Annotated in this window: 45 protein-coding genes and 1 pseudogene (1 of these 46 running past the window's edge); 28 read left to right on the forward strand and 18 right to left on the reverse strand. The window is 56.5% G+C overall.

Annotation, left to right across the window (positions count from 1 at the left end; all coding sequences use genetic code 11):
* Window positions 1-174: 174 nt before the first annotated feature.
* From PGY33_RS01945 to PGY33_RS01955, 3 genes are read left to right on the forward strand one after another with little or no spacing between them, the layout of a single operon-like run.
* Window positions 175-942: a dihydroorotate dehydrogenase electron transfer subunit gene (locus PGY33_RS01945; protein ID WP_118753434.1), complete on the forward strand. Its 768-nt coding sequence runs from the start codon at window positions 175-177 to the stop codon at window positions 940-942.
* Complete coding sequence (locus PGY33_RS01950) at window positions 942-1,853, forward strand: dihydroorotate dehydrogenase (protein ID WP_110435524.1); 912 nt, start codon at window positions 942-944, stop codon at window positions 1,851-1,853. The genes PGY33_RS01945 and PGY33_RS01950 overlap by 1 nt, the downstream gene beginning before the upstream one ends.
* Window positions 1,853-3,016, forward strand: a complete 1,164-nt coding sequence (locus PGY33_RS01955; protein ID WP_118753435.1) for a bifunctional histidine phosphatase family protein/GNAT family N-acetyltransferase — start codon at window positions 1,853-1,855, stop codon at window positions 3,014-3,016. Before PGY33_RS01950 ends, PGY33_RS01955 begins: the two co-directional genes overlap by 1 nt.
* A gap of 40 nt (window positions 3,017-3,056) precedes the next feature.
* On the opposite strand, the gene glgB is transcribed toward PGY33_RS01955, so the two are convergent.
* Window positions 3,057-4,811, reverse strand: a complete 1,755-nt coding sequence (gene glgB, locus PGY33_RS01960; protein ID WP_270384221.1) for a 1,4-alpha-glucan branching protein GlgB — start codon at window positions 4,809-4,811, stop codon at window positions 3,057-3,059.
* 722 nt (window positions 4,812-5,533) lie between these two features.
* Here glgB and PGY33_RS01965 point away from each other — a divergent pair.
* Window positions 5,534-6,088, forward strand: a complete 555-nt coding sequence (locus tag PGY33_RS01965) for an RNA polymerase sigma factor (protein ID WP_110435521.1) — start codon at window positions 5,534-5,536, stop codon at window positions 6,086-6,088.
* Window positions 6,081-6,848 carry a hypothetical protein gene (locus PGY33_RS01970; protein WP_270477083.1) on the forward strand — a complete coding sequence of 256 codons (768 nt, stop codon included), beginning with the start codon at window positions 6,081-6,083 and terminating at the stop codon, window positions 6,846-6,848. The genes PGY33_RS01965 and PGY33_RS01970 overlap by 8 nt, the downstream gene beginning before the upstream one ends.
* Window positions 6,849-6,925: 77 nt before the next feature.
* Here PGY33_RS01970 and PGY33_RS01975 read toward each other — a convergent pair whose 3' ends face one another.
* A complete protein-coding gene (locus PGY33_RS01975) occupies window positions 6,926-8,575 on the reverse strand; it encodes a DAK2 domain-containing protein (RefSeq protein WP_270477084.1) in 1,650 nt (549 codons plus the stop codon).
* Window positions 8,576-8,882: 307 nt separating this feature from the next.
* A complete protein-coding gene (locus tag PGY33_RS01980; protein WP_118360094.1) occupies window positions 8,883-9,233 on the reverse strand; it encodes an Asp23/Gls24 family envelope stress response protein in 351 nt (116 codons plus the stop codon).
* A 299-nt stretch (window positions 9,234-9,532) separates the two neighbouring features.
* Between PGY33_RS01980 and lexA the strand changes: the two genes are divergently transcribed.
* Both lexA and recG read left to right on the forward strand, forming a co-directional pair.
* Window positions 9,533-10,123, forward strand: coding sequence for a transcriptional repressor LexA (gene lexA / locus PGY33_RS01985; RefSeq protein ID WP_118753439.1), 591 nt, complete (start codon window positions 9,533-9,535; stop codon window positions 10,121-10,123).
* Window positions 10,124-11,013: 890 nt separating this feature from the next.
* Window positions 11,014-13,068, forward strand: a pseudogene (gene recG, locus PGY33_RS01990) (ATP-dependent DNA helicase RecG); the annotation flags it as partial.
* A 68-nt stretch (window positions 13,069-13,136) separates the two neighbouring features.
* Here recG and secA read toward each other — a convergent pair.
* The 3 genes from secA to prfB form a co-directional block, all read right to left on the reverse strand.
* Window positions 13,137-15,953, reverse strand: coding sequence for a preprotein translocase subunit SecA (gene secA / locus PGY33_RS01995; protein ID WP_118753441.1), 2,817 nt, complete (start codon window positions 15,951-15,953; stop codon window positions 13,137-13,139).
* A 120-nt stretch (window positions 15,954-16,073) separates the two neighbouring features.
* Entirely contained in the window at window positions 16,074-16,409 is a 336-nt protein-coding gene (locus PGY33_RS02000) for a hypothetical protein (protein ID WP_116704759.1), read from the reverse strand.
* A gap of 1,043 nt (window positions 16,410-17,452) precedes the next feature.
* Entirely contained in the window at window positions 17,453-18,592 is a 1,140-nt protein-coding gene (prfB, locus tag PGY33_RS02005) for a peptide chain release factor 2 (protein ID WP_110435513.1), read from the reverse strand.
* Window positions 18,593-19,175: 583 nt separating this feature from the next.
* Here prfB and PGY33_RS02010 point away from each other — a divergent pair.
* A complete protein-coding gene (locus PGY33_RS02010) occupies window positions 19,176-20,126 on the forward strand; it encodes a calcium/sodium antiporter (RefSeq protein ID WP_118760733.1) in 951 nt (316 codons plus the stop codon).
* 299 nt (window positions 20,127-20,425) lie between these two features.
* On the opposite strand, the gene PGY33_RS02015 is transcribed toward PGY33_RS02010, so the two are convergent.
* Entirely contained in the window at window positions 20,426-20,641 is a 216-nt protein-coding gene (locus PGY33_RS02015) for a hypothetical protein (protein WP_147358057.1), read from the reverse strand.
* A gap of 186 nt (window positions 20,642-20,827) precedes the next feature.
* Between PGY33_RS02015 and PGY33_RS02020 the strand changes: the two genes are divergently transcribed.
* The 3 genes from PGY33_RS02020 to PGY33_RS02030 are packed head-to-tail and all read left to right on the forward strand — an operon-like array spanning window position 20,828 to window position 26,170.
* Complete coding sequence (locus PGY33_RS02020; RefSeq protein ID WP_270477091.1) at window positions 20,828-22,225, forward strand: Wadjet anti-phage system protein JetA family protein; 1,398 nt, start codon at window positions 20,828-20,830, stop codon at window positions 22,223-22,225.
* Window positions 22,222-22,854 carry a DUF4194 domain-containing protein gene (locus tag PGY33_RS02025; protein WP_270477092.1) on the forward strand — a complete coding sequence of 211 codons (633 nt, stop codon included), beginning with the start codon at window positions 22,222-22,224 and terminating at the stop codon, window positions 22,852-22,854. The genes PGY33_RS02020 and PGY33_RS02025 overlap by 4 nt, the downstream gene beginning before the upstream one ends.
* Window positions 22,823-26,170, forward strand: a complete 3,348-nt coding sequence (locus PGY33_RS02030) for an ATP-binding protein (RefSeq protein WP_270477095.1) — start codon at window positions 22,823-22,825, stop codon at window positions 26,168-26,170. Before PGY33_RS02025 ends, PGY33_RS02030 begins: the two co-directional genes overlap by 32 nt.
* A gap of 94 nt (window positions 26,171-26,264) precedes the next feature.
* Here PGY33_RS02030 and PGY33_RS02035 read toward each other — a convergent pair whose 3' ends face one another.
* Complete coding sequence (locus PGY33_RS02035) at window positions 26,265-27,173, reverse strand: asparaginase (protein WP_270477097.1); 909 nt, start codon at window positions 27,171-27,173, stop codon at window positions 26,265-26,267.
* Window positions 27,174-27,215: 42 nt separating this feature from the next.
* Window positions 27,216-27,557: a winged helix-turn-helix transcriptional regulator gene (locus PGY33_RS02040; protein ID WP_118753448.1), complete on the reverse strand. Its 342-nt coding sequence runs from the start codon at window positions 27,555-27,557 to the stop codon at window positions 27,216-27,218.
* A gap of 174 nt (window positions 27,558-27,731) precedes the next feature.
* Here PGY33_RS02040 and PGY33_RS02045 point away from each other — a divergent pair, with 174 nt between their 5' ends.
* Window positions 27,732-28,127: a pyridoxamine 5'-phosphate oxidase family protein gene (locus PGY33_RS02045; protein WP_270477099.1), complete on the forward strand. Its 396-nt coding sequence runs from the start codon at window positions 27,732-27,734 to the stop codon at window positions 28,125-28,127.
* A 298-nt stretch (window positions 28,128-28,425) separates the two neighbouring features.
* Window positions 28,426-29,451, forward strand: coding sequence for a YeiH family protein (locus tag PGY33_RS02050; protein WP_118753450.1), 1,026 nt, complete (start codon window positions 28,426-28,428; stop codon window positions 29,449-29,451).
* 22 nt (window positions 29,452-29,473) lie between these two features.
* On the opposite strand, the gene PGY33_RS02055 is transcribed toward PGY33_RS02050, so the two are convergent.
* From PGY33_RS02055 to PGY33_RS02075, 5 genes are all read right to left on the reverse strand, one after another.
* The gene (locus tag PGY33_RS02055; protein ID WP_118753451.1) at window positions 29,474-29,890 is read right to left on the reverse strand and encodes a YjdF family protein; all 417 of its coding nucleotides are present in this window, start codon (window positions 29,888-29,890) and stop codon (window positions 29,474-29,476) included.
* Between the two features lie 265 nt (window positions 29,891-30,155).
* The gene (locus PGY33_RS02060; RefSeq protein WP_118645790.1) at window positions 30,156-30,944 is read right to left on the reverse strand and encodes a TIM barrel protein; all 789 of its coding nucleotides are present in this window, start codon (window positions 30,942-30,944) and stop codon (window positions 30,156-30,158) included.
* A 97-nt stretch (window positions 30,945-31,041) separates the two neighbouring features.
* Window positions 31,042-32,703, reverse strand: coding sequence for a solute:sodium symporter family transporter (locus PGY33_RS02065; protein WP_158578142.1), 1,662 nt, complete (start codon window positions 32,701-32,703; stop codon window positions 31,042-31,044).
* A gap of 111 nt (window positions 32,704-32,814) precedes the next feature.
* Window positions 32,815-33,825, reverse strand: a complete 1,011-nt coding sequence (iolG, locus tag PGY33_RS02070; RefSeq protein ID WP_118753453.1) for an inositol 2-dehydrogenase — start codon at window positions 33,823-33,825, stop codon at window positions 32,815-32,817.
* A gap of 268 nt (window positions 33,826-34,093) precedes the next feature.
* A complete protein-coding gene (locus tag PGY33_RS02075) occupies window positions 34,094-35,104 on the reverse strand; it encodes a sugar ABC transporter substrate-binding protein (protein WP_118753454.1) in 1,011 nt (336 codons plus the stop codon).
* Between the two features lie 524 nt (window positions 35,105-35,628).
* Here PGY33_RS02075 and PGY33_RS02080 point away from each other — a divergent pair.
* Complete coding sequence (locus PGY33_RS02080) at window positions 35,629-36,675, forward strand: LacI family DNA-binding transcriptional regulator (protein ID WP_118753455.1); 1,047 nt, start codon at window positions 35,629-35,631, stop codon at window positions 36,673-36,675.
* 138 nt (window positions 36,676-36,813) lie between these two features.
* Here the strand turns inward: PGY33_RS02080 and PGY33_RS02085 are convergent, their stop codons facing one another.
* Entirely contained in the window at window positions 36,814-38,577 is a 1,764-nt protein-coding gene (locus PGY33_RS02085) for a [FeFe] hydrogenase, group A (protein ID WP_118477943.1), read from the reverse strand.
* On the reverse strand, window positions 38,571-40,403 hold the full coding sequence (locus tag PGY33_RS02090) for an NAD(P)-binding protein (protein ID WP_118753456.1): 1,833 nt from the start codon (window positions 40,401-40,403) through the stop codon (window positions 38,571-38,573). The genes PGY33_RS02085 and PGY33_RS02090 overlap by 7 nt, the downstream gene beginning before the upstream one ends.
* Before the next feature lie 171 nt (window positions 40,404-40,574).
* On the opposite strand from PGY33_RS02090, the gene PGY33_RS02095 reads away from it, so the two are divergent.
* From PGY33_RS02095 to PGY33_RS02110, 4 genes are all read left to right on the forward strand, one after another.
* Window positions 40,575-40,733, forward strand: coding sequence for a hypothetical protein (locus PGY33_RS02095; RefSeq protein WP_243038495.1), 159 nt, complete (start codon window positions 40,575-40,577; stop codon window positions 40,731-40,733).
* Between the two features lie 47 nt (window positions 40,734-40,780).
* The gene (locus tag PGY33_RS02100) at window positions 40,781-40,969 is read left to right on the forward strand and encodes a ferredoxin (RefSeq protein ID WP_118753457.1); all 189 of its coding nucleotides are present in this window, start codon (window positions 40,781-40,783) and stop codon (window positions 40,967-40,969) included.
* Between the two features lie 228 nt (window positions 40,970-41,197).
* Window positions 41,198-42,217: a Gfo/Idh/MocA family oxidoreductase gene (locus tag PGY33_RS02105; protein WP_117491844.1), complete on the forward strand. Its 1,020-nt coding sequence runs from the start codon at window positions 41,198-41,200 to the stop codon at window positions 42,215-42,217.
* 311 nt (window positions 42,218-42,528) lie between these two features.
* The gene (locus PGY33_RS02110) at window positions 42,529-43,380 is read left to right on the forward strand and encodes a helix-turn-helix transcriptional regulator (RefSeq protein ID WP_270477106.1); all 852 of its coding nucleotides are present in this window, start codon (window positions 42,529-42,531) and stop codon (window positions 43,378-43,380) included.
* Between the two features lie 146 nt (window positions 43,381-43,526).
* Here the strand turns inward: PGY33_RS02110 and PGY33_RS02115 are convergent, their stop codons facing one another.
* Window positions 43,527-46,352: a heavy metal translocating P-type ATPase gene (locus PGY33_RS02115; protein ID WP_118753460.1), complete on the reverse strand. Its 2,826-nt coding sequence runs from the start codon at window positions 46,350-46,352 to the stop codon at window positions 43,527-43,529.
* Window positions 46,353-46,812: 460 nt separating this feature from the next.
* On the opposite strand from PGY33_RS02115, the gene rsxC reads away from it, so the two are divergent.
* From rsxC to PGY33_RS02155, 8 genes are all read left to right on the forward strand, one after another.
* Entirely contained in the window at window positions 46,813-48,225 is a 1,413-nt protein-coding gene (gene rsxC, locus PGY33_RS02120) for an electron transport complex subunit RsxC (RefSeq protein ID WP_117750996.1), read from the forward strand.
* 14 nt (window positions 48,226-48,239) lie between these two features.
* Entirely contained in the window at window positions 48,240-49,253 is a 1,014-nt protein-coding gene (locus tag PGY33_RS02125; RefSeq protein WP_270417859.1) for an RnfABCDGE type electron transport complex subunit D, read from the forward strand.
* 3 nt (window positions 49,254-49,256) lie between these two features.
* Complete coding sequence (locus tag PGY33_RS02130; RefSeq protein ID WP_118360072.1) at window positions 49,257-49,865, forward strand: RnfABCDGE type electron transport complex subunit G; 609 nt, start codon at window positions 49,257-49,259, stop codon at window positions 49,863-49,865.
* Window positions 49,866-49,879: 14 nt separating this feature from the next.
* Window positions 49,880-50,503, forward strand: coding sequence for an electron transport complex subunit RsxE (rsxE, locus tag PGY33_RS02135; RefSeq protein ID WP_118477953.1), 624 nt, complete (start codon window positions 49,880-49,882; stop codon window positions 50,501-50,503).
* Between the two features lie 21 nt (window positions 50,504-50,524).
* Window positions 50,525-51,115 (forward strand): electron transport complex subunit RsxA, encoded by a 591-nt coding sequence (rsxA, locus tag PGY33_RS02140; protein WP_110435485.1) that lies wholly within the window; start codon window positions 50,525-50,527, stop codon window positions 51,113-51,115.
* Window positions 51,116-51,130: 15 nt separating this feature from the next.
* Complete coding sequence (locus PGY33_RS02145) at window positions 51,131-52,039, forward strand: RnfABCDGE type electron transport complex subunit B (protein ID WP_117488130.1); 909 nt, start codon at window positions 51,131-51,133, stop codon at window positions 52,037-52,039.
* Window positions 52,039-52,452 (forward strand): Mini-ribonuclease 3, encoded by a 414-nt coding sequence (locus tag PGY33_RS02150; protein ID WP_118477955.1) that lies wholly within the window; start codon window positions 52,039-52,041, stop codon window positions 52,450-52,452. The genes PGY33_RS02145 and PGY33_RS02150 overlap by 1 nt, the downstream gene beginning before the upstream one ends.
* A gap of 602 nt (window positions 52,453-53,054) precedes the next feature.
* On the forward strand, window positions 53,055-54,263 hold the full coding sequence (locus tag PGY33_RS02155) for a peptidylprolyl isomerase (RefSeq protein ID WP_270477111.1): 1,209 nt from the start codon (window positions 53,055-53,057) through the stop codon (window positions 54,261-54,263).
* Between the two features lie 57 nt (window positions 54,264-54,320).
* On the opposite strand, the gene PGY33_RS02160 is transcribed toward PGY33_RS02155, so the two are convergent.
* Complete coding sequence (locus PGY33_RS02160) at window positions 54,321-54,872, reverse strand: DUF3877 family protein (RefSeq protein WP_270477113.1); 552 nt, start codon at window positions 54,870-54,872, stop codon at window positions 54,321-54,323.
* 224 nt (window positions 54,873-55,096) lie between these two features.
* Between PGY33_RS02160 and PGY33_RS02165 the strand changes: the two genes are divergently transcribed.
* A complete protein-coding gene (locus PGY33_RS02165; protein WP_270477115.1) occupies window positions 55,097-56,494 on the forward strand; it encodes an alanine/glycine:cation symporter family protein in 1,398 nt (465 codons plus the stop codon).
* A 327-nt stretch (window positions 56,495-56,821) separates the two neighbouring features.
* A protein-coding gene (locus tag PGY33_RS02170) for an NAD(+) synthase (protein ID WP_270477117.1) crosses the window boundary here: on the forward strand, window positions 56,822-57,671 show its 5' portion. 1,076 nt of this gene lie beyond the right edge of the window; the window shows 850 of its 1,926 coding nt (coding positions 1-850); the start codon lies at window positions 56,822-56,824; its stop codon lies beyond the right edge, outside the window.

Consider the following 57,671-nt stretch of genomic DNA (forward strand, 5'->3'; position numbering starts at 1 on the left):
ACGCCTACATCTAAGCAGCAACGAAAGTTGCTGCTTTTTCTTTTGCATAAAATGCAGGAGAATCTTTTCTTTTTCCCGATTTTCCTGTACAATAGAACTATCGAAAAATTTTTCGCCTGCTGTCGAAAAATCCACTGTTTCGTCGGCAGACCGATCAACGGAGGGAGAAATGTTATGTCGATTCAGGAAAACTGCCGTGTTGTAGAAAATACACGGCTGGGCGAGGGTCTGTATCTGATGGTGCTGGACGCGCCGGAAATCGTTAAACTGACGCAGTGCGGCCAGTTCGTCCACATTGCATGCGGTGAGGGTCATCTGCTGCGCCGCCCGATTTCGATCTGCACCTGGCAGGGCAGCCATCTGCGCATTGTTTTTCAGGTGAAGGGCGACGGCACGAAGTGGCTGAGCGAACGCAAGGTCGGCGATGTGCTCGACGTGCTTGGACCGCTCGGACACGGCTTTGACGTACAGGCACTGGGTGACCGCCCAATCTTTATCGGCGGCGGCATTGGCGTACCGCCGATGCTTGGATGTGTTCGCACGGCAGTAGAAAAGGGTGCACAGCCTGCCGCAATCCTCGGTTTCCGCAACAAGGGTGCGGTGATCCTTGAGGGCGACTTCCGTGATGAATGCGAGACCTTTGTCACCACCGACGACGGCACCTACGCGCGTCACGGCTTTGTCACCGATGTGCTGAAGGAGCAGGTGGCAGCTGCGACCGGCGTGGCTGCCTGCGGTCCGAAGCCTATGCTGAAGGCGATTGCGGCGATTGCAAAGGAAGCCGGCGTGCCCTGTCAGGTTTCGATGGAGGAGCGCATGGGCTGCGGCATCGGTGCCTGTCTGGTATGCGCGTGCGCGCTCAAGTCGGAAAACGGCGAAACCCGTTACGGTCATGTCTGCAAGGACGGTCCGGTGTTCAATGCTGAGGAGGTCGAGTGGTAATGGCAGATTTAAGAGTGAACTTTTGCGGTGTTGAGCTGAAAAACCCGATCACGACCGCATCCGGCACCTTTGGTTTCGGCCATGAGTACGGCGAATTTTTCGACCTGTCCCAGCTTGGCGGCATCGGCGTGAAGGGTCTGACACCGACCGAGCGTCTCGGCAATCCGGCGCCGCGCATCGCGGAGACCCCGCAGGGTATTCTCAACTGTGTCGGTCTGCAGAACCCGGGCATTGACCGTTTCATCGAGGAGCAGATTCCGTTCCTGCGCCGGTACGACACCAAAATCATCGCCAACGTCTCCGGCAACACGGTCGAGGAGTACGAGGGCATGGTCGAGAAGATTTCGGACGCGGATGTTGACCTCATCGAGATGAACATCTCCTGCCCAAACGTAAAATGCGGCGGCATGGCATTCGGCACCCAGCCGAAGATGGTCGAGGAGGTTGTTTCGGCAGCCAAGGCCAAGGCGAAGAAGCCGCTGATTGTCAAGCTGTCCCCGAATGTCACCGATATTGCGGAGATTGCACGCGCGGCGGAGTCCGCAGGTGCGGACGCGCTTTCGCTCATCAATACACTGCTCGGTATGCGCATTGATATCGAAAAGCGCAAGCCGATCCTGTCCAACGTAATGGGCGGTCTGTCCGGTCCGGCAGTGTTCCCGGTTGCGGTTCGCATGGTATATCAGGTGCGTAAGGCGGTTTCCGTGCCGATTCTCGGCATGGGCGGCATCCGAACCGGACGTGATATTGTCGAAATGATGCTTGCGGGCGCAGACGCGGTTGCCATGGGTACGGTGATGTTCAACGACCCGACCGCTCCGGTCAAGGCGCTTGCCGAGCTGAACGAGTGGCTGGATGCACACGGCGTGAAGTCTGTCACCGAGCTGTCCGGCGCGGTTGAGGTAGGCTGATGAGAACCACGGTCTACATCATCCGTCACGCTGAGGCAGAGGGCAATGTATACCGCCGGTGTCATGGTCAGTACAACGCGCTGCTGACCACGCGGGCGTACAAGCAGCTGCCGTATCTGGCAAAGCGGTTTGAGAATGTGCCGCTCGCGGCGGTTTACTCGTCCGACCTGTTCCGCGCACGCGTAACGGCGCAGGCTGTGGCGGAGCCGCACCATCTCTCGGTGGAGACCCGACCGGTGCTGCGCGAGATTGATATGGGAGACTGGGAGGACATTCCGTGGGCCGAGCTGCCGCACACATGGCCTGAGCAGTACGCGCTGTGGTGTGCCCGTCCGTGGGAAGCAGCGCCGCCGCACGGCGAGACGGTCATGCAGGCCGGTCAGCGCATGCTGGACGGCGTGCGCGCGATTGTGCGCGAAAATGAGGGCAAAGAGGTCGCAGTAGTGACGCACGGCAGTGCGATTCGCGGCATGCTGACGATTGCACACGGTTTTGCACCCGAACAGATGGGCGAAATCGGCTGGGGTGACAACACCTGTGTTGCCAAGCTGGAATTTGACGAAAACGGCAATATCGACGTGGTTTACGAGAATGATGCCTCGCATTTGCCGCAGGAATACTCCACGTTTGCGTCCATTGGCTGGACGAATACCAAGGGTATTCCGGCGTCGCCGCAGATCTGGTTTCGCCGCGCTGACCCAAAGAATCCACAGGATGTGGATAAAATTGTGGGATTCATGCGCGAGCTGCACAAGAATGCCTACGGCACGGATGCAAACCTCGATCCGGATGCGCTCATCCGCGATGTAGAGCGGGCACAGAAGGTTTCGCCGCGGGCGTGTACCTTCGGCTGTCTGGAAGGCGGGGAAGAGACCGCGCTCGTTTACCTGAAAACCTGGTGGGAGGAGCAGCCGGAGATCGGTCTGGTCGGCGGCTTCTGCATTGCCGGTGACTACCGCGGCTGCGGTCTGAGCGGACAGATTCTCGGTCAGGCCATCAGCGTGTACCGTGCGCTCGGCAAGCGCGAGCTGTGTGCTCGTGTTGCCGAGAAAAACATGCGTGCACAGGGTTTTTATCATAAATTCGGTTTTCTGCAGCGCGGCGAGTACCGCGATGAGAACGGACTGCATTATCAGATGATAAAGCCGATTTCGGTCGAATAAATAGGAAAAGCGCTCTGTTTTTGGCAGAGCGCTTTTGATTTTACAGCTTGAGCAGAACCGCACTGTATCGCGGCAGTGCAACCGTACACAGATCATCCTTGCGGGAGACGGCAAGTGTCTCTCCGGTGCCGCCGAACTCTGCGGCATTGCTGTCAAGCAGAATCGTAAACTTCGGCAGGGAAGCGGTAAATTTCTGTTCGCTGTCCGCGAAATTGCACAGGGCGAGCAGCGTTTCTCCATTTGCGCGGCGCTCCATGCCGAATACGCAGGGGGCATCCGCATGATTTTTTGCCCACCGGAAATTATCCGGCGCATAATCTGCGTGCAGCGCGGGATTCTCCACATAAGTTTTACACAGGCTGTGGAAAAAACGGTGGAACGGACGCTCGGCCAGTGCCCAGTCCAGCGTACCGGCTTCGCTCCATTCGTACAGCTGACCCAGCTCGTTACCCATGAAATTCAGCTTTTTACCCGGATGTGTGAACATATAGAGGTACATCACGCGCGCCTGCGCATACTTGTCGCATTCGTCCGCGCCCCACATTTTCTGCACGATTGCCGCCTTGCCGTGCACAACCTCGTCGTGCGAGAGCGGCAGCAGATAGTGCTCGTTGAAAAAATAGTGCATCGACCAGAGAAGCTTGCCATGATCGCGCGGACGCAGATCCGGCTGGGTCTGACAGAACTCGAGCGTGTCGTGCATCCAGCCGAGATCCCACTTGTAGTCGAAGCCCAAGCCGCCCTCGTCCACCGGACGGGTGACACCGGGATAGGCAGTCGAGTCCTCAGCGATGAGGAGAGCCGAGGGATGGCGGGCTTTGAGACCGCGGTTCATATTTTTAAGGAAGTCGAGCGTGTCGCCGTTGACGCCGCGTGCGGGATCGCCCTGCCAGTAGATCAGGCGCGAGACCGCATCCATGCGCAGACCGTCAAAATGAAACTCAGTGAGCCAGTAATCGGCTGCAGACTGCAGAAAACAGCGTACTTCCCGTCTGGAATGAATGAAATTGTAACTGCCCCATTCGCTTTCACCGACCGCGCTGTGCGGGTACTCGTACAGGTGCGTGCCGTCGTATTTCGCCAGACCGTAGGAGTCCACGGCAAAGTGTACCGGTACAAAATCCATGATCGCACCGATACCGGCATGATGCAGCTTGTCAATCAGCAGTTTCAGCTGCGCCGGCGTGCCGTAGCGCGAGGTCGGGGCAAAAAATCCGGTGTTCTGGTAGCCCCAGGAGCCGTCAAACGGGTGCTCGGACAGCGGCAGAAACTCCACATGCGTGTAGCCGTTTTCCTGCAGATAGGGAATCAATCGGCGGGCGATTTCATCGTAGGTGTACCAGCCGTTCGCGTCGTCCGGATTGCGCATCCACGAGCCGAGGTGCATCTCGTAGATGCTCAGCGGTGCGTCCGGCGAAGCCGTGCGGTCAGCCATCCACGCCTCGTCTGTGAAGCGGTACTCGTCAAGGTCGGTGATAATCGAGCAGCAGGCAGGCCGCAGCTCCATGGCAAAGCCGTAGGGATCGCAGTGCTCGGTGACAGAGCCGTCCGGGCCGTAGATGCGGTATTTGTAAAACTGGCCTGCGCAGGCGTCCGGCACAGAGACCGACCAGAAGCCGCTGCGGCCGTCCTGTACCAGATCGGTTTCGGTCCAGCCGTTGCACGCGCCGGTCAGCGTAATGCGGTTGGCATTGGGTGCAAATGTACGGAAAACGACAGCGTTTTGCTCTATGTGAGCGCCAAACCAGCGGTAGGCGTCGAAAATTTCTCCTGTGAAGAATTGGTGCTGATTCATGGAAGCACTTCCTTTCTTTTCCCCTAACGGGGGATGGTCGCTTGCGAAGTGAAAGAACTGCGGCGGTTTCGCCGGGGAAACCAAAAGGGTAGACACCTACGGTTTCTACCCTCTTGGGACTCCCGTTTCCCTTGGGGATAGCACGGCGAAAATTAGTGAACTGAGACTATAAGGACGCGACAGAGGATTTTCTCTACCGCAGGACGTGCTTTGCGCGTCCATGTATCCGTATATTCGCAGGGTCAGATACCGTTCTGCTACACATGTGGTATAATCAACGCAGAGTGCGGCATGACAGTGCCGCACAAATTATTAACGTGTTATACCGGAAGGCATCTGCGAATTTAGGTGTTGGTACAGTTTATCTTCGTAGGTGCCGTCCGTCATATTCAGACGAACGAATTGCGCGACACTGTTATCCCCCAGGGGACCTTCTCTTGCCCTTCGGGCAATTCACCTTGTGCCCCCGCCGGACAGGCGACACCACCGCTGGAGTCAGCGGAACTGGCATATTCATACATCCAGTATAGAATACATCCACGTTAAACGCAACCGTCAAAACTGTACAAAGTGTCCGTTAAATAAAAATGAACCGGCCCGCCGCTTTGCGGCTCTTATACTCGGGTGCGTCGAAGGACGCGGATTTCACTGAAAATAAAATGAACCGAGTCCAAACTGGCTGCTCTTATATACAGACGCACCCAGGGAAAGGATAGAAAGTTATGAACGATAAAGAGCTTGTCAGTCGCATGCAGCACGGCGATATGCAGGCGTTCGATGAGCTGTACGAGCGCTACAAGGACGATGCATACCGCCTTGCGTGCCTGATCACCGGCAGCAGGACGGACGGCGAGGATCTGGCGCAGGAGGCCTTTGTCACCTGTGCGCAGTCCATCAAATCGCTGCGGGACGGCAGCAAATTCCGGCCGTGGCTGCTCAAAACGCTTTCCCGCGCGGCATGGAAGTACTGCCGCAAAGCCAAACGGGAAACGCCGGTCTCAGAGTTTTTTGACGCAGGCGAGAGTGAAAGCGCACTGTCCGCCGTGCTGCGGACGGATGAGCAGCGCCGCCTGTATGCCGCACTCGATACGCTGGACGAAAAACGTCGCGTGACCGTGGTGCTGTATTACTTCGATGATCGCTCGGTGCGCGAGATCGCGCAGGCGACCGGTGTGACCGAGGGAACGGTGAAATCCCGCCTTTTTTCCGCTCGCCGTCATCTGCGGCAGGCGCTGACCGAAGAACGGAAGCCGAAGGAGGCTGCAAATCATGGATGAAATCAAAATGGAACGTGAAATCAAGGAAATGCTGCATCAGTGTGCAGATGAGCTGCATGCACCGGATTCGATGCAGACGCGCGTCAAATTCGCACTGAACAATGCACCGGCACGCAAGCGTCATCTGTGGAGCAAACGCTTTGTGGCGGTTGCCGCAGTCGCTGCTATAGCAGTGACCGGCGCATTTGCGGCAGGCGGCATGGGCGGCATTTTCAGTGAGGGCTGGTCTGACCAGCGGCTGGATCTGTCGAGCACGCAGGCGCATCTGGCTGATGCCGGTGTAGCGCTCACGCTGCCGGACAAGATTGGCGAGTACGCGTTCAGCTACGGTTCTGATGTGGATACCACGGCGCAGAACGACATGGGCGAGACCGAAAAAGTCAGCGAGGTGGACGCGACCTACACGAAGGATGGCGCGGAGCTGAATCTGTCCGCGCACAAGAGCTACACCGTGTTCACCGAGGACGAGATGGAGAATCCGGTTCCGGCAACGACTGCCGAGGTAAACGGCGTTACGCTGACCTATCGCGATGCGCACTACCGCTTCGTACCGGACGACTACGAGAAGTCTGACGAGGAAAAGCAGCAGGAGAAGAACGGCGAACTCGTTATCAGCTATTATGGCTCGGACGAGGTGGAGGATAAGATGTTCCAGTCCGTACTCTGGGAGCAGGACGGCGTGACCTACCTTATCAGCGGCTTTGATACCGGTCTGGATGCACAGACCATGTTCGATATGGCAGCTGAGCTTGTAAAGTAAATCACAGCAGACGAAATTTCACGAAAAAAGCATCGGAAACGCAGTTTCCGATGCTTTTTTATGCTTAGAGAGATGGTTTACTCCACCGAAATGATGTAGTAGTAAACCGGCTGACCGCCGTTGATGACGTTGATCTCCATCTCCTTATTTTCCTTGTGCAGCAGGTTCTCGACCTCAGCGGCCTGCTCCTCGGTAACGCCCTCGCCGAAGATAACGGTTGCAAACGCGCTGTCGTCGGATACCATCTCGCGCGCCAGCTTCTTGATGACCGAGGTTTCCTTGCCGTTGGCGCACAGCTTGCCCTCGCACAGAGAGAGATACTCGCCCTGCTTGATCTTCTTGCCGTCAAACTCGCTGTCGCGGGCCGCATACGTCACCTGACCGCTGCGGACGTGCTTTGCCGCGTCCAGCATGGCAAGCGCCAGCTCGCTGTCCTGCTCAGCTTCCGGATCGACTGCCAGCATGGCCGAAATGCCCTGCGGGATGGTTTTGGTCGGCACGACGATCACCTTTTTCTTCTCGGAGAGATGAACCGCCTGCTCGGCAGCCATGATGATGTTCTTGTTGTTCGGCAGCACGAAAACGATCTCTGCCGGAACGGCATCGACAGCATGCAGAATATCGTCGGTGGACGGGTTCATGGTCTGACCGCCCTGCACGACAACGTCCGCGCCGAGGTCGGTAAACAGGGTTTTGAGACCCTCACCGGCAGCAACGGCTACAAAGCCAAACTTCTTCTCTGCCGGAACGATCACGCGCTCCTTGGGCGCGTCTGCCGTGCCCTCGATTACCTTGGCGGTGTGCTGCTCGCGCATGTTTTCGATCTTAACGGTCAGCAGCGGACCGAATTTCAGACCCTCCTCGAGCGCCTTGTTCGGCTGGTCGGTGTGAACGTGTACCTTGACGATATCATCATCCTCGACAACAACCAGCGAATCGCCGATTTCGTTCAGGATAGAGCGCAGACGGGCAACATTGCGCGCCTTGTCCTTGCGGGATGCGATGAACTCGGTGCAGTAGGTGAAGGTGATGTCCTCGTCGTTGATCGCAGCGAAGTCTGCGGTGGACTTGGTCGGCTCTGCCGCAACAGCACGTTCCTTGTGGATGCCGCGCAGCGCGTCCAGCATGCCCTCGAAGATGGTGATAAAGCCGAAGCCGCCGGCGTCAACCACGCCTGCCTTTTCAAGCACCGGATTCTGGTGAACGGTCTCCTCGAGTGCGGTGTGGCCCTGCTCGAGGATCGCTGCCAGAACCTGCTCTGCGGTGAGCGTCGGCTCGGCCTGACACAGCTCGACCGCGTGCTGTGCTGCAACGCGCGATACGGTCAGGATGGTGCCCTCAGCGGGCTTCATAACCGCCTTGTAGGCGGTGTCTACGCCTTCGCGCAGCGCAAGCGCGAGTGTGCGGCCGTCAGCCTCCTCGGTCTCGCGCAGCTTTTTCGCCATGCCGCGGAACAGCAGCGACAGGATAACACCCGAGTTGCCGCGCGCGCCGCGCAGCAGCGCGGAAGCGGTCGCATCCGCCGCTTTGGCGAGGGTCGGCTCAGCGAGCTTTTCCATCTCAGCCATCGCGGAACCCATCGTCATGGACATATTCGTGCCAGTATCGCCGTCCGGCACCGGGAATACGTTCAGTTCGTTTGCCTGTTCCTTCTTTTCGGCAATGGCGAGTGCGCCCTCGATCACCATGGACCGGTACAGCGCACCGTTGATTTTCTGATCTGCCATTTAATTTAATCTCTCCCTAAAAGTAACCGCGCAGTTGCGCGTAATAAGATTTCGGTTTGCTTGCAAACCGTAACCGCATAGCAGGATTTCCTTAGGGCAATCCGAGCCATTGGTCCCGTCCGCAGACGTCCGCGGTTGTACCGCGGTATTCAAACAGCGGCGTTATGCCGCAACAAAACCCGCGACATGAGCGTGGGTTTTGTTACTCCGACTCAGCGCCCTTGGGGCGCGTCGTTCGGGTATCGGAAGTCAGTTTCTACGGAACTGATTTCCGTATATAGGGGACTTGCGAAGTCCCCTATAGGTGTCAGTCCGCCTTAATACTCTCTACATAGATATCGACGTTCTTCACGTCCACACCGGTCAGACGCTCAACATTGTAGCGTACCTCGCCGATGATAGAGCGGCAGACGGTGGCAATATTCACACCGTGCTCGACTGCAATGTGCAGGTCGATGTTGACACCGCCGTCCACAGCCTCGGTGACCTTTACGCCGCGCGACTGGTTTTCCAGTCCGAGCAGGTGCGCCAGTCCGTCCGACATGGAGCGGATGGTCATGCCTTTGACACCGAAGCAGGAGGATGCTGCGTAACCGGCAATGCCGGCCAGCACCTCGTTGGTAATGTCGATATATCCGAGATCGGTCTTGATGGTCATATAAAAACCTCCCTGCGAGTTAGGGGTGCAGAATGCGGGTCCCCTTGCAATAATCAATACTTTTGCTGTTTATATGATATAACAAAATCATGTAAAATACAAGCAATGCGGTGATGAAACTGCGTTACTTTTTCAACACGGCGGCAGAAAACCGGATAAATTGAAGAATAGTGTCGATTAACGCGGAAAATTCGTGCAGGTTAATACAAACAAATGTTTGCTTATTGCAGCGGATTGCGGTATAATAAGGATAAAATTACGAACGTATGTTCCGACGGAAACAGCAAGGAGTGCCGAAAATGAAGAAGATTTCCGCCAAACAACAGCAGATACTGGATTATATAAGCAGTTATTCCCTTGAACACGGCTATCCGCCTTCGGTGCGCGAGATTGGTGCAGAGATGGGACTGCGGTCGCCGTCCACCGTGCATGCGCACCTGAAAAAGCTGCAGGAGGCCGGTTATCTGGAGCCGAATGAGCATAAATCGCGTGCGCTGACGCCGGTCAGCGGCCCTTCCATGGTGCCGCGCGTGCCGATTCTGGGCCGCGTCACCGCCGGTATGCCGATCCTCGCGGTGGAGGAGTATATCGGCTATGTGCCGTTCGAGCCGGCAGCGGGCGGCGGCGAGTATTACGCGCTGCGCATTCGCGGCGATTCGATGATCGGCGTGGGCATTATGGATGATGATCTGGTCATTATCCGGCAGGATGTGCAGGCGCGCAACGGCGACATCGTAATCGCGCTGCTCGAGGATGAGGCCACCTGCAAGACGCTCAACATCACGCCGGACGGTGTATGGCTCATGCCGGAGAATCCGGCGTATCCGCCGATCAACGGCACCGGGTGCCAGATTTTAGGCGTGGTGAAGGCGGTTTACCGCGAGTATTAAGAGCAGCCTTTTTCAGCATCGGCTGAGCGAGGAGTGCGCTGACGCCGCGCGGGCGCACAAGAGGGTAGACAACCTACGGTTTTCCACCCTCTTGTGAATCACCCCTTTCCCCTTGGAGGGTCTGGCGCAGATTGCCGACATGTGACCGCTCCGAAAAAAGGGAACGGCAGAGGAGTTTTTCTACCGTAGGGGAGCACAGTGTGCTCCCATGTCGAGACATATTCGCAGTGTCGGATACTGTTCTGCTACACAGGCGGTTTACTCTGCGCAGGGCGCGACATACCCGTGTCGCGCAACTCTTTAACGCGTTATACCGCGTGGCACCTGCGAATTAGGCGATTGGTACAATTTATCTTCGTAGGTGCTGTCTATCATAACGCGCTCACGAATTGCGCGGCACTGTTATGCCGCGCTTGCGTGGATTTAACCGTATGTGTAGCAGTCGGGTATCTGACCCTGCGAACAGGTTTCGAAAGACACGGAAGAAAAAATCCTCTGTCGTACTCTTATTTTCGAAGCTGTCGCCGGTCTCTGGTCTGCGTCAGGCTATCAAATAAGGGAAAGGTAGGAGTCCAAAGAGGAAGGGCACTCATTTAATCCGCGCACGGCGCGGGAACAATGTTTAGCAGCCTACGGGCAAACCGCAGGCGTCCCTTCCTTTTTGTCCCCGCCGCGGACGCGGCAGTCTCCCGCGCTCCGCAGAGCGCAGCTCCTTCGCTGAGGTTCAGCGAAAAACGCTCCGCCCGTTAGGGCGAACCGCCTGCGCGGTTCGTGCGCCCCGGTCAATCGGTGCAGAAAAAGGGTGCCGCCCAGAATGGTCGAACCGCCTGCGCGGTTCGTGCGCCCCGTAAAGCGGGTGCTTTGTAAATCAAAATTCCCAAAGGAGAGTCCACATGCCATCGGTTGATGACAGCATCCAGTTCGTCAGGGGCATCGGCCCGAAAAAGGCGAAGCTGCTCGAAAAACTGCATATACGCACGCTGCGTGACGCGCTCGAGACCTACCCGCGCGACTATGAGGACCGCACCCACATCACGCCGATTGCGGAAATCGACATGGAGGACAAGTATGCTGTGCGCGCTGTGGTCGGCACCGAACCCAAGGTCAACCGTATCCGCAAGGGCCTGACGTTGGTCAAGTGTACGATTTACGATGAAACCGGCACGCTGAACGTCACCTATTTCAACAATCCGTATGCTGCGGCGCAGCTCCATGTGGGACAGGAGTATGTGTTCTACGGCAAGGTACAGGGCTATGGACGCGGCCGCACAATGGTTTCCCCGCAGTCCGAGAAGGTCGCACCGGACGCCGACCACCCGGGACGCATCGTGCCGGTCTATCCGCTGACAGCGGGACTGACCCAGCGCGATCTTGAGCGTGTAACCGCTGCCGCGCTCGACACGCTGACCGGTGAATGGCCCGATCCGCTGCCCGAACTTTTGCAGGCGAAATACCGCCTGTCGGACGCAGTAGACGCACTTTCTGCAATTCACCGACCGAAAACCAAGGACGATGTGGCGCAGGCGCGCCGACGCATGGTATTCGAGGAGCTGTTTTTGCTCTGCTGCGGCCTGCAGCAGCTGAAGGAGCGTCGAAAGGCGGATTCCGGCATTGTTTTCACCTCAAATGGATTGGATTCGTTCTTTGAAGCCCTGCCGTTTACGCCGACCGGTGCACAGCGGCGTGCGATTATGGAGATTGCGGCAGACTGCGCCTCCGGACGGCCGATGAACCGGCTGGTGCAGGGCGATGTCGGCTCGGGCAAGACAGTGGTAGCGGCCGGATTGTGTGCGCTGGCCGCGCAGAACGGCTGGCAGGCGGCTTTCATGGCGCCGACCGAAATCCTCGCTGCGCAGCACGCGGAGACGCTTGCACCCATGCTGGATAAGCTGGGCATCTCGTGCACGCTGCTTACCGGATCGATGACTGCCGCGCAGAAACGTGCGGCACTGGCCGCCATCGAGACCGGCGCGGCGCAGGTGGTCGTGGGCACACACGCGCTCATTCAACAGGGTGTGCAGTTTCATCGGTTGGGTGCCGTTATCGCGGATGAGCAGCACCGGTTCGGTGTGGCGCAGCGTGCCGCGCTGTCCGCGAAAGGCGGCTCGCCGCATGTGCTCGTCATGTCGGCTACGCCGATTCCGCGTACGCTCGCACTCATCATGTACGGCGATCTGGATGTGTCCGTGCTGGACGAGATCCCGCCCGGCAGAAGTCCGGTTGAGACCTACGCCGTGGGCGAAAACATGCGCAAGCGTATTACTGCCTTCATTGATAAGCAGGTCGGTCTTGGCGGACAGGCTTACGTTGTGTGTCCGCTTATCGAGGACAGCGAAAATGCGGAAACAAAGCTGAAAAGCGCGGAGCAGCATGCAAAAGACCTGCAGAAGCTGCTTCCGCACCGGCGCGTGGCTGTACTGCACGGACGCATGAAAAACGCGGAAAAAGATCAGATCATGCGCGATTTTGCAGCGCAGAAATACGATATTCTGGTCGCAACAACGGTTATCGAGGTCGGTGTGGACGTGCCGAACGCCAATCTGATGGTGGTCGAGGACGCAGACCGGTTCGGTCTGTCGCAGCTGCACCAGCTGCGCGGACGTGTCGGCCGCGGTACACGGCAGTCGTACTGCGTGTTCTTCGGCGCGGATAAGGGACAGGTCGCGCGGGAGCGCCTGCGCATCCTGTGCAAAACCGGCGACGGCTTCGAGGTCGCACGCGCAGACCTCGCACAGCGCGGTCCGGGTGACTTTTTCGGTCAGCGGCAGCACGGCCTGCCCGCACTGCACGTTGCGGATTTGGCGGCTGACCTTGCGCTCATGCAGAACGCCCGCGAGGAAGCAGAAGCGCTGCTGGCCGCCGACCCAACACTCGCCGGATATCCCATCCTGCTCGATCGTGTGCAGCGTATGTTCGCCGAACAAAATGATGAAGCGTTCAACTAAATAAAAACAGGAGAGAACCTCGGTTCTCTCCTGTTTCAGTCTGTCAATAAAGTCCGGTTTCGCGACAGTTATTTATACGGGTCGTCCGGCTTGAGGTAGCAGCATTTCTTATACTTCTTGCCGCTGCCGCACGGGCACGGATCATTCGGGCCCGGCTTCTTGCCGGCACGCTTGGGCTCTGCCTTGACGGAGCCGTCGGTTGCGCCTGCTGCGCCGGTCTCCTTGGCTACCTGCTCACGCTTGGGTTCCTCACGGGTGCGAACCTGTGCAAGGAAAATCATGCGGACGGTATCCTCACGGATGGAATCGATCATCGCGTCGAACATATCAAAGCCCTCGCGCTTATACTCGACCACCGGATCGTACTGACCGTATGCACGCAGGCCGATGCCGTTGCGCAGCTCGGTCATAGCGTCGATGTGGTCCATCCACTTGCTGTCTACGTTCTTGAGCAGTACAACGCGCTCCAGCTCACGCATGATGGGCGAGCCAAGGGCCTGCTCCTTAGCGTCATAAACCTTGTGCGCCTGATCTGCCAGAATGTTGGTCAGCTGGTCAGCGGTCAGATCGTCGCACTCCTCGGGCGTGAAGGTGCAGTCCTCCGGACGCAGGAATACGCCGATGAACGGACGGCGCGCCTGTTCAACCATTTCGGTCGAAATCAGGCTGTGTTCGCCGATGGCAGCATGCACCGCACGGGCGATGGTCTCGTCGATCATCTTGACGATGTTGTCCTTAACGTCCTTGCCCTCGAGCACCTGCAGACGCTGTGCGTAGATGGTCTGACGCTGGGTGTTCAGCACATCGTCATACTCAAGGACGTGCTTACGAACGCCGAAGTTGCGGGATTCGATCTTCTTCTGAGCATTTTCGATCGCGCCGGACAGAATCTTCTGATCGATCGGCTCATCATCGGCAATGCCGAGGGTGTCCATCATGTTCTGGATACGCTCGGAGCCGAACAGACGCATGAGGTCATCCTCCAGCGAAATGTAGAAGCTGGATTCGCCGGGGTCGCCCTGACGACCGGCACGGCCGCGCAGCTGGTTGTCGATTCGGCGGGATTCATGACGCTCGGTGCCGAGGATATACAGACCGCCTGCCGCACGAACCTTTTCGGCTGCCGCGTCGGTCTCGGTCTTGAACTTGCTGTACAGTTCCTCAAACTTGGCACGGATAGCCAGAACCTCCTGATCGTCGGTGTCGGCATGGCCGTTTGCCTCGTAGATCATGTGGTCGATGTAGTCGTGCGCAACGCGCTCGTCCATCTCGCCCTTCTGCACACGGTCCTCGACCTCGTGACGGAGATACTTCTTAATTTCATCCAGCGCCATGGTCTCGGCGTTGCCGCCGAGCATGATATCGGTACCACGGCCTGCCATGTTGGTTGCAATGGTAACTGCGCCCGGCTTGCCGGCCTGTGCAACGATCTCTGCCTCGCGCTCGTGATACTTTGCGTTCAGGACGGTGTGCTTGATGCCCTTGGCCTTCAGGATCTTGCTCAGTTCCTCAGACTTTTCGATGGAAACCGTGCCGACCAGAATCGGCTGACCCTTTGCGTGGCACTGCTCAATGCGGGCAATGGTCGCCATGATCTTGCCGCGCTCGTTCTTATAAACCGCATCCGGATTGTCCTTACGGGCGATCGGCTTGTTGGTCGGGATTTCGATAACGTCCAGCTGATAGGTGTGGCGGAACTCCTCCTCCTCGGTCAGCGCGGTACCGGTCATGCCGGACAGCTTACCGTACAGACGGAAGTAGTTCTGGAAGGTGATGGTTGCCAGCGTCTTGCTCTCGTGCTCGACCTTTACGCCTTCCTTGGCCTCGATCGCCTGATGCAGACCCTCATTGTAGCGGCGGCCGAACATCAGACGGCCGGTAAACTCATCAACAATGATGACCTGACCGTCACGGACAACGTAATCTACATCGCGCTGCATAACGCCGCGTGCCTTGATGGCCTGGTTGATGTGGTGCTGCAGCGTGGTATTCGCGGGGTCGGACAGGTTTTCTACCTTAAAGTAAGCCTCGGCGCGCTTCTGACCGTGGGGGGTCAGCGTCGCGGTCTTTGCCTTTTCATCGACGATGTAATCGGCATCGATGTCGTCCTGCTCCTCCTTGGCATCCACTTCCTTGACGCGCAGGCAGGAAAGCTGAGCGGCAAAGCGGTCCGCGATCTCGTACAGCTGAGAGGACTTCTCGCCCTGACCGGAGATGATCAGCGGGGTACGCGCCTCATCAATCAGGATGGAGTCAACCTCATCGACGATGGCGAACGCATGGTCACGCTGAACCATTGCATTTTTGTAGATTGCCATGTTGTCGCGCAGGTAGTCGAAACCGAACTCGTTGTTCGTGCCGTAGGTAATGTCAGCGGCGTACATCGCCTTGCGGGCCTGCGGCGGGACCTCGTGAATGACAAGGCCAACCTTGAGGCCGAGGAAGCGGTATACCTTGCCCATCCACTCACTGTCTCGCTTGGCGAGGTAGTCGTTGACGGTGACAATGTGTACGCCCTTGCCGGTCAGTGCGTTCAGATAAGCGGGAAGGGTAGCCACAAGGGTCTTGCCTTCACCGGTCTTCATCTCTGCGATACGGCCCTGATGCAGGACGATACCGCCGATGACCTGTACACGGTAATGACGCATACCGAGTACGCGCCATGCGGCTTCACGGCAGGTGGCAAATGCCTCCGGCAAAAGCTGGTCGAGCGTTTCGCCGTTCTGGTAGCGCTGCTTGAATTCGTCTGTCTTGGCGCGCAGCTCGTCGTCGGTCAGCTTTTTGAACTGATCTTCGAGTGCGTCCACTTTATCCGCAATGGGGTAGATCTTTTTCAGCTCGTGCGACGAGTGCGTGCCGAAAATTTTGGTCAAAAAATTAGCCATTACTTTTCTTCAGCCTTTCAAAAGGGCGCAATAGCCCCATTTGTTACATATACGATAGTATTATAGCATAAAGTGGACAGGATATAAATAAATTTTTTGTGAATAAGCAAATTGCTGATATTATAAAGCTGTTAAAGCAGCGGCTGTGGCGGCAAACACGGCGGCGGACGGGTCGTTTTCCCGTTCGGACAGGGGATGCCACAGGCGGTCTACACGCGCCATGCCGCCGGAAAGCCGGGTGTAGACTACCACCTGCTCCATGCCGAGCCGCACGCCGGTCAGCCGCAGGTGCATCATGCAGCGGTTCTCGCTCAGATAGATGGGCTGGGTGCGGTGCAGTGCAACGTAGCCGCGCACGTTGGCCCAGCGGTAGATTTCACTTTCGGCGAGGTCGTGGATGCTGCCGTGCTCACCGAGATGGACGGCGGTGCTGCTCAGCACCAGACTGCGGTCCACCGAGGTGACTTCGTCGTGACCGGTCAGCGGTCGTTCGTCCGCACCGAGCGTGCACAGCGCGATATTGTTGCGTAACGGGTAAAATCGCAGCGGAAGCGCGTTTGTTTTAGCCGCTGCGGTGAAAACTGCTGTCTGCGTAAAAACTCCTCCGTTGCGGCGTGATTTTGCACGGATTTATCCACAGACTTGTGGATAATTAGATGACTCCATGCCGGTGCCGCGGAGTGTTATTGTATCACGCGGAATGCGCGGGATTTGTCAAAATGGAAATTTCAGCAAGCGGGATTTTCCGGGTGGAACCTTTTCAGCACCGACTGTGCGTGGAGCACGAACTGCGTGAGCGTGTTCGTTCTTAACGGGCGGGGAGTTTTTCGCTTGTATCAAGCGGGGGAGTTGCGCTCTGCGGAGCGCGGGAACGTGCGCTGACGCCGCGCGGGCGCACAAGAGGGATGGACACCAAGGTTTCCACCCCTCTTGTGAATCTCCCCGTTTCCTCTTAGCGTCTGCCTGCCAGAGAGCTGAGACTATGGGGGAACGGCAGAGGATTTTTTCTACCGTAGGGGAGCACAGTGTGCTCCCATGTCTCGACCTATTCGCAGTGTCAGATAGCGTACTGCTACGCATACGGTTTCATCTACGCAGAGCGCGACATAACCGTGTCGCGCAATTTTTGGGCACGTTATACCGGAAGGCACCTGCGAATCTGTCTGTTTGGCACAATTTATCTTCGCGGGTGCTGTCTGTTATAACGCGCTAACGAATCGTGAGGCACTGTTATGCCGCACTCAGCGTAGACTGAACCGTATGTGTAGCAGTACAGTAACTGAACTGCGAAAAGGTAAAAGAAAAGGACGGACCCCATAGGTGGTCCGTCCGTACGCCTGAAAAAATCCTCTGCCGTATCCCTTTTTCGAAGCGGTCGCCGGTCTCTGGTCTGCGCCAGACTAAGAAATAAAGGAAACGGGATTCACAAGGGTGGAAACCTTGGTGTCCATCCTTGTGCCCACCGCCGTGGGTACGGCGGTAACGCGAAGTGCGGTAAATTACATATTACCGCCCTTGCTGCCTTCCCACACGCCGGTGGCGAGTGCAGACAGGTATGCGTTGATAAAACCGTCAATATCGCCATCCATTACAGCGTTGATATTGGCATTTTCAAAGCCGGTACGCGTATCCTTGGCGAGCGTATACGGCATGAAAACGTAGGAGCGAATCTGGCTGCCCCATTCAATCTTCTGCTGAACGCCCTTGATGTCCGAGATTTTCTCAAGATGCTCGCGCTCCTTGATCTCAACCAGCTTGGAGCGCAGCATGCGCAGGCAGTTTTCCTTGTTCTGCAGCTGGCTTCGCTCGGTCTGGCAGGCTACAACAATGCCGGTTGCCTTGTGAATCAGTCGAACCGCAGACGAGGTCTTATTGATGTGCTGACCGCCTGCACCGGACGAACGGTAAACCTGCATTTCGTAATCATCCGGCTTGATCTCAAAGTCCGTGGAGGTATCCGGAATATCCGGAACGACCTCTACTGCCGAGAACGAGGTCTGACGGCGGCCGGATGCATCAAACGGAGAGATACGGACCAGACGGTGTACGCCGTTTTCACCCTTGAGGAAGCCGTAGGCGTTTTCGCCTTCAATGAGAATATCGGCGGACTTGATACCCGCGGTATCGCCATCCTGGTAGTCCATGATCTTATAGGTAAAGCCGTGACGCTCTGCCCAGCGGGTGTACATGCGGTACAGCATCGCGCACCAGTCCTGCGCCTCGGTGCCGCCGGCACCGGCGTGGAAGGATACGAGCGCGTTGTGGCTGTCGTACTCGCCGGTCAGCAGCGTGCGCAGCTTTTGCTCGGCAATGCCGTCTTCCAGCTCCTTGTAGCCGCTTTCCAGCTCCTCAAGCATGGATTCGTCGTTTTCTTCGATCGCCATTTCGCAGATGGTGAGCAGGTCATCGCACAGCTCGGTCATCTTGTTGTACGCTTCAACCTTGCCCTTGAGCGAGCCCATGCGGGAGACGATCTTCTGGCTCTCCTCCGGATTATCCCAGAAACCCGGCTGAGAGGACTTGATCTCCAGCTCCTCTACCTCACGCTTCGCCTGCTCCAGACCGAGCGAGGTGTACAGCTCCTCAAGCTCGGGCTTGAGGTTGTTCAGCTTGACCTTGTATTCCTCAAATTCCAGCATGAAAATGCTCCTTCACTTTCAGATTGTTCAAAATTTCAGTACCTTATAGTATATAGGTTCACGAGGGACTTGTAAAGATTTTTTCGTGAATTATAGCAGTTTAGATAAATAATGCGGCAAAAGTAGCGTATAAAGCGCGCAAAGAGCAAGGAAATTTTATGAAGCCGTGCTGGGCGCATGGCGAATGAAATTGACGATGCTATTTGCGTGCTGTATGCGCGCACTTGTTGCAGTATTTGTCTGAACTGCTATAAGGGGTTGTCCCGTAAAGATTGTGTACATTTCCACAAGTTCGGCTTGACTAATCGCTTTTTTTCCCATATGATAGTTACTGTAAAAGGGAGTAGCTCACGCAAGAGCGCGTGGTCGGTGCCGACAAGCCCGATTGACGAAAAGTCAATCCGTACCGAGCCGTAAGCAGCAAGACTTTTACCGCAGTATGCGGTAAAAGTCTTTTTTTGTGCTCTGCAGCCGGAAATCGAGCGAAAACTCCCGCGTAAGCATGTACACTGTTGGGGACAAGGGCATTGCCGTGATGGAGCGGTGCTGCCCGAGATTTTCCGGAAACGAAGGAGGAAACTGTATGCTGTCATTTGTATTTCTGGTGATTGGCTTTGCACTTATGATCTGGGGTGCGGATAAGTTTGTTGCGGGTGCATCCGCACTGGCGCGCAAGCTGGGCGTATCACCGCTGCTGATCGGTCTGACCATCGTTGCGTTCGGCACGTCCATGCCGGAGCTGGCGGTCAGTGTCACCGCGGCCCTGCGCGGTGCAAACGAGATTGCGGTCGGCAATGTTGTCGGCTCGAACATTTTTAATCTGCTGGTGGTGGCCGGTCTGTCCGCCGCTGTCTGTCCGCTTGTGATGGATAAAACGCTGCTCCGCCGTGACTGGCCGCTGTCCATTCTCGCGTCTGTACTGCTGTTGGGCGCCATCGCACCCGACCTGACCATCGCCCGTTGGGAAGGCGTTGTACTGCTGATTATATTCGCATTCATTCTGACGCACCAGATCCGCACCGCACTGCAGAACCGCGAGCAGCTTGCTGCCGCAGCAGCAGAAGCTGAGGCCGAGGCAGCGGAAGCACCCATGTCCACTGCGATGATCTGGGTGAATATCCTGCTCGGTCTGGCGTGCATCGTGATCGGCGGTCAGCTGGCCGTAAACGGCGCGACCGGTATTGCGCGTATGTTCGGCCTGAGTGAAACACTCATCGGTCTGACCATTGTGGCCATGGGCACCAGCCTGCCTGAGCTTGTCACTTCCATCGTGGCTGCACGCAAGGGACAGAACGACATTGCAATGGGCAATGTTATCGGCTCGAACCTGTTTAATATTTTCCTGATTCTCGGCGTTTCGTCGGTTATCACGCCGATTCCGGTACAGGCGACCTCTATCGTTGACTGCCTGTTCCTGATTGCCATCAGCGCGGTATTTTATCTGCCGGCGCGCAAGGGCAAGCTCGGACGTGTGCCGGGTATCGCCATGGTGGCAATGTATGCTGTCTATACGGTGTATCTTATTATGCGATAAGGTATCGCGGTCTCTTGCCTGCCCGGCAGGGGCACAAGGGTGGACACCAAGGTTTCCATCCTTGTGAATCCCGGTTCCTTTATTTCTTAGTCTGGCGCAGGTCAGAGACCGGCGACCGCTTCCATATAGGGAACGGCAGAGGAAAATTTACCATGACTTTCGGAGAAAAGAACGTAGACAAGCCGATTCGCAGTGCTGCCGTTGAGAAGAAGGGTGCGTCTCAGACTTGGCGCGCTGCCCCGAAAGGTGAACGGATGGATATCCGCGTGTTCAACACCGAACCCGCGATAAAATCTCTCTTAGACATAGAAAAACACCCGATAGGATATTCCTGTCGGGTGTTGCCTTAATTGTAACGCAAAATCGTCATTCCGGCGGGCAAGGTGAGTGAGAACCATGCCTGCGCTCAGCACATTGGAGATAACGGTCGCAATCGGCACACCGGCCACACCAAGCTGTAGCGCGAATAAAATCAGCTTGTCCGCCAGACCGCCCTTGTGTTTGGTCTGTGCCATGAAACGATGATTCTCCTTGCATGAGAGCTGCGGCATTATCTTATCATGCGGCGGGCAGCGGCGCAATACGCGGGAAACGGATTTCATCATTGTAATTTTTCCTCGAAAATTGTATAATATTTTTGTATAGAAAAGCAATTTGCGTGCCGAATCTATCGTTTTGCGCCGCAGAGGAGGATAGAGGACATGAAATTTTTTGAAGCCGTGCCGGACGAACTGTTTTCGCCGCTGGCGTCACCGAACCGTGCGCTGTACGCGGATGCGCTCGATGTGCTGTACACGGCGTACCGCGAAAAGCTGAAGCTGCCCGAGGATATGCTGTATTCCATGCTGCGGAGCAGACTGGAGCAGCAGCTGGCCGAGGCTACCTTCGAGGGCGAGGACATCGACGAGGACGAGCTGCGCGATATTTCCGGCCGTGCCCGTTTCCTCATCCGCAAGCTGGGCAGCAAGGGCTGGTTTGAAAAGGAGCGCGGCACAGACTTTCGGGAATATATTACGGTGCCGGGCCACAGCAGCCGTCTGCTCGAGCTGTTCCACGCGCTGCGCGAGGACACGCCTGCACGCGGCTATTCATATGTGTTCGGCACCTATTCCACGCTCAAGGTCGCGCATGAGTCGGACAGCGTGTATGACAAAATGGCTGCTGTCTACGGCGCATATGACAACACGCGCGCGCTCATCAACCTGCTGCAGATGGTATATCACAACGTCAAGCATTATTTTCAGATGCAGATCGACATGCACAATGTCGGGGAAGTGCTCGCATCGCACTTTGATGATTTCGGGCAGAAGGTGATGGAGGCGTACATCCGTCCGCTCAAGATCAAGGATTCCGTGCCGAAATATCGTGTGCCGATACAAAATGTGCTGACAGACTGGGCGGAGAACGATGAACTGCTCATCGCCATGGCGAATGCCGCTTTGGCTGACCGCCGAGGGGACACGCCGGAGGACTGCCGCGCCGATCTTCTTCGCAAAATTTACTGGATACAGGAGTGCTACGACAATCTCGAGCGTGATTATCTGGATGAGATTGACGCACAGGTGCGCCGCTACACGCGCGCGGCCACGCAGAAGATCGAAAACCTGACCAACCGAGATCAGAACATCCGCGGCAACCTGCACACGGTGCTGACCGCGCTGTCGCGCAACCGGCGAGCCGCCGATCTGGTGGACACGATTCAGCCGGTGTTCCGGCTGTGCGAGCAGACCTATCTGTCCGAGAGCAGCCTGTGGTACCGCAAGCGTCCGGGCAAGCGAACAAAGGCCGCGCCTGTGCTCGTGCAGGAAACCGAAGCGGATACGGCAGCAGCCGCAAAGGCGGCTGCACTTTTGCGCTCGGAGTATGGCCGCGGCGCCATCGCGGCGTATGTGCAGGGCTGGCTCGGTGAAAGCGATGTGTGCCGCTCGGAGGATATTCCGCTCAAGAATGATAAGGACTATGTGATGAGCCTGCTGGCGGTGCTGACCGGCGGCGACCGCTCGGCGGATTTCACGGTGCAGGAGCTGGACGGCGAACGCCGGGAAAACGGCTATGCTATTCCGGAACTGCAGATCAGCCGGAAGGAGAACAACGAATGAATTTGGAATTTCTGAATACCGCTACCGCAAAGGAGCTGGAGCAGTTCAAAGCGGTGTGCAATCAGCTGCTCAGCCGCACCTATGTGGTGCGCACGCTGTACCGTCCGGGCAGGGGACGGGTGAGCAACCCGGACTACACCTTTTTATCCATTCATTATGAGTCCGTGCGCGAGTATCTCAGTCTGCTCGACTGGGATTTGCGGCGCGACGACATAAACGGCTACTTTTATGTGCTGAACACGGATGAAGCCAACAGGTGCATCCTGTCCAAGCGCGAAACCGCGATTCTGCTCGCCCTGCGCATGCTGTACGACGAAAGCCAGGAGCGCCTGGGACTCGAGCAGGACGCGCTCTGCACCGTGCGCGAGGTGCTCGAAAAGATCGTGACCGATTACGCCATCCTGCCGGCTAAGCCGAATATGGAGGAGGTCAAGCGGGCGCTGACCGTGTTTGAAAACCACTCGATTCTGCAGCGCATCGAGGGAAAATTTAATCAGGCTGACTGCAGATTTGCCATCCTGCCGACCATTCAGACTGCCGTTTCGAGCGAACGATTGAATGAGGTCGCAGCCGTGCTGCGAAAGGAGGAGACCGCCGATGAAGAAACTGAAGAAGATTCTGCTGATTAACTGGCTGTATTTCAGCAAGGAGATCATCGAGGTCGGCGACGTGAACTTTCTGACCGGCAAAAACGGCGCAGGCAAGTCCACGGTGATTGACGCGCTGCAGATCGTTCTCTTGGGTGAGACCAATGCGCGCAACTTCAATCTGGCGGCGAATGAGCGCTCACAGCGCACGCTGGACGGCTATCTGCGTGCCGATATGGACGAGAATAACCCGTATTCCCGCCGAGGCAAGGACTTTTCGACCTATATTGTCTGTGAATTTGAGGACGATATGGAGCACAATAGTTTCGTGTGCGGCGTGATGTTCGATTGCCGCAGTGACGGCAGCAAGCACGATCATTTCTTTATCTATGTCGGAAAACTGCCGGAAAACTGCTTTGTCGAGGACGGCGAGGCGATGGATATTCACGACCTGCGCAAATTCCTCAAGCAGAATTTCTCCCGCGCCGAGGTGTACGATACCCAGTGGGAGTACCGCCGCAACATGCTCTCGCGGTGGAACGTACACAACGAGCAGGTGCTCCGCATGATGAAAAAGGCGGTGTCGTTCCGCCCAATCGTGGATATTCAGCAGTTTATCACCGAGAATATCTGCGATATTCCGGATAAGCCGGATATCGAAGCCATGCAGCAGAACATCCGCAACTACAAGCGGCACGAGCAGCTGGCGCAGCAGCAGGAGGAAAAGCTGACCGCGCTGCAGGAGATCAGCACTTTGTACCGCGAAATGACGCGCTCGGTGGACCGCTGGCGCGTGCAGTCCTTCCTTGTGCAGTGGGCGCAGAAGGAGGACATGCAGGCGCAGATCGACAGCCGCGAGCAGGAAAAGCGAAACTGCCTGTCCGAGCTGACCGCGGCGGACACCGCGATTGAGGATTTGGCCGGGCAGGTGCAGGCGAAGGAGGAACGCCGCCGTCAGCTGGACCGCGATTATGCGCAGAGCGACACCTATCAGGAGCGCGAGCGGCTGGAAAATCAGAAGCAGTCGCTGCTGACCGAGCAGAGCAAGCTGGTGCAGGAGATGGAGCGTGACGCACTTGAGATCAAGAGGGAGGCTCTGCGGCTGACGCACCTGTGTGAGACCGCGCTTGCGTGGGACGCCGAGGAGGTGCTCGTTCCGGTGCAGCAGGCGGCAGAGCAGGTGCAGCGCACCTACGCACAGCTGTCGAGCGGCGAATGCGCGATCTTCTCGCAGGAGCAGACCGTATTCGAGGACGCCCAGCAGGCGGCAGCGGCCCTGTCGGACGCGCTGGCGAAGGCGGCGCATCAGCTTGGCGATAAAGTTGCAGAGCTGCAGCAGCAGCTGACCGAAAAGCAGACTGCACTTGCCGATCTGCGCAGGAATATCAAGGACTATCCGCGTGGACTGCTGCTGTTCCGTGCCAAACTGACGGAGGAACTGGAGCAGCAGACGGGAGCGCCGGTTGCGGTAGATATTCTTGCGGATGTGCTGGAAATTGAGGATGAGCGCTGGCGCGGAGCCGTGGAAGGCTATCTCAACAACCAGAAGTTTTATTTTCTGGTCGAACCGGCGTATTACGAGCAGGCTTTGCGTATTTACAACAAACTTAAGTGGGAAAAGAGCCTGAACGCCTACGGTCTGGTCGATATCGGCACACTGCGCGAGCGTGAGCATATTGACCCGCAGAGCGGCAGTCTTGCGGAAAAGGTGGAGACCGGGAACGCGCTTGCGCGAACCTATATGGATTATCTGCTCGGACGCGTGATGTGCTGTGACACGGTTGAGCAGCTGCGCGGGCATCGAACCGCTATCACAAATGAGGGCATGCTGTATCAGGGCTATGTGGCGCGTGCGCTCCGCAGAGACCGTATGGAGGATGCGTTCATCGGCCGTCATGCGGTCACGCTGCGTATCGCTCGTCTGGAGGAGGAGGCCGCCGGTCTGCAGACCGAGATTTCGCACTGGAAACCCATTTGGCAGGCAGTTTCTCAGCAGAAAACGCCCATGCTGACGCCATATTATGTGCGAAATATCGTACCGCAGCGGCAGGCGGATTTTCTGTACCGCGCGGAATTGGAGGAGGAGATCAACGCGATCGACGAGCAGGTTTCCCATCTCGACCTGCTGTGGTTGGAGCAGCAGAAGCAGCTGATCGCCGAAATCAGCGACGAGATTGCGGCGCTGAGTCGTCAGCGCGAGGTGCAGATCGCACACAAGGCCAGACTGGAGGAGCGTATTCGTCAGCTGGACGAGGAAATCCTGCCCGAGCAGTACCGCAGCCGCACCGAAATGGAGCGCAGGCTGGCGGAAAGCTTCTCGGAGACCTACCGCGATGATATCGGTCTGCCGCGCTACCGGCAGGAGCTGGAGCGTCTGCACCGGCCGGACATCGTGTACCGCAATTTCAGCAATCACCATGCACAGGTTGTCAACGAGATGGAGAACGCCCGCGCGGCACTCCTGCGGGCACGCCGAGAATATGTTGAGCGGTTGGGGCCGTGCTCGTTCCGCGTGGAGGCAGATGACAATGCGGAGTTCGATGCGGAACGCCGTGTGCTCGAGGAAAGCGAGCTGCCGCAGTACCGCACCAAAATCCGTGCCGCACGCGAGAGCGCGATGGAGCAGTTCCAGAACGACTTCCTGTCCAGGCTGAAAAGCAGCATCGAGCAGGTGCAGGATCAGGTAAAGAACCTCAATCGGGCACTGCGGCAGGCGCAGTTTGGCACGGACAGCTACCAGTTCCGCGTGGATCGCAATCCGGATTACGCCGAATATTACGACATGATTATGGCGCCGGAGCTGATGGAAGGCGATATTACGCTGTTTTCCGCACAGTTTCAGGAGAAATACGGTCCGCTGATCGACAAGCTGTTCAGCCAGATCACCATGGCGGACGATACCCAGCTCAACGCCCGCAAGCAGAGTGAGCTGCAGGAGAACATCGAGAGGTACACCGACTTCCGCACCTATCTGAAGTTCGATCTGGAGACCACCGATCAGAACGGCTCCAAGCAGCTGCTGTCGCAGACACTCAACACCAAGTCGGGCGGCGAGACGCAGACGCCGTTCTATATTGCGGTTCTGGCCTCGTTCGCGCAGCTGTACCGCGTGAGCGATACGTCCAGCTTCGGCAATACGGTGCGTCTGGTCGTGTTCGATGAGGCGTTCAACAAGATGGATAGTGAGCGTATCATCGAAAGCGTGCGTCTGCTGCGCAAAATGGGTCTGCAGGCGATCATCTGCACCCCGCCGGATAAGGTTTCGGATATCATGCCGATCGCGGATAGAACGCTGCTGGTCGATAAGCATAAGTATCGGATGCACATTCTGCCGTTCAGCAAGGAGAATGCACAGTAAAGAAAAATCCCGCTTTCTCGCGTGAGAAGGCGGGATTTTGTGTTATTTCGGACAGGCTGGCGTATTCTAAATTGTACGCTGCGGGCAGAACATCTTACAATTCACCGCACATGAGTGCGCCGAGCGCGTCCTCGAAGGTACGGCTGCCGAGAGAAATCGCACCGAGTGCTTCGGCACGGCGTCCAACCTCGTATTTGTGCAGGTGCACGCCGCCTTCCGGGCACTGCGTGGTGATATACACGCGCGTACCGCTTTGGATCAGGTCGCGTACGGCGGATTCCAGACGGGCGGGTACGCCGCCTGCGCCGAAGGCTTCGAGTACAACCTTGGGGTAGCCGAGCAGCACGGAGAAGAATGACGGATCAAGATCAGGTGTCAGGCGCACGGGCAGAATGTGGGTGTCGATCTGCTCGATAAGCTGCGGCGCGCCGGAAGGTGCGGACGCGGGTTTGCTCCAGCGCACTTCGCCGCCGCAGATTTCACCGGCCGGTGCGGCATTTGCCGAGAGAAATGCGTCAATCTCGGTCGAATGCTGCTTGAAAACGTGGCTGCCGTGCAAAATCTGACCGTTCATTACGGCGTACACGCCTGCGCGTCCGTCTGCCGCAGTGCGGAACGCATCCAGCAGATTGCGCGGCGCATCCGAGTCCGGCACGCCCATCGGCAGCATGGAGCCGGTCAGCACGAGCGGCTTATCGAAATGCGGCAGCAGGTGGGTGAGCAGCGCGGCGGTGTATGCGAGCGTATCCGTGCCGTGCGTGAGTACAAAGCCGTCGAATTTCTCGCGGCTTTGCCAGACCGCCTGGGCCATGCGCTGACGGTCGGCGGCGGTTACGTCGGTCGAGTCGAGCTGCATGAGATCGAGCGTTTCGACTGTGCACAGCGCAGACAGTTCAGGCAGTGCGCCGAGCAGCGCGGTGCCGTCCAGAGCAGGGGAAAGACCGCGTTCGGTCTCGCAGCACGCAATCGTGCCGCCGGTGGCGATCATTAAAATATGAGGCATGATTTTCCTCCTGAAAGTTGTTTTTACGGATAGAAAGCCGGATTAACGGCACTGTGCTTGATAATTTTCTCCCCATTTCCACAGGGCGTCCATCACGGGTTTCAGGCTGTACCCGAGTTCGGTCAGCGTGTATTCCACGCGCGGCGGCACCTCGGCGTAGACCTTGCGCGTCAGCAGACCGCTCTGCTCCATCTGGCGCAACTGTGCGGTCAGAACCTTCTGTGTGACGTGCCCGATGGACTTTTTCAGTTCGCCGAAACGCAGGGTGCCGTTCATCAGGTCACGCAGGATGAGCACCTTCCATTTATCGCTGATAAGCGTCAGCGTGGTCTCGACAGGGCAGGCGGGCAGTTCCTGTTTTGCAGTCGATTCGGTCAGTTCCATGAGAAAAACCTCCTTGTTAACGCGATTTGCGCCAATAGTATCTTTTGGGTAACTACACCACAATATTGTGCTTACTTTACAGATTGTCACTACGGCTTTATTATAGAATCACCGAAAGGGAAAAGCAATCCCAATATAGAAAAAGAAAATAAAATCTTCATGGAGGTATTTATCATGAGCAAGGTCGTAGAATTTCTGCAGGCGAATCCGGTACAGTATCTGGCAACCGTAGGCCGTGACGGCAAGGCAAAGTGCCGCCCGTTCATGTTCTCGGGCGAGATGGACGGCAAGCTGTGGTTCTGCACGAACAACACGAAGGACGTTTACAAGGACATGCAGAGCAATCCGGAGATCGAAATCTCGGTTTCCAGCCCGGAGTACGCATGGATTCGCCTGCACGGCAAGGCTGTTTTCGAGAACAACATGGCTGCCAAGGAGATGTGCATCGCAAATCCGATCGTCAAGAGCCAGTACGGCGAGGCGACCAACCCGATCTTCGAGGTGTTCTATCTCGAGGATGCACACGGCAGCATCGCTGATTTCTCCGGAAATCCGCCGTATCAGTTTTAATTCCTGTCGCGAAACCACGGTTTCGCCGACAAGAGGAACGGACCGTTGGCCGTTCCAAAGTCGTCCGAAAGTTCCTATACAGAAACTTTCTCCCTCTATACGTAAGAAAACCGAGGCACATGTCCCCGGTTTTCTTGCATTTGCAGAGCAAATGCTATTGAATATGCGCTGCGGCGCCAGAGTATAGAAGCACAATATTACAAAACAACTATTTTATGCGTAAATACAAACTAACCATTGAACCAATGTACCCTGTCGATGTATACTAATATCTAGCTTACATCAAGGGGGTAAAACAATGGATTTTATCAAGAAAAACGGCGCCGGACTGCTGCTGTGCCTGTGCATTGCGATTCCGGCGTGGCTGCTGGGACAGGCGGTGCCGGTTGTCGGCGGACCGGTATTCTCCATCCTGATCGGCATGGTGCTCACACTGTTCTGGAAGAACAAGACCAAGGTGCAGCCGGGTATCGGCTTTACCTCGAAAAAGGTGCTGCAGTACGCGGTTATCCTGCTCGGCTTCGGTCTTAACCTGTCCGAGATTGCCAAGGTCGGCGCACAGTCGCTGCCCATCATCGTTTCAACCATCGGCACCTCGCTGATCGTATCGTTCGTGCTGTGCAAGGCAATGAAGGTACCGTCCAACATCTCGACGCTGGTCGGTGTCGGCTCGTCCATCTGCGGCGGCTCGGCGATCGCGGCAACCGCTCCGGTCATCGGCGCGGACGATGAGGAGATCGCGCAGGCGATTTCGGTTATTTTTCTGTTCAACGTCATCGCGGCGCTGACCTTCCCGACGCTCGGCGGCATGCTCGGCATGACTGACCACGGCTTCGGCCTGTTTGCGGGCACGGCGGTCAACGATACCTCGTCCGTAACGGCAGCCGCTTCCGCATGGGACGGCATCCACGGCAGCAATACGCTGGAAATCGCTACTATCGTCAAGCTGACGCGCACGCTGGCGATCATTCCGATCACGCTCGTACTGGCACTGTGGCGCACCCATAAGGCCAAGACCGAGCAGAGCCAGGGCGGCGAAGCCTTCTCGCTCAAGCGCGCGTTCCCGATGTTTATCCTGTACTTCGTGCTCGCGTCCATCATCACCACGGTGTGCACCACGGTCGGCGTACCGGCAGGCGTGTTTACGCCGCTCAAGACGCTGTCCAAGTTCTTCATCGTTATGGCGATGGCGGCTATCGGCATGAATACCAATATCGTAAAGCTGGTCAAGACCGGCGGCAAGCCGATTTTCATGGGCTTCTGCTGCTGGGTTGCTATCGCGTGCGTCAGCATCGTGATGCAGCACTTGCTCGGGTTCCTCTAAGCGAAAAGAAAAGCACAAAGGACTAATGTCCTTTGTGCTTTTCGCGTTTTTGCTGCTGTTTGAGTGCATAAAGCCGTTTGGCATCGGCCTGTTTGCGCGCACGGCTCCGGCGCTTGCGCGCCTGCTTGTTCTGCTCCTGCTGGAGCTGCAGCGCCTGCTGCGATTTGGTGCCGATGCCGACTTGCGCGGTCTGCCGTCCGGCTTCCCGCTGTGCTCGTTTGGGATTGCGGTGCGCAGGCTTTACGGCAGTCTCAACAGCCGGACTGAATTGCAATCGGTAGTAGTGCCGCAGCAGGTACATCAGCAGCTCCGGCTCCTTCGGCTCTGCGCCGAAGGTTACCTTTGCCGCGGATAACCTGCCGTTTTCGATCCGCTCGAATACACCGACCCAGAACGGGTCCTCAAAAAATACGGTCAGTCTGCCAATTACTTTGTCCATTGTTTTTCCCTCCTGAAAAATAAATGAACAAAGAATGGACAACCCGGAGGGGCAGGTTACTTACCCTGCAAAAGCAGGACGGCCGGGCTACCTACCGGCTCTGGTGCACGGAGTGCACGTTGCGTTTTTATCTTTGCAGTTTTATTATAGCATGGAAATGCAGGATGCGGTTGAAGATTTTGATTTGCGGGTTCGATATGCCTGCCTGATAGCATAACAGAAGTCCCTGTACCATACAGCACAGGGACTTGAAAGAAAGAGAGATTTAGGCGTTTTCCATGATGGCCTTAACGGCAGCTGCGGTATCGGTCAGCGGGAACAGCTCATAGCCGACACGGCCGGTGTAGCCGCACTCCTCGAGGTGACGGATAACCTTCTTATAGTTGATCTCACCGGTGCCCGGCTCATGACGGCCTGGAGCATCGGCAACGTGAATGTGGCCGAAGGTGTCGCCGTAGTTGGAGATGGTATCGCAGATGCAGCCTTCGTTGATCTGCATGTGGTATACATCATACAGCAGCTTGAGACGCGGAGAGCCGATCAGACGAACGATTTCAGCGCCCATCTGGGTGGTAGCGAGGAAGTTGCCGACGTGGTCGGTGGTGATGTTCAGCGCCTCGAGGTTGAGGTTGATCTCTTCCTTCTCGGCCAGTTCAGCGCAGGCGAGCAGCGTGTCGTACATCGAGCACAGCTTTACGGTGTGGGAAAGGTTATCGTAGTGGTTTACTACAATGCCGCCATCACCCAGTGCGTTGGAGTGGATGGTAACGCTGGCTGCGCCAACCTTCTTAGCCGCCGCGATGGACTCCTTCAGGTAGTCCAGATACTTCTGCTTGTGGGTCGGGTCTACGAGCGAGTAGTCCGCATCACCGTTGAAGCCGGAAATGGCAATGCCGGCCTTCTCAGCAGCCTCGCGGGTCGCATCCAGATCGCGGATACGCCAGTCCCAGAACTCTACGGCCTCAAAGCCGTCGTTCTTGGCAGCCTGAAAACGGTCGAGCCAGTCCAGCTCGGTGTAAAGGGTGTCGATGCAAGCGCATTTTCTCAGTGCCATAATAAATTACCTCCAAATTTTCTTGTTTCGGTTGTCTTACTCTTTTAAATTGATGATACATCAAGCGCAGCGGATATGCAACGCTGCTTTCCAAAAATTATGCTCCGATGCCGAGCGGCGAGAATGCCAGATAAACCAGCACAACGCATACGATAACGATCACGCTGACGATATTGCGGTACTTCCACGGCGTCAGGTCTACCGCGCCGACGTCCTCCTGTACCCAAACCTCAGCACCCTTGCGCTTATTGTGACGGTGCATGAGGTACATGATCAGCATTTCAAGCGGCCACAGAACGGATACGGCGTACAGATAGTGCATGGTGCCCTCGTTGCCGCCGAACAGCGAATAGCTGGGAGACAGGAGCATGAAGCCGCCATAGCAGATGATGTGGAATACCATGATGAAGCGTGCGCTGTACTTCGGCAGGCAGTTGAAGAAGAAGCCGCCGAATACACCGGACAGGACCGGCAGACCGACCAGCATAACAAACGAATCGAGGAAGGTCTTGAGACCGGCAGGGAAGAAGTAGACCATCGGACCGACGATCATCGAGAAGATCGCGAACACAATGCCGATATTCTTGCCGACCGAGACCAGCTTTTTATCGCTGGCGTTCTTGTTGATGAATTCCTTGTAGATGTCCATCGTGAACATGGTGTTTACCGAGTTGAGCACCGAGTTGAACGAGGACAGGATCGCGCCGAACATAACGGCTGCGAAAAAGCCCATGATCGGCTGCGGTACAACGCGGGTGATGAGTGCCGGGTAGGCATCGTCCATCATGGAAACCTGCGTGCCCTCGATGTTGAAGATCGCGTAAGCGATAACACCCGGCAGAGCGAGGAACATAAAGCCGAGGATCTTCAGGAATGCGCAGTAGAGTGCGCCCTTCTGTGCTTCCTTGAGGTTTTCAGCGGCAAGTACGCGCTGGATGAACGACTGGTGGGTGCACCACGACTGGAAGCCGAGGAATACCAGACCGAGGAATACGGTCGGCCACGGAACCGCCGGTGCTTCGCTCTGTGCGGGAGCGATGGAGTTGAGCATGTCTGCGTGGTTATGAATGAGGTAGCGCACACCGTCCATGATAGCAACGCTGCTTTCACTGCCGGAGGCATGACCGAGCACGTTGAGTGCCAGAAACGGGATCATCAGACCGCCGATCAGCAGGCCCACGCCGTTGATGGTATCCGATACTGCAACAGCCTTCAGACCGCCGAAGATAGCGTAAATCGAGCCGATGATAGTGATAAGGATACACAGGATAACGATGGACTGGAACTTGGTAATGCCAAGGATTCCGGACAGGTTGAAAATGTTTTCAAACACCAGCGAACCAGAGTACAGGATTACCGGAATCTGCACGAACAGGTACAGAATGATGTATGCGATGGAGAACCACAGCTTAGTGGGTCTGTCATAGCGCTCACCGAGCAGCTGCGGGATGGTGGTAATGCCGCTTTTCAGGTAGCGCGGCGCGGCAAACAACGCCAGCACGATCAGCGCGGTGGCTGCCATGACCTCGAATGCCATCGGGCTCATGCCGATCGCCCAGGTCTGTCCGTTTGTACCGACAAGCTGCTCTGCGGAGAGGTTGGTCAGCAGCAGTGAGCCTGCAATGACAATGCCCGGTAGACCGCGTCCTGCCAGAAAATAGCCGTCGGCGGTGGTCTGGTCATCGCCCTTGGTCTTGACGTAGGAGATGACCGCAACTAAAATGGTAAAAAATACAAAGGTTACGCAAGTGAATATCATTTTCTCTGTTCTAACTCCCTCGATTTGCATAAAAAACCGTTGGTGCATAGCGCACCAACGGTTTTAGCACATTGCTTAGACTGTGTGCGTGGTGTGAAAATTAAGCTGTGATCAAGCCTCGATCTCGGAGATCTTGACCGGGCGGCCCTCATGCAGCGACTTGGTAGCAGCTGCTGCCATCAGTACCGGATACAGACCGTCCTCGCCGGTAACCGGAGTCTCCTTGTCGTTGATAACGGCATCTGCGAATGCCTGCATTTCTGCAACGAATGCACCGGTGTAGCGGTCCCACATTACCTTGTAGGCTACGCCGTGTACCGCGCCGTCTGCGGTGGACAGAACAGCGGTGTTCGGGGTGTCGTTCTGGTCCTCGGCACAGCCTTCGGAGCCGAATACCTCAACGCGCTGGTCGTAACCGTAAACTGCCTTGCGGCTGTTGTCGATCACGCCGATCGCGCCGTTTGCGAACTTGAGGGTAACGAGCGCAGTGTCAACGTCGCCGGCCTCACCGATGCCCGGATCGATCAGAACGGAACCAACTGCATTTACCTCGGTAACTTCGCTGCCTGCGAGGAAGCGGGCCATATCGAAGTCATGGATCATCATATCATAGAAGATACCGCCGGAAACCTTGACATAGGATACCGGAGGCGGCTCCGGATCGCGGGAGGAGATCTTGATGATGTTGACCTTGCCGACCTTGCCGTCACGAACCATGTCGTAAACTGCGCGGTGGTTGTGGTCGAAGCGGCGGCAGAAACCGATCTGCAGCTTTACGCCGGCTTCCTTGGCTGCGTTGATGGCAGCGTGAACCTTCTCCAGATCATAATCAATCGGCTTCTCGCAGAAGATGTTCTTGCCTGCGTGAGCAGCCTCGATGATGTACTTGGAATGGGTGTCGGTAGAGGAGCAGATGAGAACTGCCTCGATCTCGGGATCGTTCAGAATGTCATTTGCGTCCCTGGTGGTGTTCGGAATGCCGCAGGACTTGGCAAATGCCTCGGTCTGCTCATTCATAAACGGGTCAGCGATGGTCTTGATCTCCATCTCCGGTACGAACATGGAAATGTTCTTTGCGTGTACCTTACCGATACGACCCGCACCGATAATACCTACTTTCATGGGTGTTCCTCCTTAAATGAACATTTGGAATAAAAAGAGAGGTTTGTATGAAGCGTTGGAGCGCGTTTCCATACATAGTTTCCGCCGCAGGCGGTATTAAATCGTGAAGGCGTTGCCTTCACAAAAAAACGCGGAGTATGTATCTGCGTTTTTTTACAAGTAAGAAAATCGGTGTGCCGCTGTGCGACGCGCTGATTTTCGCCCGGGAATCATCCGCGGCAAAGCCGCGGTGTTTCCCATCTCCTTGAAATGCGTGCATTTCAAGGAATTATTTCAGCCAGTTTGCGAAGTTGTCCAGACGAGCCTGTGCGTTGTCCTTGGTGATGATCTCGGTGCCGGTGTCTACGTCGCCGTACTCCTCGCCGTTCAGGATCTTCACGATGGTCTCAACTGCCTTGTAGCCGATGTCGAAGTTGTTCTGTGCAGCAGTCATGGTCAGCTCGCCGTTCAGAACGGCTTCTACTGCGGACTTCTGGCCGTCAAAGCCGAGGAAGATGGTTTTTGCGTAGTTCGGATTGTCCTTTGCGGTACGGGCAGCTGCCAGCGCCATATCGTCGTTGTTGGAGCAGATGATGGCAACGCCTTCCGGATACTTGCTCATGATGCCTTCCATCGCGGTTACAGCGAGGTCAGCGGTTGCGTTAGCGTACTGGGTCTCTGCATCAAGGAACTCGCCGCCGGCTTCGTTTACGCCTTCGCGGTAGCCTTCCATGCGGGCGGTGTTGGTTGCGTCACCCTGAACGCCTGCGATCTCGATGCACTTGATATCGGTCCAGCCGGCTGCCTTTGCAGCTTCAACAGCGGCCTTGCCGCCCTCCTTGGCTGCCTCCTTGTTGCCGGTGCCGACGAATGCGAGGCACTTGTCGGAATCAATGCGGGTATCGTATGCTACGACCGGCTTGTCGGTGTTTGCGATAGCGGTTGCAACAGCCTCGGACTGCAGCGGAGCGATCAGGTAGCCATCGTAGGACTCAACCGCAAGGTCGGTCTGGATGGTGTTGAGCTGCTCCTCGTAGTAGGTCTCAGCCGGAGGGCCCTTGATGTCCAGGCTGACCTGATCCGGATGCTCATCCTCATAAGCCTCTGCGCCTGCCTGAACGATGTTCCAGAACTCGGCAGCGTTGGTCTTGAGCACCATGCTGATCTTGTACGGGCCGTCATGGGTGGAGGCGGTGTCGCCGCCGTCGTTTGCTGCAGAAGAATCGGTGCTGCCGCCGCAAGCGGTCAGGCTGAGTGCGAGGGCGCTGGTGAGCAGGGCTGCTAACAGTCTCTTTTTCATAGTGAGTCTCCCTTTCTTTTCTCGTTTTTCTTCTCGTGTCTCTCTTTCAGCACTGTGCGTTTGTGTGCTCTGTGCTGTTTATGTGCTTATTATAGCGAGCGGGTACGGGAATGTCAACAGGCAATTTGCCTGTGTGAAAATCGTTAAAATGGAAATAACGTCAAAATAAATGGATAAAATGCGTGTAAATGCGTATAAACTGAGAAATACAAAACAAATATGTGGAAAGCGAGGGTGGTCACAAGGTTTGGTGTGTGCAATTGTATATGTCGCACAAAGCACATATTCTGTGAAAAACACAGAATATCGCATATGGTTTTGAAAAAATGAAAAATGGAGCATAAAACACCGAATATATCGGAAAATCTGCACCAAAAGCTGTGTGTGCAAATACACGGAAAGAGGGGGAGAACAGATTGCGTCTTCACAAAGCACAGAAATATGGTATAATAAGCACAGAGAAAAGAAACATTGCAGAGAGATGCAGGATAGTATAAAGAGCAATTACGAAAAGGTGAAGGATTATGAACAAAAGACCAACCATTCAAACGGTTGCCGAGCTTGCGGGTGTTTCCCGCGGCACGGTAGACCGTGTATTAAATAATCGTTCGTATGTGCGCGCGGATGTGCGTGCACGTGTGCTGAATGCCATTCAGGAGACCGGTTATCTTTCTCCGAAGGAGGCGCATCGGCAGGCCGCAGAGGCAAAGCTGCCGCTCAAACCTGTGCGTTTGGGTGTGCTTTTGCCAAACTGGAGCGGCCCGTTCCACGAGGACGTCCCGAGAGGCATTCAGGCTGCGCGTTCTGAGCTGGAAAAGCGCGATGTTGAGGTGCGTGTGTGCACTTGTGATACAGATATTCCGCGCGAGACCATCGAGCTGCTGGACGAGCTGGTAAACTGGGGCGCGCAGGGCATCGCACTGTGTGCATTAAATGATATTTCGATCGAAGCACGCATCGGAGAATTGGCCGAACAGGGTATTCCGTGCATCACGTTCAACTCGGATCTGCCGAACAGCCGCCGCTTGTGCTTTGTGGGTCAAAATTACGCACAAAGCGGCCGTATCGCCGCCGAGCTGCTCAGCAAGTGCGTGCCGAAAAACGCGCGTGTGCTGGCGATGGCGGGCAATCTGGAGTACGACGGCCACCGCACCCGTTTAGACGGCTTCTGCGAGCATCTGAAGAAAAAGGGCTTCTCTTCCTCGCAGATTGAGATTGAGGAGACCTATAACGACTACCGTTTGACCTATAACCGCGTCACGGCGGCGCTGCAGTCAGACAATCCACCGGCGGCCATCTATATGGCAAACCGCAGCGTTACCGGCTGCGTGGACGCACTCAAAGCTGCAGGCATGGATCAGCAGGTGCGTGTGATCGCACATGATATGTCGCTGAGACGCAAGCAAATGCTGCTTGACGGCTCGCTTGACCTGACCATCACGCAGGACATGTTCCGGCAGGGCAGCCAGCCGCTGCGCCTGCTCGCAGACCTGTTGCAGAAGAATATTCAGCCGGAAAACAGTAATAAGGGGTCGGAAATTTCCATTATCTGCGCACAGAATATCGAATAACGCAAAAAAGACGCTGTATCAAGCTGATACAGCGTCTTTTTTTGCTTGTTCTGGGTGTTTTTGCCGTTATGCGATAAGAACTCCGCCAAATGAGGCGGGCTGAGGGCAGCCCGCCCTACGGGATTGCAGAACCGGCTTTTATCGCGGATTCTGCGGCATCTGCCAGGCGAAATGGTCGCAATGCAGCAGCTCCTCCGCTCTGTGCGAGCACGGCTCATCCAGATACTCGCGGTACAGCGCCTGAACCGCCGGATTTTCGTGCGAAAAACGCAGCGGTGCATTCTGATCGAGTCGGAACAGAACCTTGCCGCGGTCGGCGGCCTTTTCGCGGTCGGTGCCGTCCACCGGCTGACCGCCGCCGCCGGCACAGCCGCCCGGGCATGCCATGATCTCCACAAACTCATAGTGTACCTCGCGGCGCTGCAGCGAGCGCAGAAGCTGACGCGCGTTGCCCAGTCCGCTCGCTACCGCGCAGCGCACAGTCCGGCCTGCCAGCTCGAACGTCGCTTCGCGCCACGGCAGCGGAGAGATCGTGCCGTCGTCACGTACCTCGCGGAACGCATCCGGAGACGGATTTTCGCCGGTGGTGAGGAAGTACGCCGAACGCAGCGCAGCCTCCATGACGCCGCCGGTCGCGCCGAAAATAACGCCTGCGCCGGTGCCGTCGCCCAGCGGAGAATCAAACGCGGATTCCGCGATATTTTCCACATCGAGGTGCTCGGCACGCGCCATGCGCGCCAGCTCTCGGGTGGTGATGACCAGATCGACATCGCTGCCGTGACCGGCCGAATCCATGCTCGGCAGCTCACGCTCGGCCTTTTTTGCGATGCACGGCATGATGGAGATGCTGTAAATTTTGTCCGCGTCCACGCCGAGATTGTGCGCCAGCCAGGTCTTGCCGACCGCGCCGAACATCTGCTGCGGCGACTTGGCGGTGGACAGGCGGCCGGTCATTTCCGGGAACTGCGACTTCAAAAAGCGCACCCAGCCCGGGCAGCACGAGGTAAACATCGGCTGGTTGTCCAGATCGCCTGCCTGCAGGCGCTGGAGCAGCTCGGTGCCCTCCTCCATGATGGTCAGATCGGCGGAAAACGTGGTGTCGAACACATAATCCGCGCCTAATTTGCGCAGAACGGACACCAGCTGACCGACGGTTGCCTTGCCGGTCGGCATGCCGAAGGCTTCGCCCCATGCAGCACGCACGGCCGGAGCAATCTGCACAATGGTCACGCGATCCGGATCACCGAGCGCGGCATACGCCTTCTGTGTGTCATCGCGCTCGCGCAGAGCGCCGGTCGGGCAGTGCGTAATGCACTGACCGCACAGCGAGCAGTCCGCCTGCTTGATTACGCGGTTTTCCGAAACATCAATGGTGGTGCGTGCACCAGAGCCGCTGATATCCCAGACGGACAGCGACTGCACCTTGTCGCATACCTGAATGCAGCGCATGCACTTGATGCACTTATTTACATCGCGGTAGAGCGGGAACGTGGTCGTCCAGTCGGCCTTTTTGCCGTGTGCGAGGTCGGTGGGGTAGGAAACACCCAGAATGCCCATATCGTTTGCGATCTTCTGCAGCTGGCAGGTGCCCGAGCGGATGCAGGTCGCGCACTTGTTGTCGTGCTGCGAGAGGATAAGCTCCATATTGACACGGCGCGCCTCGAGTGCACGCGGAGAATTGGTGTGGATGACCATGCCTTCACGCACGACGTTGTTGCACGAGGGAACCAGCTTGCCCTCGCCCTCTACCTCGACACAGCAGACGCGGCAGGCGGAGATTTCGTTCAGCTCTTTTAGGTAGCACAGGCTGGGGATTTCGATATCGACAGAGGCGGCGGCATCCAGAATGGTGGTGCCTTCCGGTACAGTCACCGGAATAGAATTGATCGTCAGATTTACCATTTAGAAGAACGCCCTCCCTTGAAAATACCGTAGCCGAAGTGATCACAGCGCAGACAGCGGGAGGTCTCCTGATGAACCTCCTGCTCGGTCATGCCGCACTTTACCAGATCGAAGTTGCCGACGCACTCCTCGGCGGGTCTGCTGCGCAGCTCGATGCGGCCGCAGGCCGGCATATTGGTCAGATGCGGTGCCGGAATCTCAACATCGCTCTTGATAACGTGACGGAAGCCGAGGTGCGCGTCAATGTTGGCTGCAGCCACCTTGCCGGCGGCTACCGCGCGGATAACGGTCGCCGGACCGGTAACGGCATCGCCGCCCGCGAATACATGCGGGGTGTTCGGCACGAAGGCGTCGGACTCGGCATGAATCTTGCCGCGCACGACCGGAGCGATCTGCTCGAACGGCTTTGCGTCGATGGACTGGCCGATGGCTACGATAACGACATCGCACGGCGTGCGGAGCAGCGGCTGATCGGCATCGTAGGGACGCGGACGACCGTCCTTGCCGTAGGAGCCGATGACCTGAGGACGCGTCCACAGAGCGGTAACGCGACCCGTTTCATCGGTCTCAATGTGATCGGGTGCCTGCAGCGAGAGAATCTGGCAGCCTTCGCTCTGTGCTTCCTCGATCTCCTCAGCGAGCGCGGTCATATCGGTCACGCGTCGGCGGTAGACGCACGTTACTGCGGAGGCACCGAGACGGATTGCGGTTCGGGTTGCATCCATCGACACGTTGCCGCCGCCGATGACGCAGACGCGCTTGCCCTTGAAGTCCGGCACACGGCCCTCGCCGATGTCGCGGAGCAGCTGTACCGCGGAGTGTACGCCGACTGCGTCCTCGCCGGGAATGCCGATCTTCTTGTCGTTATGCGCACCGATGGAGATGTAAACCGCGTCGTACTGGTTCTCAATCTCAGCGAACGAAATATCGCGGCCGATGGAAACGCCGGTGTGCACCTCAATGCCGGTGGACAGGATGAAGTCGATATCCGCATCCAGCTTGTCCTGCGGCAGACGATAATCCGGAATGCCGTAGCGCAGCATACCGCCGAGCTTGGGACGCTGGTCATAGACTACGACCTGATGACCCATCAGCGACAGGAAATACGCCGCCGACAGACCACCCGGTCCGCCGCCGATGATGCCGATGCGCTTGCCAGTCGAGGGTGCGGAATCCGGCGGCGTGGTGTTGTCCGCGTGGTCGCACGCGAAGCGCTTGATGCCGCAGATGTTGACCGCATCGTCCACCATACTGCGGCGGCAGTGTGCCTCGCACGGGTGCTCGCAGACATAGCCGCATACGGTCGGGAAGGGGTTGTCCTTGCGGATCAGGCGCACGGCGTCGTTGTAGCGGCCGGCACGCACGAGTGCAATGTAGCCCGGAATATCCACACCGGCAGGGCACAGTGCTACACACGGTACCGGATGATCCCAGCCGAACAGACAGCGGCCGCTTTCCACATGGGAGAGGTAGTCATCGCGGAAGCCCTGCACGCCCTGCAGAACCATGCGGGCAGCCTCATAGCCGATGGCGCAGTCCGCCGTATCCTGAATGACACGGGCGGTTTTCTCGATCAGGTCAATGGTCTCCGGTGTTGCGGTGGAATCCAGCACCTGCTCGAGCAGAGTGGTCAGCTGCCCCAGACCGATGCGGCACGGAACACATTTGCCGCAGGTCTGTGCATGGCACAGACGCAGGAACGACAGCGACATATCCACCGGACACAGGCCCGGAGGACTGGCGCTGATGCGCCGCTCGATATCGCGGTACAAGCCGGCAATGACGGTCTCAGCCTTGCCCGGCGTTTCAATGGATAAACGACTCAAAAAAGTCCCCTCCCTTTCTTGTAAAAACATATAAAAAATAATAGAACTTTTGGGCGGATAAGTCAATTGCAACTCAGTGATTTTGGAGAAAATACCAATAAAAAGCTGCTCGCAGTGACAGCTGGAGGACGGATATGCTATACTGACAGAAAAGAGAAGGAGAGCGAAGCTGTGCGTATCATCAATTTCGGTTCGCTGAATATAGATAAGGTATATCGGGTGGAGCAGTTTGTCCGGCCGGGACAGACCATCACCGCGAAGGACTGCGCCGTAGCTGCGGGAGGCTTCGGCGGCATCCGCCATCGCTGTCTCGCGCACAGGAACGCATAAATCATCGGAAACGGGGCAAACTGAATCTCCGAAAGGAGTGTATCGGTATGCACGTTACAATCGAACGAGGCGGCTGTATTTCCTGCGGCCTGTGTGAAGGAACCTGTCCTTCCGTGTTCCGCATTGCGGAGGACAGCCTTGCCGAAGTCCATCATCAGCCGGAAACCGCAGAGGAGCAGGCGGGCGCGCAGGAGGCCGCAGGCGGCTGTCCGGTGGCCGTCATTCATGTCAGCTGAGAACGTAAGCGTAAAGGCAGACTGTCGGGTCTGCCTTTTTACATCGACCGCAAGAATTTGAAAGTTTGCCCGAGAGACCCGCTCATATCCCGCAAATAGGGGCGTTCTTTTCGCAAGAATGCTCTGTTTTTTCAGCCCCCGAAACGCTACAATAGAATCATCAAATGGAGAGCGGCAAAACCGCCGCGTAAGAGAGAGAGTTACATATAAAAAAGGAGAGAATATACCATGAAAACTGTTAAGGTTGGTTCGGTAGGTCTGGGTCGTCTGGGTTATGAGCACGCGAAGAACCTTGCAACGCAGGTTCCGGGCTGCGAACTGGCAGCCATCTGCGACGTAGATGCAAACCGCGTAAAGGAAGTTGCGGCAGAGCTCGGCGTGCCGAATACTTACACCGATTTTGAGGAAATGTGCAAGAATCCGGAGCTGGACGCGATCGTTATCGTTTCCCCGTCCTTCCTGCACTGCCAGCAGATTGAAATTGCCATGAACCACGGTAAGCACGTGTTCTGCGAGAAGCCGCTCGGCACGGATGTTGCACAGTGCAAGGCTGCCGAGAAGGTCATCGAGGCACATCCTGACCTGATTTTCCAGCTTGGCTTCATGCGCCGCTTTGACAAGTCCTACGCCGAGGCAAAGCGCAAGATTGACAACGGCGATATCGGCAAGGTTGTTCTGGTTCGCTCCTACACGCAGGACCCGCGTTCCACCATCGAGTCTACCCTCAAGTTTGCACCGCACTCCGGCGGTCAGTACCTCGATATGTGCGTACATGATATCGACCTCATCCGCTGGTTCACCGGCTCGGATGTCAAGAATGTATGGGCAATCGGCGGCGTATTCGAGTTCGACCTGTACAAGGAGCTGAACGATGCGGACAACGCAGCTGCTACCATCCAGATGGAGAACGGCGCAATGGGCTTCATGTTCACCAACCGCACCCATGCCGCAGGCTGCAATGTCGAGACCGAGATTATCGGCACCCACGGCACGCTGCGCATTGCAAACGTTGGCGCAAAGAACCTGCTGAATATCGTGGACGAGCACGGCTCCCGCGAGGAGTATTATCCGGACTTCATGAGCCGCTGGCACGAGGCTTTCGTAGCCGAGATGGTTGCCTTCACCGGCCATGTCCGCGACAACACCAAGCCGGCTGACCTCACCGTTTATGACGGCACCGCCGTTTCCGAGGCTGCTTACCGCTGCAAGGAATCCTTCGAGACCGGCAAGATGCTGCCGATTCGATAAAATCAGCATAGAGAAAGCCTGTCACCATAGGTGGCAGGCTTTCTGTTATCCGCAGCCCTGCCGGACCGCAGCGGGCGAAGCGCTGCATTGAGTTTTCATCGCAGGAGCGCTATAATAAGTTTATCTGATTATATGTACCGCGATCTGACAAAAGGCAGTATCGCCAAAGGTTTGATCTGGTTTGCGCTGGCAGGGCCGGTCGGTGAGGTCGGTATCCGGATTGCTATTCCGACCGGCTGTTTTTTCGCGGATACTATTTCCACCGCAGAAAGGCGCTTTTGCCGCGGAATTGAGGGAAAAGGAGCGTTTTTATGATTCAATGCTTTGTGAAAAAGGAATATGAAGCGCCATTCGGCCTGACGCAGATGCCGCGTCTGTTTTCGGTCAGCCGCACAGATGAGAAGGCGTCGGCGCATCCGCGTGTTATGCACGCGCATGACGATTTAGTGGAAATTGTACTCGTGCGAGGCGGCGAGAGCCGCTATTTTGTCGGCGGCACGCCGTATGAGGCACGCCGCGGCGATCTGTTCATCTTCAACAGCCGCGTCGTGCACGATGAGCCGTCCGGACCGGATCGTCCGGTGGCAACCTCGAGTCTGGCGCTTGGCGGACTGGCTGTGCCCGGACTGCGCGAAAATACGCTGATCGCGGAGGATTCGTGTCCGGTGTGCCGCCTGACCGAGCCGCAGACCGTGCGGCTGGAGCATCTGTACGACGTGCTTTACGATGAGCTGACCGAGGGCAACGACGACGGTGCGCATCATCTTCTGCTTGCGATCCTGACGCTCGTGCAGCAGTTCCGCGCGACCGCAGCCGAGGGCAGCACGCACAGCGGCAACGCCTTTGCACAGCGCATCAAGGACTACATCGACAAGCATTTTGCGGACGAATTTTCTCTGCAGCAGATGGCGGATGTGCTGCATGTCAGTCCGTACTATCTGGCGCATATCTGCAAGGAAGTGACCGGATATTCGCCGCTGCAGTATGTTCTGCGCCGCAGGATTGGCGAAGCGCAGACGCTGCTCATCACAACTGATTTGCCGGTAACGCGGATTGCATCGCAGGTGGGGTATGACAACCCGAGTCATTTCAATGCGCAGTTTTCCAAGGCGGTGGGTATGGCGCCGAGGACTTTCAGAAAAGAGTATGTTTTCCACAAATGAGTTTGTTTGCCGGGTGTAGACGGTGGTTTGCCGTTCGCCTCTCAGGCGAAAACCCTGCGTATCAGCACAGACTATATGGTATACAAAAGACTCCCGTTCCAACCGGAACGGGAGCCTTTCTATATAAGAGGTGCAAAGAGTATGTGTTATTCGGTCTTCATATACAGCATGCGGATCGAATTGAGCACGCACAGCATAGCCACGCCGGTATCAGCGAATACGGCCAGCCACATGGATGCGATGCCGAACAGGCCGAGGAGCATAATAAGAATCTTGATCGCGAGTGCAAACACGATGTTCTCCTTGGAGACGATATTCGCCTTGCGGGCGATCTTGACCGAGATCGGGATGGAGGCCAGGTCGGCGTTCATGAACACCACGTCTGCAGCCTCGATTGCCGCGTCTGCGCCGCTGCCCATTGCCGCGCCGACATCTGCACCGGCGAGTACGGGAGCATCGTTGATGCCGTCACCGACGAACATAACCGCACCGCGCTTCTCGCGGATATCGGTCAGCGCCGAAAGCTTATCCTGCGGGAGCAGGCGGGCACGCACTTCGTCAATGCCGACTTCCTGTGCAACCGCGTCCGCACTGGCCTGACCGTCACCGGTCAGCATGGCGGTGGTGAGTCCCTGAGCCTTCATGCGGCTGATTGCGGATTTGGCATCTGCCTTAATGGTATCGGCAATGTCAACATGACCGAGGAAGTGACCGTCCATCGCCAGCAGCACTTCCGTGCTGCCCGGGGTGCCGTGGTAGCCGGAAAGGTCGATATTATTGCGTTCCATCAGTTTTACGTTGCCGCAGAGTATAGTTTTGCCTTCCAGCTCGGCGGAAATGCCTTCGCCGGCCTGCTCGCGGATGTTCTCAACCGTTGCACCAACGGCAACAAGAGAAAAGTCGCCGGCCTTTGCCGCGGACGCTTTGCGCTCCTCGTAGGAGTTGATGATGGACTTGGCGATCGGGTGGGTGGAAGCGCCCTCGCAGGCGGCAGCCAGCCACAGAAGCTCATTCTCATCGAGCGGAACGCCCTGCGCCGGAACGACCTTCTGTACCACAAAGTTGCCCTTGGTGATGGTGCCGGTCTTATCCATAACAATGGTTTTAACGTTATTCAGTGCTTCCAGAGAAGCGCCGCCCTTGAACAGGATACCGCGCCTGGAGCCTGCGCCGATGCCGGAGAAGTAGGTCAGCGGTACGCTGAGCACCAGTGCGCACGGGCAGGAAATTACAAGGAAGGTCATCGCGGTGTAGACCCACTTGTGCCACTCGCCGGTAACAAGGCTCGGGATAATGGCGGTCAGCAGGGCAATTGCAACAACTGCCGGGGTGTAAACGCGGGAAAAACGGGTGATAAAGCGGTCGATCTTCGGCTTGCGGGCCGCTGCGTTCTCCACGCTGTCGAGAATGCGCTGTACCATGCTTTCAGCGAGAATGTGGGTGACGCGCAGCTTGATCGCGCCGTCAGTGTTGACACAGCCGGAGGTTGCCTTGTCGCCGGCAGCGACACGAACCGGAACCGGCTCACCGGTAACAGCCGAGGTATCCAGACGGCTTTCGCCTTCGACAACCTCGCCGTCCAGCGGAACGCGGTCGCCCGGGCGTACCAGAACAATGTCGCCCTCCTGTGCGTCCTCGGCCGGAATAACCTCGATTTCGCCGTTGTCCTTGACCAGATTTACCGTCTCGGGACGCAGGTCGATCGCGTCCATGATCTGCTTGCGCGAACGGTCAACCGCACGGTCCTCAAAGTATTCGCCGACACGGTAGAACAGCATAACGCCGACGGCCTCGTCGAACGAGCCGACCGCCCATGCGCCGATGGTTGCAACGGCCATCAGGAAGTTTTCGTCAAATACCTGACCGCGGCCGATGTTCTTGACAGCCGTCAGCAGGACATGGCGGCCGAGCAGCAGGTAAGCCGCGATGAGCAGCACCAGCTTGACAGCCATGACCGGAATGAGCAGACCGGCAACGAACAGCGCTGCACCGATGAGCATTTCAGCAAGCGGATGGCTGCTGCTCTCTTCCTTTTCCTCCTCGGGAGCGATTACCTTGACGTCACTCTCGATATTTGAGCAGATTTTGCGGATTTCGGGGAGCAGTGCATCAGGATTGTCACCCTTGATACGTAGCTGCTTGGTCTCATAAACCAGTACGCAGTCATCGATACCGTCGAGCTGGCTGATCTGGTGCTGCATTTTCGCGGCACAGTGCGCACAGCCGAGGTTTTCGAGCGTGTAAACGCGCTGACCGTCCTTGCCGTAGTGCTTGGGCTTGGGTGCGATGACCTTGGCTTCACTCTCAATGCCGGAGCAGATTTTGCGGATTTCAGGCAAGAGCGCATCCGGATTTTCGCCGGTTACGCGCAGCTGCTTGGTCTCAAATACGAGAACGCAGTCCTCCACGCCCTCGAGTTCGCTGATGCGCTGCTCCATTTTTGCCGCGCAGTGTGCGCAGCCGACATTCTGCAGCGTGTACACGCGCTTGACGCTGTGCGCGCCGGCGGCGTGCTCGTGATGGTGATGCTCGTGCTCCTCGTCCTCATCGTGGTGGTGATGGTGTCCGCAGCCGCAGTCGCAGTCATCGTCATGATGGTGGTGGTGCTCGTGCTCCTCGTCCTCATCGTGGTGATGATGATGTCCGCAGTCGCAGTCATCGTCATGATGATGGTGGTGCTCGTGCTCCTCGTCCTCATCATGGTGGTGATGGTGTCCGCAGTCGCAGTCATCGTCGTCATGATGATGGTGATGCTCATGTTCATCCTCGTCGTGATGGTGATGATGACCGCAGCCGCAGTCGCAGTCATCGCCGTCATGATGATGGTGGTGCTCATGTTCGTCCTCATCGTGGTGGTGATGATGCCCGCAGCCGCAGTCGCATTCATCTTCATCGTGTTCGTGATGATGATGTTCGTGCTCATGCACTTCTTCATTTAATAAGGTATCCTCATGCTTGTGTTCGTCTGCCATTTTGGATCGCCTCCTGTCGGTGATAGTCGATAACATATGAACGATTGCTCATATGTTCATGTATTCATATTATAACCGAAGAAAGGGAAAGTCAATAGCGGTATACGAAAAATGTGCACAAAAGGCAGGAGGCAAAACTTCGCATTTTGCGCGCATTTCAGCCGGTTTTGCGAAAAATGCAAGCCGGAAAGGGAATACCTGCATCCGTCTAAACTGACCGAACCCGAGCGTTATTCACAAAGAAAAAGCGGATAAAAATGATAGACTTAACAAGATGTACAAAGTTTCCCTGTATTTTATTCGATTTTTTTTTGCTTTTGGTCTTGCCAATACTGTACAAAAACCAGTATAATCTATACTGTAAGGCTATGCTTCACGCATAGCCAGCCAATTTCTGAAGAAGAGGAAGCCGGGCGCGCGTCCGGTTCTTCTTGCGCAAAATATTAGAGAGGTGAAAGAAATGGCGTATTCGTTCCGTGGCGGCATACACCCGGGTACTCACGCAGACCCGGGCTATAAATCCGCGACAAACACCAAGCCGATCGAGAAGCTGGCATTGCCCGATGAGGTAATCCTGCCGGTTTCCATGCACATCGGCGCACCGGCAAAGCCGATCGTTTCGGTTGGCGACACCGTGGACCTGGGACAGCCTATCGCGGAAGCCGGCGGCTTTGTCAGCGCTCCTGTCCATGCTACCGTTTCCGGTAAGGTAAAGGCAATCGAGCCTCGCCTGCATCCGAACGGCAGCAAGGTTCTGTCCATCGTAATTGAAAATGATGGCGAGGACCGCAAGCACGAGTCCGTGCATCCCTACGACTTCGCTTCCATGAGCAATGAGGAGCGTATCGAGTGCATCCGTTCTGCCGGTATTGTCGGCCATGGCGGTGCAACCTTCCCGACCCATGTCAAGATCCAGTCCGGTATCGGCAAGTGCGACACGGTCATCATCAACGCTGCAGAGTGTGAGCCGTACATCACGTCCGACCATCGCCTGCTGCTCGAGCGTCCGGAAGAGACCATCGGCGGCCTGAAGATGCTGGCCGACATCATGGGCGTACAGACCGCGATTATTGCAATCGAGGAAAACAAGAAGGACACCTTCGCCAAGATCGAGGAGCTGATCGCGGACGATTCCCGCCTCAAGCTGTATCCGCTGACCTGCAAGTACCCGCAGGGCGCTGAGAAGCAGCTGATCAATGCCTGCACCGGCCGTGAAGTTCCGTCCGGCAAGCTGCCGGCAGACGCCGGCTGCGCGGTATTCAACGTAGATACCGCAGGTGCGGTTTACCGCCGCTTCACCACCGGTATGCCGGTCATCCGCCGTATCGTTACCATCTCCGGTTCCGCTGTTGCTGAGCCGAAGAACCTCGAAGCACGCATCGGCACCCCGATCGAAAAGCTGATCGATGCCTGCGGCGGCTTCAAGGAAGCTCCGAACAAGCTCCTTGCCGGCGGCCCGATGATGGGCAATGCCCAGTTCTCTCTGGATGCCCCGGTTGTCAAGGGCACCAACGCATTCCTCGCCTTTGCAGGCAATGAGGATAAGCGCGTTAAGGATCCCCAGTGTATCCGCTGCGGCAAGTGCATCAACGCCTGCCCGATGCACCTCCTGCCGATCTACATGAATGTATACGGCAAGCAGGAGGATCTGGACAACGCCGTTGACTGCGGCATGATGGACTGCATCGAGTGCGGCTCCTGCGCTTATGTCTGCCCGGCTCGTATCCCGCTGGTTGCACAGTTCCGTCTGACCAAGGGCAAGATCCAGGCTAAGCGTGCTGCAGAGCGCGCCAAGGCTGAGGCTGAGAAGAAAAAGGCCGAGGCGGAGGCTGCTGCAAAGGCAGAGGCTGAAAAGCCCGCAGAGAACAAGTAAGGAGGAAAACGAAAATGGCTTATGATCTTAGCAAAGTAGTCGTAACCTCCTCGCCGCATATCAAGGCGGATGATGACACCCGGAGCCTTATGCTCGATGTGCTCATCGCACTTGTTCCGGCACTGGCGGTTGCTGTTTACACCTTCGGCGCTCGTGCGCTGATCCATGTTGTTATTGCAATGGTGGCAAGCCTTGTGTTTGAGACCATTTACAACAAAATCGTTCATCACCCGAACACCGTAGGCGACCTGTCCTGCCTGGTTACGGGCGTACTTATCGCATTCAACATTCCGGTTGCAGCTCCGCTGTGGCTGAGCGCTTTCGGTGCTCTGTTCGGCATCATCGTTGTTAAGATGCTGTTCGGCGGTATCGGCAAGAACTTTATGAACCCGGCACTCGGTGCCCGTGCGTTCATGATGGCATCCTGGGCCGGTTTCATGACCACCTGGACTGCTCCGCATGCAAACCTGCCGCTGTTCGGCAACGTAACCGTTACCGATGCGATTTCCACCGCAACTCCGCTGGCTACCCTCAAGACCGGTGCTGTACCGGCTGACACCGGCCTGCTGGAGATGCTGCTCGGCCAGACCGGCGGCGTTATCGGTGAGACCTCCGCGCTGGCTCTGCTGGCAGGCGGCGTTTACCTGCTGTGGCGCAAGGTTATCACCATCAACATTCCGGCAGCTTACATCCTTACTGTTGCTGTCATCACCTTCCTGTTCCCGCTGTCCGGCGATGTTTCCCGCGTACAGTGGATGCTCAGCCAGGTACTGTCCGGCGGCCTGATGCTCGGCGCGATCTTCATGGCTACCGACTACGTTACCAGCCCGGTTACCCCGAAGGGCCAGATTATCTTCGGCATTGGCTGCGGTCTGCTGACGGTATTCATCCGCTACTTCGGCGGTCTGCCGGAGGGCGTATCCTACTCCATCCTGATCATGAACACGCTGGTTTGGGCAATCGACAAGAAGACCCATCCGCGCAAGTTCGGCTATCAGCTTGACAAGGCTAAGAAGGAGGCGCAGTAAATCATGGATAACAGCAAAAAGGAAGGCGGCATCGTACAGCTTGTCGTCGTACTGGGCCTCATCACGTTCATCTGTGCACTGCTGCTGGGCGTTATCAACGGTGTAACCGCGGATAAGATCACCCAGAACGGTATCGAAACCCGCAACGCAGCAATGGCAGAGATCATCCCGGACGCTGATTTCGAGGATCTCGACACCGCACTGTCCGCTGAGGACGTTGCAGCCGCTGGCGTAACCCTGCCGGCAGGCCGTACCGCTGCTCAGATCGACGGCGTTTACAAGGCAACCAAGGACGGCGAAGAGATCGGCTACTGCGTACAGGTAGAGCCGAAGGGCTTCGGCGGCAACCTGACGATGATCGTCGGCATCAACGCGGACGGCACCGTTGCAGGCGCAAAGGTAACCTCTCACGCTGAGACCCCGGGCCTCGGTGCGAAGAGCCAGGCAGACCCGAACTGGATCACCCAGTTTGCAGGTCAGACTGCTGACGGTCAGCTCAAGGTGACCAAGGACGGCGGCACGATCAATGCGATCACCGGCGCTACCATCACCTCCCGTGCTGTAACCGACGGCGTTAATACTGCGGCAGCATATGTCGCTACTCTGGGTTAAGGAGGAAAAGCCAAATGAAATTTTCTGAACAGCTGAAATCGGGCGTTATCCTCGATAACCCGGTTTTCATGCAGACGATCGGTCTTTGCCCGACGCTGGCAACCACTACTTCTCTGCAGAATGCGATTGGCATGGGCGCGGCGGCTACCGTCGTTCTCATCTGCTCCAATATCGTTATTTCCGCGATGCGCAGAATTATCCCGGATAAGATCCGCATCGCAGCATTTATCACGATCATCGCAACCTTCGTAACCATGATCGACCTGTCCATGCAGGCATTCCTGCCGTCGCTGGCATCGTCCCTTGGTCTGTTCCTGCCGCTGATCGTAGTAAACTGCATCATCCTCGGCCGTGCCGAGGCGTATGCTTCCAAGAACAAGGTTCTGCCGTCCGCACTCGACGGTGTTGTAATGGGTCTGGGCTTCACCTTCGCTCTGGTACTCATGGGCTTCTTCCGTGAGCTGCTCGGCGCAGGCACCATCCTGTCCGGTTACGTTAACGGCGTTAACGGCATCGCAGTTCCGTTCTTCAACTCCAACCCGATGGTCATGATGATCCTGCCGGCCGGCGGCTTCCTCATGATGGGCTTCATCCTGGCTGCGATCCAGAAGATCATGGCTCGAAAGGAGGACAAGTAAGTGTTTAATTTACCTGCCTCTATGGGTTTGACCGATATCCTGTCGCTCGCAATCGCGGCAATCCTGGTCAACAACTACATTCTCGTTCAGTTCCTCGGCTGCTGCTCGTTCTTCGGCGTATCCAAGAAGACCGACACCGCGCTCGGCATGGGCATGGCGGTTATCTTCGTTATGGCGATCGCTTCCGCAGCATCCTGGGCTGTACAGTACTTCATTCTCGAACCCCTGGGTCTGGGCTACATGCAGACCATCGCGTTCATTCTCGTAATTGCAACGCTGGTTCAGTTCGTCGAGATGTTCATGAAGAAGGCTATGCCGTCGCTGTACTCTGCGCTCGGTATCTTCCTGCCGCTGATCACCACCAACTGTGCGGTGCTCGGTGCTGCTAAGACCAACATTTCCAACAGCTATTCTTTCATCGGCTCTCTGGTATACGGCGTTGCAGCCGGTGTCGGCTACACGCTGGCAATCGTGCTGTTCGCTTCCATCCGTGAGCGTCTGGACGCTACTTCCAAGTGCCCGAAGTGCTTTGAAGGCTTCCCGATCTCGCTGGTTGCAGCAGCGCTGCTGGCTATGTCCTTCATGGGCTTCTCCGGCCTGTCGATTTGGTAAGGGAGGACACAAGAAATGGATATGCAAAATGTTATTTACGCGGTAGCGGTACTGTTCATCATGGGTATCGTTTTCGCAATCCTGCTCGGCGTTGCCGCTAAGGTTTTCGCTGTAGAGGTTGACGAGCGCATCCCGCTGGTACGCGAGTGCCTGCCGGGCGCTAACTGCGGCGGCTGCGGTTTTCCGGGCTGTGATGGTCTGGCTGCTGCAATCGTAGAGGGCCGTGCGCCGGTAAACGGCTGCCCGGTCGGCGGTGCTGCTGCGGCTGAGAAGGTCGCAAAGGTACTCGGCGTTGAGGTTGCTGCCGGCGACCGTCAGGTTGCACACGTTTACTGCAACGGCGGCTGCAACGCAAAGGACAAGGCAAACTACGAGGGTCTGCAGGACTGCAACGCTGCAATGCGTGTAGCAAGCGGCCCGAAGGCTTGCTCCTTTGGCTGCATGGGCCTCGGCTCCTGCGTAAAGGCCTGTGCGTTTGACGCAATCCACATCGTGGACGGCGTTGCAAAGGTTGATACCGACAAGTGTGTTGCCTGCGGCAAGTGTGTTTCCACCTGCCCGAAGAAGATCATTAACCTGGTATCCGAGGTCAAGAAGGTTCACGTTAACTGCGTGAACAAGGACAAGGGCCCGGAGGTTATGAAGGTTTGCTCCAATGGCTGTATCGGCTGTAAGATGTGCGAGAAGACCTGTAAGTTCGATGCAATTCACGTAGTAGACGGCGTTGCCAAGATCGACTACGACAAGTGCAAGAACTGCAAGATGTGCACCAAGGTTTGCCCGAAGGGCTGCATCGAGCCGGTTCCGACCGAGGAAGAGAAGGCCAAGTTCAAGGAAATGCAGGCTAAGCAGGCTGCTGCTGCCAAGGCTAAGGCTGAGGCTGCAAAGCAGGCCGCTGAAGCAAAGGCTGCTGAGGACAAGTAATGACCGATCATCTGCACCCTGTGCTGGATGACGCTGCGATCGCCCGCATGACGAGTCTTGCACTCGCCCATGTGGGCGACGCTGTTTATGAGATACTCGTGCGCACGCATCTGGCGTGCGGCGGCACTCAGACCGCGAAAAACCTGCACAGCCGTACGATCCAGCTCGTTCGTGCGTCCGCGCAGGCGGAAGCGGTAAAGCGCATTCAGCCTATGCTCGATGAAGACGAGCAGACCGTTCTGCGTCACGGACGCAACGCAAAGCCGAAATCCGTGCCGAAGTCGGCCTCCGTGGCAGAGTATGCCTACGCGACCGCACTCGAGGCGCTGTTCGGCTGGCTGTACCTCAAGGGACGCTATGAGCGTATCAATGCGCTGTTTGAGGTTATCTGTCAAGGGTTTGACGCGAAATGAACAAAGAGAACCGCGGAAGCGGTTCTCTTTTTGTTTGCAGTAATTGAGAATGGAAAATGGAGAATTGACCAGATGGTTTTCATTCTCCATTTTTGCATTTTACGGGTGTTTTTTCGTTAGAAAAGGTGCGCCGAGTCGGCGCACCCTACGGTATAACATTTATCATCAGATGAAATTCGCAGGTGCTGTCTGTAGCTGCCAGGCCAATGAGTTGCGCGACACGGGTATCCCCCAGGGGACCTTCTCTTGCCTTTCGGGCAATTCACCTCGTGTCGCGCCTGCGGAGAGTAAACCGCCTGTGTAGCAGTAAGCTATCTGTGAACCGCGAATATTTCACGAAAGATACGCAAGAGTAACCCGACTGCCGTTCTCCTTCTCGAAGCGGTCGCCGGTCTCCGGTCTGCGCCGGGTTAAGAAACAAAGGGAAACGGGAGTCAAGAGGGTAGAAACCGCAGGTGTCTACCCTTTTGCCCCCGCGGCGTGGTACGCCGTCCCCAGCGGGCAGCGAAATTTGTGATGTTTCTGTGTTTTCGCTTGTGCCTGTTCCGAAATAGTGTTATACTGATAGCGTTCGTAAAATACAGAAAAGGGAGCATAGTAATATGAGCAAGTTAGTGCAGCGCATCGTTGCGCTGGTCGTTATGCTGGCTGTCGTTATGAGCGCAACTGCATACGGCGCATCCACCTTTGTGGTGGATTATCAGGAGCTGAAAAGCGATGCACCGGTCGTTATGACGGTCAACGGTGAGGAAATCCACGCAGATGAGTATGCAAGCTATATGATGAGCCAGATCATCAATTATCAGCAGATGTACTCTATGTACGGTCTCTCTGAGAAGAATATGGCATCTACATTCGGCGATGCCGCAAAGGAGTCCGCAAAGCAGCAGGTCGCTCTGATCCATATCGTTAAGCAGAAGATGGATGAGCTGGGTCTGTCCCTGTCGTACAGCCAGAAGAAGAACATTGTTATGGCAAACAAGCAGAATGCGGAGCAGCTCGGCGGCGAGGACGCTTATCTGCAGCGTCTGGCTTCGATCGGCTTTGACATGGATAACTACAATAACTACCAGTATGTCAGCGCATGCGCACAGGTGCTGAAGGATTACTACTTCGGTGAGAACGGCGTAAATGTTCCGAGTGATGACGAGCTGCAGAAGTATTTCGATGACAACTACATCACTGCAAAGCACATCCTCATTCTGACTACGAATCCGTCCACCGGCGAGACCACCCGCACCGATGAGGAAGCGAAGAAGGAAGCACAGGCGGTTCTGGATCGTCTGAACAACGGCGAGGACTTTGACGCGCTGCTGACCGAGAAGAACGAGGATGCAGGCGAAGCACAGTATGCCAAGGGCTATACCTTCACCGAGGGTCAAATGGTAGACGAGTTCTACAACGCTGCCAAGGCGCTGCAGGAAGGCGAAGTTTCCGGCCTGGTTAAGAGCAAGTACGGCTACCACATCATCAAGCGCTGCGAGCTGAATCAGGATGAGTTCGAGAATATGCGCGACGCGATCATCGCAGCAGTTGCTTCCGAAAAGGGAACTGCCGGCTCGATCGACGAGATGATGCAGCAGTGGATCGACGAGGCTGACATCCAGACCACCGATGCTTACGACGAGATCACCTATGATAACACCAAGGACTATCTGCCGGCTGACGTGCAGACTGTTCTGAACAGCAATACATCGGATGATGACGGCAATGCGCAGACTGAGGACGCGCAGAGCGAAGACCAGACCTCGACCGACAGCCAGACCGCGACTGACGAGGCGCAGACGGCTACTACCGAGTCCGCTCAGTAAAACCGCAAAACAGAAAGGACGCTCAAGGAGCGTCCTTTCTTCATGTCTGCGTGAGGTTTAGAAGCCAAACGCCGCATAATCCTCTGGCGTAAAGCGATGATAGACGGCATCACCGTCATCATCCAGCTTGATGCAGTAGCGGTAGCTGTCCGGTGTGCCGTCCTCGAAGTACACGAGGTAGTCAAACTCCTCGTTGCCCTCGAGCTTCTCACAGTGTACCTTGTCGGAAAACTGATGGAACACCGCAAGAATATCGTCAAAGCTGACCGTTAGACCGCGCATTACCTGCAGAAATGCACGCAGAAACGCGGGTTCCGGCAGCTGTTCATGTACATACTGTGTGCCTTCTGCGGAAATATGGAAGCAGAAGCGCTTGTCATCGCGGGTGACTTGGATTGCGCCAAGTGTGTCGGCGGTGTGCGCGGAAAGGGAAGCGAGCGCACGCTCAGTGCTGTCCGCGTCCTCCTCCGGTGTGCCGAGCAAACGCGCCACGGATTCCGTGGGATAATACAGCGTGATCGGGTGGTGGTCGTAGCCAATCTTGATTTGTGCCTCCTGAATGACATCGGTCAGGCTCTTTTCCAGCCGCTTATAATTCACAGAGTTCATAGGGAACACCTCGATAGTTTTTAATTCGATACGATTATAGCATACGATAGGAGAACGCGCAATATCGCGTCAAATGCCGAAAAAGTGTCGAATATGCACGAATATGCTTGCATATTTTCGGAAAATTCGATATAATATAGGTCTACGACGCTTATCCGAACAAAATGGGGGTAAGCGCCTTCTCTTGTCCGAAAGAGAAGAAAAGTGAGGAAGGAATCGGATACATGGAAGTATTTGCTGCGTTAATGAACAAAATCGACAGCGGGATCTGGGGGCTGCCCATGCTGGTGCTGCTGTGCGGTACGCATATTTTTATGACGTTCCGCACGGGCTTCATCCAGCGCAAGACCTTAACCGGCATCCGCCTGTCGGTGACAAAGGACCCGGATTCGCCGGGTGACGTCAGTCAGTTTCAGGCGCTGACGACTGCACTCGCATCGACCATCGGCACGGGTAACATCATTGGTGTCGGCACGGCCATCTATCTCGGCGGACCGGGTGCTGTGCTGTGGTGCTGGCTGACCGGCGTGTTCGGCATTGCCACAAAGTACGCGGAGAGCCTGATCGCGGTCAAGTACCGTGTGCAGACCGCGGACGGCCGCATGATGGGCGGTGCGATGTACGCGCTTGAGCGCGGCCTCAAGTGGAAGAAGTTCGGCAAGGTGATGGCGGTGCTGTTTGCGCTGTTCGCTATGCTCGCCTCGTTCGGCATCGGCTGCGGCACGCAGATCAACGCCATTGCCGAGGTGCTGGAGACCAACCTTCCCATCAGCCTGCCGCGTATCGCAATCGGCATTATTTTCGGCATTATCACCGCGATTATCATTATTGGCGGCATTGAATCCATTGCAGTTGTGTGCGAAAAACTGGTGCCGCTGATGGCGCTGTTCTATGTGGTCGGCTGCATCGTTATTCTATGCGCCAACTACGATTTTTTGCTGCCGGCTCTCAAGGCCATTTTCGTGCTGGCGTTCAAGCCGGGCGCGGTGACCGGCGGACTGGTCGGCGGCGGCATCCGTCTGGCTCTGCAGTACGGCGTGGCACGCGGCTTGTTCTCGAATGAGTCCGGCATGGGTTCGGCGCCGCTGGTTGCCAGCGCGGCACAGACGCGCAATCCGGTGCGGCAGGCGCTCGTTTCCGCGACCGGCACCTTCTGGACGACGGTTGTCGTGTGCCTGATGACCGGTCTGGTGCTCATCTCCTCGATGATGAAAAATCCGGCGGTCAGCGTGGAAAACATGGCAAACGGCGGTCAGATGACCACGGCGGCATTCGCACAGATTCCGTATATCGGTCCGCTGATTTTGATGGTCAGCATCATTACGTTCGCGTACTCCACCATCCTCGGATGGTCGTACTACGGCGAGCGTGCAGCTGAGTATCTGCTCGGTAAAAAGGCAATTCTGCCGTATAAGGTGCTGTTTATCGCGGTCGTTGTGTGCGCACCCGTGCTTGCGCTCGACCTTGTGTGGACTATTGCGGACGTGCTGAATGCATTCATGGCCATCCCGAACCTGATCGCTGTGCTGCTGCTCTCCGGCGTGATCGCGGCAGAGACAAAGCATTATCTGAAGCATCTGGATGAAAAGGATGAGTCTGAGATTCCGGTTGTGGATCGGTAAGTAATTGAAAATGGAGAATGAAATCATTTCATTCTCCATTTCGTCATTTTGCAGGACAGATTGTGTATGGTTTGCAGAGGTTATATCGTAGGGACGCACAGTGTGCGCCCAAGACTCGTGTGATTCAACGTTGCATAGGCGAGCATTGCTCGCCCAGGCGGATACACAATGTGCAGATGGGTCATACGGCGGGCTGCCCTCAGCCCGCCGGTTCAAACGATAGGCACGCGTTTTATATCTATGTCTGGTACAGCCGCTCTTGCACAAAGGTACAAAAAGAGGTATACTAACTCTATCTGGACTATTCCACTGGAAGGAGCATCACCGATGCGAGATGGATTTATCAAAATTGCCGCGGCAACGCCTGATCTGCACGTTGCGGATTGTGCATATAATACCTCTGAGATCGTAAAGCTGGCGAAGGAGGCCGCTGCCAAAGGCGCGAAGCTCATCACATTCCCCGAGCTGTGCCTGACCGGCTATACCTGCGGCGACCTGTTCCTGCAGGAAACACTGCTCGAGGGCGCGATGCAGGCGCTGAACACGGTCTGCCGCGAGACCGCAGAGCTTGCGGCTGTCATCGTAGTCGGTCTGCCGCTGCGCGTGCGCGGTAAGCTGTACAATATGGCTGCTGTCGTAAACGCCGGTGATGTGCTGGCGTTTGTGCCGAAAACCCACATCCCGAACTACTCGGAGTTCTACGAGCAGCGCCATTTCGTGTCTGCGGACACCCTGTCCGGCGGAATGGAGAGCGTGGACATCAAGAATGCAGACGGCGAAACCGTCTGTGTGCCGCTGGTGACGGACACGATCTTCCAGTGCGACGAGCAGCCGCTGTTCACCTTCGGCGTGGAAATCTGCGAGGATCTGTGGGTGCCGAATCCGCCGTCTACTACGCTGGCGCAGATGGGCGCGCACATTATCGTCAACCTGTCCGCATCGGATGAGATCATCGGCAAGGCGGGCTATCGCCGCGACCTTGTTCGTCAGCAGTCCGGACGACTGCTGTGCGCGTACCTGTATGCGGACGCCGGCTTCGGTGAGTCCACGCAGGACCTCGTTTTTGCGGGTCACGATTTGATCGCCGAGAACGGCGCGCTGCTGGCTGAGAGCAAGATGTTCTCGCAGGGCATCATTTACGCGGATATCGACCTCCAGCGTCTGGCGCACGAGCGTC

The sequence above is a fragment of the Butyricicoccus sp. AF18-9LB genome (assembly GCF_027684505.1).
GTDB classification, from domain to species: Bacteria; Bacillota; Clostridia; order Oscillospirales; family Butyricicoccaceae; genus Agathobaculum; species Agathobaculum butyriciproducens.

Excerpts from the sequence above, each read along its gene's own strand:
- PGY33_RS01945 (WP_118753434.1), top strand. The coding sequence starts at position 175 with ATGTCGATTCAGGAAAACTGCCGTGTTGTAGAAAATACACGGCTGGGC.
- PGY33_RS01950 (WP_110435524.1), top strand. The coding sequence starts at position 942 with ATGGCAGATTTAAGAGTGAACTTTTGCGGTGTTGAGCTGAAAAACCCG.
- PGY33_RS01955 (WP_118753435.1), top strand. The coding sequence starts at position 1,853 with ATGAGAACCACGGTCTACATCATCCGTCACGCTGAGGCAGAGGGCAAT.
- glgB (WP_270384221.1), bottom strand. The coding sequence starts at position 4,811 with ATGAATCAGCACCAATTCTTCACAGGAGAAATTTTCGACGCCTACCGC.
- PGY33_RS01965 (WP_110435521.1), top strand. The coding sequence starts at position 5,534 with ATGAACGATAAAGAGCTTGTCAGTCGCATGCAGCACGGCGATATGCAG.
- PGY33_RS01970 (WP_270477083.1), top strand. The coding sequence starts at position 6,081 with ATGGATGAAATCAAAATGGAACGTGAAATCAAGGAAATGCTGCATCAG.
- PGY33_RS01975 (WP_270477084.1), bottom strand. The coding sequence starts at position 8,575 with ATGGCAGATCAGAAAATCAACGGTGCGCTGTACCGGTCCATGGTGATC.
- PGY33_RS01980 (WP_118360094.1), bottom strand. The coding sequence starts at position 9,233 with ATGACCATCAAGACCGATCTCGGATATATCGACATTACCAACGAGGTG.
- lexA (WP_118753439.1), top strand. The coding sequence starts at position 9,533 with ATGAAGAAGATTTCCGCCAAACAACAGCAGATACTGGATTATATAAGC.
- secA (WP_118753441.1), bottom strand. The coding sequence starts at position 15,953 with ATGGCTAATTTTTTGACCAAAATTTTCGGCACGCACTCGTCGCACGAG.
- prfB (WP_110435513.1), bottom strand. The coding sequence starts at position 18,592 with ATGCTGGAATTTGAGGAATACAAGGTCAAGCTGAACAACCTCAAGCCC.
- PGY33_RS02010 (WP_118760733.1), top strand. The coding sequence starts at position 19,176 with ATGCTGTCATTTGTATTTCTGGTGATTGGCTTTGCACTTATGATCTGG.
- PGY33_RS02015 (WP_147358057.1), bottom strand. The coding sequence starts at position 20,641 with ATGGCACAGACCAAACACAAGGGCGGTCTGGCGGACAAGCTGATTTTA.
- PGY33_RS02020 (WP_270477091.1), top strand. The coding sequence starts at position 20,828 with ATGAAATTTTTTGAAGCCGTGCCGGACGAACTGTTTTCGCCGCTGGCG.
- PGY33_RS02025 (WP_270477092.1), top strand. The coding sequence starts at position 22,222 with ATGAATTTGGAATTTCTGAATACCGCTACCGCAAAGGAGCTGGAGCAG.
- PGY33_RS02030 (WP_270477095.1), top strand. The coding sequence starts at position 22,823 with ATGAAGAAACTGAAGAAGATTCTGCTGATTAACTGGCTGTATTTCAGC.
- PGY33_RS02035 (WP_270477097.1), bottom strand. The coding sequence starts at position 27,173 with ATGCCTCATATTTTAATGATCGCCACCGGCGGCACGATTGCGTGCTGC.
- PGY33_RS02040 (WP_118753448.1), bottom strand. The coding sequence starts at position 27,557 with ATGGAACTGACCGAATCGACTGCAAAACAGGAACTGCCCGCCTGCCCT.
- PGY33_RS02045 (WP_270477099.1), top strand. The coding sequence starts at position 27,732 with ATGAGCAAGGTCGTAGAATTTCTGCAGGCGAATCCGGTACAGTATCTG.
- PGY33_RS02050 (WP_118753450.1), top strand. The coding sequence starts at position 28,426 with ATGGATTTTATCAAGAAAAACGGCGCCGGACTGCTGCTGTGCCTGTGC.
- PGY33_RS02055 (WP_118753451.1), bottom strand. The coding sequence starts at position 29,890 with ATGGACAAAGTAATTGGCAGACTGACCGTATTTTTTGAGGACCCGTTC.
- PGY33_RS02060 (WP_118645790.1), bottom strand. The coding sequence starts at position 30,944 with ATGGCACTGAGAAAATGCGCTTGCATCGACACCCTTTACACCGAGCTG.
- PGY33_RS02065 (WP_158578142.1), bottom strand. The coding sequence starts at position 32,703 with ATGATATTCACTTGCGTAACCTTTGTATTTTTTACCATTTTAGTTGCG.
- iolG (WP_118753453.1), bottom strand. The coding sequence starts at position 33,825 with ATGAAAGTAGGTATTATCGGTGCGGGTCGTATCGGTAAGGTACACGCA.
- PGY33_RS02075 (WP_118753454.1), bottom strand. The coding sequence starts at position 35,104 with ATGAAAAAGAGACTGTTAGCAGCCCTGCTCACCAGCGCCCTCGCACTC.
- PGY33_RS02080 (WP_118753455.1), top strand. The coding sequence starts at position 35,629 with ATGAACAAAAGACCAACCATTCAAACGGTTGCCGAGCTTGCGGGTGTT.
- PGY33_RS02085 (WP_118477943.1), bottom strand. The coding sequence starts at position 38,577 with ATGGTAAATCTGACGATCAATTCTATTCCGGTGACTGTACCGGAAGGC.
- PGY33_RS02100 (WP_118753457.1), top strand. The coding sequence starts at position 40,781 with ATGCACGTTACAATCGAACGAGGCGGCTGTATTTCCTGCGGCCTGTGT.
- PGY33_RS02105 (WP_117491844.1), top strand. The coding sequence starts at position 41,198 with ATGAAAACTGTTAAGGTTGGTTCGGTAGGTCTGGGTCGTCTGGGTTAT.
- PGY33_RS02110 (WP_270477106.1), top strand. The coding sequence starts at position 42,529 with ATGATTCAATGCTTTGTGAAAAAGGAATATGAAGCGCCATTCGGCCTG.
- PGY33_RS02115 (WP_118753460.1), bottom strand. The coding sequence starts at position 46,352 with ATGGCAGACGAACACAAGCATGAGGATACCTTATTAAATGAAGAAGTG.
- rsxC (WP_117750996.1), top strand. The coding sequence starts at position 46,813 with ATGGCGTATTCGTTCCGTGGCGGCATACACCCGGGTACTCACGCAGAC.
- PGY33_RS02125 (WP_270417859.1), top strand. The coding sequence starts at position 48,240 with ATGGCTTATGATCTTAGCAAAGTAGTCGTAACCTCCTCGCCGCATATC.
- PGY33_RS02130 (WP_118360072.1), top strand. The coding sequence starts at position 49,257 with ATGGATAACAGCAAAAAGGAAGGCGGCATCGTACAGCTTGTCGTCGTA.
- rsxE (WP_118477953.1), top strand. The coding sequence starts at position 49,880 with ATGAAATTTTCTGAACAGCTGAAATCGGGCGTTATCCTCGATAACCCG.
- rsxA (WP_110435485.1), top strand. The coding sequence starts at position 50,525 with ATGGGTTTGACCGATATCCTGTCGCTCGCAATCGCGGCAATCCTGGTC.
- PGY33_RS02145 (WP_117488130.1), top strand. The coding sequence starts at position 51,131 with ATGGATATGCAAAATGTTATTTACGCGGTAGCGGTACTGTTCATCATG.
- PGY33_RS02150 (WP_118477955.1), top strand. The coding sequence starts at position 52,039 with ATGACCGATCATCTGCACCCTGTGCTGGATGACGCTGCGATCGCCCGC.
- PGY33_RS02155 (WP_270477111.1), top strand. The coding sequence starts at position 53,055 with ATGAGCAAGTTAGTGCAGCGCATCGTTGCGCTGGTCGTTATGCTGGCT.
- PGY33_RS02160 (WP_270477113.1), bottom strand. The coding sequence starts at position 54,872 with ATGAACTCTGTGAATTATAAGCGGCTGGAAAAGAGCCTGACCGATGTC.
- PGY33_RS02165 (WP_270477115.1), top strand. The coding sequence starts at position 55,097 with ATGGAAGTATTTGCTGCGTTAATGAACAAAATCGACAGCGGGATCTGG.